This is a genomic window from Curtobacterium sp. MCPF17_011 (genome assembly GCF_003234145.1).
In the GTDB taxonomy this organism is placed as follows: Bacteria; Actinomycetota; Actinomycetes; order Actinomycetales; family Microbacteriaceae; genus Curtobacterium.
Genome location: NZ_QKSK01000008.1, coordinates 1 through 55,567 on the forward strand (window position 1 = coordinate 1; position 55,567 = coordinate 55,567).

The 55,567-nt window shown below is 71.2% G+C and carries 58 protein-coding genes and 1 tRNA gene (1 of these 59 cut by a window edge); 21 read left to right on the forward strand and 38 right to left on the reverse strand.

Annotation, left to right across the window (positions count from 1 at the left end):
* Positions 1–107: 107 nt before the first annotated feature.
* The 3 genes from DEJ25_RS16720 to DEJ25_RS11090 all read right to left on the reverse strand — a co-directional run bounded on the left by DEJ25_RS16720 (position 108) and on the right by DEJ25_RS11090 (position 3,127).
* Positions 108–518, reverse strand: coding sequence for an ATP-binding protein (locus DEJ25_RS16720; protein WP_110905280.1), 411 nt, complete (start codon positions 516–518; stop codon positions 108–110).
* On the reverse strand, positions 515–2,539 hold the full coding sequence (locus DEJ25_RS11085) for a glycosyltransferase (protein ID WP_111044702.1): 2,025 nt from the start codon (positions 2,537–2,539) through the stop codon (positions 515–517). The genes DEJ25_RS16720 and DEJ25_RS11085 overlap by 4 nt, the downstream gene beginning before the upstream one ends.
* Positions 2,540–2,803: 264 nt before the next feature.
* Positions 2,804–3,127, reverse strand: a complete 324-nt coding sequence (locus DEJ25_RS11090; protein ID WP_111044703.1) for a hypothetical protein — start codon at positions 3,125–3,127, stop codon at positions 2,804–2,806.
* A gap of 22 nt (positions 3,128–3,149) precedes the next feature.
* Here DEJ25_RS11090 and DEJ25_RS11095 point away from each other — a divergent pair, with 22 nt between their 5' ends.
* A complete protein-coding gene (locus tag DEJ25_RS11095; RefSeq protein ID WP_110904305.1) occupies positions 3,150–3,566 on the forward strand; it encodes a hypothetical protein in 417 nt (138 codons plus the stop codon).
* 7 nt (positions 3,567–3,573) lie between these two features.
* On the opposite strand, the gene DEJ25_RS11100 is transcribed toward DEJ25_RS11095, so the two are convergent.
* The 6 genes from DEJ25_RS11100 to DEJ25_RS11125 form a co-directional block, all read right to left on the reverse strand.
* Positions 3,574–3,939 carry a hypothetical protein gene (locus tag DEJ25_RS11100; RefSeq protein WP_146240670.1) on the reverse strand — a complete coding sequence of 122 codons (366 nt, stop codon included), beginning with the start codon at positions 3,937–3,939 and terminating at the stop codon, positions 3,574–3,576.
* Between the two features lie 872 nt (positions 3,940–4,811).
* Positions 4,812–5,165, reverse strand: coding sequence for a hypothetical protein (locus DEJ25_RS11105; protein ID WP_146236781.1), 354 nt, complete (start codon positions 5,163–5,165; stop codon positions 4,812–4,814).
* A gap of 35 nt (positions 5,166–5,200) precedes the next feature.
* The gene (locus DEJ25_RS11110; RefSeq protein WP_111044705.1) at positions 5,201–10,630 is read right to left on the reverse strand and encodes a DUF6531 domain-containing protein; all 5,430 of its coding nucleotides are present in this window, start codon (positions 10,628–10,630) and stop codon (positions 5,201–5,203) included.
* A gap of 153 nt (positions 10,631–10,783) precedes the next feature.
* Positions 10,784–11,065 carry a pyrophosphorylase gene (locus DEJ25_RS11115; RefSeq protein WP_110824133.1) on the reverse strand — a complete coding sequence of 94 codons (282 nt, stop codon included), beginning with the start codon at positions 11,063–11,065 and terminating at the stop codon, positions 10,784–10,786.
* A 187-nt stretch (positions 11,066–11,252) separates the two neighbouring features.
* A complete protein-coding gene (locus tag DEJ25_RS11120) occupies positions 11,253–13,094 on the reverse strand; it encodes a DEAD/DEAH box helicase (protein ID WP_111044706.1) in 1,842 nt (613 codons plus the stop codon).
* A 94-nt stretch (positions 13,095–13,188) separates the two neighbouring features.
* Positions 13,189–13,947 carry an SDR family NAD(P)-dependent oxidoreductase gene (locus tag DEJ25_RS11125; protein WP_111044707.1) on the reverse strand — a complete coding sequence of 253 codons (759 nt, stop codon included), beginning with the start codon at positions 13,945–13,947 and terminating at the stop codon, positions 13,189–13,191.
* A gap of 67 nt (positions 13,948–14,014) precedes the next feature.
* Here DEJ25_RS11125 and DEJ25_RS11130 point away from each other — a divergent pair, with 67 nt between their 5' ends.
* Positions 14,015–14,584, forward strand: a complete 570-nt coding sequence (locus DEJ25_RS11130; protein WP_258366145.1) for a TetR/AcrR family transcriptional regulator — start codon at positions 14,015–14,017, stop codon at positions 14,582–14,584.
* Between the two features lie 13 nt (positions 14,585–14,597).
* Here the strand turns inward: DEJ25_RS11130 and DEJ25_RS11135 are convergent, their stop codons facing one another.
* Positions 14,598–15,155, reverse strand: a complete 558-nt coding sequence (locus DEJ25_RS11135) for a MarR family winged helix-turn-helix transcriptional regulator (protein WP_181427416.1) — start codon at positions 15,153–15,155, stop codon at positions 14,598–14,600.
* Positions 15,156–15,405: 250 nt separating this feature from the next.
* Between DEJ25_RS11135 and DEJ25_RS11140 the strand changes: the two genes are divergently transcribed.
* Both DEJ25_RS11140 and DEJ25_RS11145 read left to right on the forward strand, forming a co-directional pair.
* A complete protein-coding gene (locus DEJ25_RS11140) occupies positions 15,406–17,472 on the forward strand; it encodes an MDR family MFS transporter (RefSeq protein WP_111044710.1) in 2,067 nt (688 codons plus the stop codon).
* A gap of 81 nt (positions 17,473–17,553) precedes the next feature.
* Positions 17,554–18,168 carry a TetR/AcrR family transcriptional regulator gene (locus DEJ25_RS11145; RefSeq protein WP_111044711.1) on the forward strand — a complete coding sequence of 205 codons (615 nt, stop codon included), beginning with the start codon at positions 17,554–17,556 and terminating at the stop codon, positions 18,166–18,168.
* A gap of 159 nt (positions 18,169–18,327) precedes the next feature.
* Here the strand turns inward: DEJ25_RS11145 and DEJ25_RS11150 are convergent, their stop codons facing one another.
* The 10 genes from DEJ25_RS11150 to DEJ25_RS11195 form a co-directional block, all read right to left on the reverse strand.
* On the reverse strand, positions 18,328–19,521 hold the full coding sequence (locus DEJ25_RS11150; RefSeq protein ID WP_111044712.1) for an AraC family transcriptional regulator: 1,194 nt from the start codon (positions 19,519–19,521) through the stop codon (positions 18,328–18,330).
* Positions 19,522–19,586: 65 nt separating this feature from the next.
* Positions 19,587–19,847 carry a hypothetical protein gene (locus tag DEJ25_RS11155; RefSeq protein ID WP_110904294.1) on the reverse strand — a complete coding sequence of 87 codons (261 nt, stop codon included), beginning with the start codon at positions 19,845–19,847 and terminating at the stop codon, positions 19,587–19,589.
* 49 nt (positions 19,848–19,896) lie between these two features.
* Positions 19,897–20,064, reverse strand: coding sequence for a hypothetical protein (locus tag DEJ25_RS16725; RefSeq protein ID WP_181427417.1), 168 nt, complete (start codon positions 20,062–20,064; stop codon positions 19,897–19,899).
* Positions 20,065–20,290: 226 nt separating this feature from the next.
* Positions 20,291–21,256 (reverse strand): helix-turn-helix domain-containing protein, encoded by a 966-nt coding sequence (locus DEJ25_RS11160; protein WP_111044713.1) that lies wholly within the window; start codon positions 21,254–21,256, stop codon positions 20,291–20,293.
* A 110-nt stretch (positions 21,257–21,366) separates the two neighbouring features.
* Positions 21,367–21,597: a GlsB/YeaQ/YmgE family stress response membrane protein gene (locus tag DEJ25_RS11165; protein WP_111044714.1), complete on the reverse strand. Its 231-nt coding sequence runs from the start codon at positions 21,595–21,597 to the stop codon at positions 21,367–21,369.
* Positions 21,598–22,021: 424 nt separating this feature from the next.
* The gene (locus DEJ25_RS11175) at positions 22,022–22,585 is read right to left on the reverse strand and encodes a hypothetical protein (RefSeq protein ID WP_110904291.1); all 564 of its coding nucleotides are present in this window, start codon (positions 22,583–22,585) and stop codon (positions 22,022–22,024) included.
* Positions 22,582–23,157: a DUF6286 domain-containing protein gene (locus DEJ25_RS11180; RefSeq protein ID WP_146236780.1), complete on the reverse strand. Its 576-nt coding sequence runs from the start codon at positions 23,155–23,157 to the stop codon at positions 22,582–22,584. Before DEJ25_RS11180 ends, DEJ25_RS11175 begins: the two co-directional genes overlap by 4 nt.
* A 13-nt stretch (positions 23,158–23,170) precedes the next feature.
* Entirely contained in the window at positions 23,171–23,488 is a 318-nt protein-coding gene (locus tag DEJ25_RS11185) for a hypothetical protein (protein ID WP_110904289.1), read from the reverse strand.
* Complete coding sequence (locus DEJ25_RS11190; RefSeq protein WP_110904288.1) at positions 23,485–23,676, reverse strand: hypothetical protein; 192 nt, start codon at positions 23,674–23,676, stop codon at positions 23,485–23,487. Before DEJ25_RS11190 ends, DEJ25_RS11185 begins: the two co-directional genes overlap by 4 nt.
* On the reverse strand, positions 23,673–24,131 hold the full coding sequence (locus DEJ25_RS11195; RefSeq protein WP_110904287.1) for an Asp23/Gls24 family envelope stress response protein: 459 nt from the start codon (positions 24,129–24,131) through the stop codon (positions 23,673–23,675). Before DEJ25_RS11195 ends, DEJ25_RS11190 begins: the two co-directional genes overlap by 4 nt.
* Positions 24,132–24,531: 400 nt before the next feature.
* Here DEJ25_RS11195 and DEJ25_RS11200 point away from each other — a divergent pair, with 400 nt between their 5' ends.
* Positions 24,532–25,539 (forward strand): AraC family transcriptional regulator, encoded by a 1,008-nt coding sequence (locus DEJ25_RS11200; RefSeq protein WP_146236779.1) that lies wholly within the window; start codon positions 24,532–24,534, stop codon positions 25,537–25,539.
* Positions 25,540–25,609: 70 nt separating this feature from the next.
* On the opposite strand, the gene DEJ25_RS11205 is transcribed toward DEJ25_RS11200, so the two are convergent.
* On the reverse strand, positions 25,610–27,526 hold the full coding sequence (locus DEJ25_RS11205; RefSeq protein ID WP_146240671.1) for a family 43 glycosylhydrolase: 1,917 nt from the start codon (positions 27,524–27,526) through the stop codon (positions 25,610–25,612).
* A gap of 163 nt (positions 27,527–27,689) precedes the next feature.
* On the opposite strand from DEJ25_RS11205, the gene DEJ25_RS11210 reads away from it, so the two are divergent.
* Both DEJ25_RS11210 and DEJ25_RS11215 read left to right on the forward strand, forming a co-directional pair.
* Positions 27,690–28,202, forward strand: a complete 513-nt coding sequence (locus DEJ25_RS11210; protein ID WP_111044717.1) for a DUF427 domain-containing protein — start codon at positions 27,690–27,692, stop codon at positions 28,200–28,202.
* Positions 28,199–28,516 (forward strand): hypothetical protein, encoded by a 318-nt coding sequence (locus DEJ25_RS11215; protein ID WP_146240672.1) that lies wholly within the window; start codon positions 28,199–28,201, stop codon positions 28,514–28,516. The genes DEJ25_RS11210 and DEJ25_RS11215 overlap by 4 nt, the downstream gene beginning before the upstream one ends.
* A 9-nt stretch (positions 28,517–28,525) precedes the next feature.
* Here DEJ25_RS11215 and DEJ25_RS11220 read toward each other — a convergent pair whose 3' ends face one another.
* From DEJ25_RS11220 to DEJ25_RS11230, 3 genes are all read right to left on the reverse strand, one after another.
* Positions 28,526–28,819: a hypothetical protein gene (locus DEJ25_RS11220; protein ID WP_111044719.1), complete on the reverse strand. Its 294-nt coding sequence runs from the start codon at positions 28,817–28,819 to the stop codon at positions 28,526–28,528.
* Between the two features lie 228 nt (positions 28,820–29,047).
* On the reverse strand, positions 29,048–29,377 hold the full coding sequence (locus DEJ25_RS11225) for a hypothetical protein (RefSeq protein WP_111044720.1): 330 nt from the start codon (positions 29,375–29,377) through the stop codon (positions 29,048–29,050).
* Between the two features lie 158 nt (positions 29,378–29,535).
* Entirely contained in the window at positions 29,536–29,979 is a 444-nt protein-coding gene (locus DEJ25_RS11230) for a MarR family winged helix-turn-helix transcriptional regulator (RefSeq protein WP_220033209.1), read from the reverse strand.
* Between the two features lie 37 nt (positions 29,980–30,016).
* On the opposite strand from DEJ25_RS11230, the gene DEJ25_RS11235 reads away from it, so the two are divergent.
* Positions 30,017–30,652 carry an MBL fold metallo-hydrolase gene (locus DEJ25_RS11235; RefSeq protein WP_111044722.1) on the forward strand — a complete coding sequence of 212 codons (636 nt, stop codon included), beginning with the start codon at positions 30,017–30,019 and terminating at the stop codon, positions 30,650–30,652.
* 94 nt (positions 30,653–30,746) lie between these two features.
* Here DEJ25_RS11235 and DEJ25_RS11240 read toward each other — a convergent pair whose 3' ends face one another.
* Together DEJ25_RS11240 and DEJ25_RS11245 are read right to left on the reverse strand one after the other, a co-directional pair.
* Positions 30,747–31,859, reverse strand: a complete 1,113-nt coding sequence (locus DEJ25_RS11240) for an acyl-CoA desaturase (protein WP_111044723.1) — start codon at positions 31,857–31,859, stop codon at positions 30,747–30,749.
* A gap of 264 nt (positions 31,860–32,123) precedes the next feature.
* Positions 32,124–33,035 carry an AraC family transcriptional regulator gene (locus DEJ25_RS11245; protein WP_110904277.1) on the reverse strand — a complete coding sequence of 304 codons (912 nt, stop codon included), beginning with the start codon at positions 33,033–33,035 and terminating at the stop codon, positions 32,124–32,126.
* A gap of 441 nt (positions 33,036–33,476) precedes the next feature.
* Between DEJ25_RS11245 and DEJ25_RS16885 the strand changes: the two genes are divergently transcribed.
* Positions 33,477–34,442, forward strand: a complete 966-nt coding sequence (locus DEJ25_RS16885; RefSeq protein WP_220033210.1) for a helix-turn-helix transcriptional regulator — start codon at positions 33,477–33,479, stop codon at positions 34,440–34,442.
* Positions 34,443–34,535: 93 nt separating this feature from the next.
* On the opposite strand, the gene DEJ25_RS11255 is transcribed toward DEJ25_RS16885, so the two are convergent.
* Positions 34,536–34,607 (reverse strand) — tRNA-Gln (locus DEJ25_RS11255).
* A 79-nt stretch (positions 34,608–34,686) separates the two neighbouring features.
* On the opposite strand from DEJ25_RS11255, the gene DEJ25_RS11260 reads away from it, so the two are divergent.
* Positions 34,687–35,181, forward strand: coding sequence for a MarR family winged helix-turn-helix transcriptional regulator (locus DEJ25_RS11260; RefSeq protein ID WP_110904117.1), 495 nt, complete (start codon positions 34,687–34,689; stop codon positions 35,179–35,181).
* A 27-nt stretch (positions 35,182–35,208) separates the two neighbouring features.
* Here the strand turns inward: DEJ25_RS11260 and DEJ25_RS11265 are convergent, their stop codons facing one another.
* From DEJ25_RS11265 to glp, 7 genes are all read right to left on the reverse strand, one after another.
* Complete coding sequence (locus DEJ25_RS11265) at positions 35,209–37,062, reverse strand: ABC-F family ATP-binding cassette domain-containing protein (RefSeq protein ID WP_111044725.1); 1,854 nt, start codon at positions 37,060–37,062, stop codon at positions 35,209–35,211.
* Positions 37,063–37,269: 207 nt separating this feature from the next.
* On the reverse strand, positions 37,270–37,947 hold the full coding sequence (locus DEJ25_RS11270; RefSeq protein ID WP_111044726.1) for a hypothetical protein: 678 nt from the start codon (positions 37,945–37,947) through the stop codon (positions 37,270–37,272).
* Complete coding sequence (locus DEJ25_RS11275) at positions 37,944–38,342, reverse strand: PLD nuclease N-terminal domain-containing protein (protein ID WP_110904114.1); 399 nt, start codon at positions 38,340–38,342, stop codon at positions 37,944–37,946. The genes DEJ25_RS11270 and DEJ25_RS11275 overlap by 4 nt, the downstream gene beginning before the upstream one ends.
* Positions 38,343–38,474: 132 nt before the next feature.
* On the reverse strand, positions 38,475–38,912 hold the full coding sequence (locus DEJ25_RS11280; RefSeq protein ID WP_111044727.1) for a molybdenum cofactor biosynthesis protein MoaE: 438 nt from the start codon (positions 38,910–38,912) through the stop codon (positions 38,475–38,477).
* Complete coding sequence (locus tag DEJ25_RS11285; RefSeq protein WP_111044728.1) at positions 38,909–39,424, reverse strand: molybdenum cofactor biosynthesis protein B; 516 nt, start codon at positions 39,422–39,424, stop codon at positions 38,909–38,911. Before DEJ25_RS11285 ends, DEJ25_RS11280 begins: the two co-directional genes overlap by 4 nt.
* Positions 39,421–39,891, reverse strand: coding sequence for a cyclic pyranopterin monophosphate synthase MoaC (gene moaC / locus DEJ25_RS11290; protein ID WP_110904112.1), 471 nt, complete (start codon positions 39,889–39,891; stop codon positions 39,421–39,423). The genes DEJ25_RS11285 and moaC overlap by 4 nt, the downstream gene beginning before the upstream one ends.
* The gene (gene glp / locus DEJ25_RS11295; RefSeq protein ID WP_111044729.1) at positions 39,888–41,192 is read right to left on the reverse strand and encodes a gephyrin-like molybdotransferase Glp; all 1,305 of its coding nucleotides are present in this window, start codon (positions 41,190–41,192) and stop codon (positions 39,888–39,890) included. The genes moaC and glp overlap by 4 nt, the downstream gene beginning before the upstream one ends.
* 121 nt (positions 41,193–41,313) lie before the next feature.
* Between glp and DEJ25_RS11300 the strand changes: the two genes are divergently transcribed.
* From DEJ25_RS11300 to DEJ25_RS11345, 10 genes are all read left to right on the forward strand, one after another.
* Positions 41,314–42,216 (forward strand): MTAP family purine nucleoside phosphorylase, encoded by a 903-nt coding sequence (locus DEJ25_RS11300; RefSeq protein ID WP_111044730.1) that lies wholly within the window; start codon positions 41,314–41,316, stop codon positions 42,214–42,216.
* A complete protein-coding gene (locus tag DEJ25_RS11305; protein WP_111044731.1) occupies positions 42,213–43,283 on the forward strand; it encodes an NAD(P)-dependent oxidoreductase in 1,071 nt (356 codons plus the stop codon). Before DEJ25_RS11300 ends, DEJ25_RS11305 begins: the two co-directional genes overlap by 4 nt.
* A 308-nt stretch (positions 43,284–43,591) precedes the next feature.
* Positions 43,592–44,377 (forward strand): glycosyltransferase family 2 protein, encoded by a 786-nt coding sequence (locus tag DEJ25_RS11310; RefSeq protein WP_309146523.1) that lies wholly within the window; start codon positions 43,592–43,594, stop codon positions 44,375–44,377.
* Complete coding sequence (locus DEJ25_RS11315; protein ID WP_258366477.1) at positions 44,374–45,012, forward strand: DUF2064 domain-containing protein; 639 nt, start codon at positions 44,374–44,376, stop codon at positions 45,010–45,012. Before DEJ25_RS11310 ends, DEJ25_RS11315 begins: the two co-directional genes overlap by 4 nt.
* Positions 45,009–45,677 carry a bifunctional 2-polyprenyl-6-hydroxyphenol methylase/3-demethylubiquinol 3-O-methyltransferase UbiG gene (locus DEJ25_RS11320; RefSeq protein WP_110904108.1) on the forward strand — a complete coding sequence of 223 codons (669 nt, stop codon included), beginning with the start codon at positions 45,009–45,011 and terminating at the stop codon, positions 45,675–45,677. Before DEJ25_RS11315 ends, DEJ25_RS11320 begins: the two co-directional genes overlap by 4 nt.
* 123 nt (positions 45,678–45,800) lie before the next feature.
* A complete protein-coding gene (locus tag DEJ25_RS11325; RefSeq protein WP_146236759.1) occupies positions 45,801–46,049 on the forward strand; it encodes a hypothetical protein in 249 nt (82 codons plus the stop codon).
* 91 nt (positions 46,050–46,140) lie between these two features.
* The gene (gene pgm, locus DEJ25_RS11330) at positions 46,141–47,760 is read left to right on the forward strand and encodes a phosphoglucomutase (alpha-D-glucose-1,6-bisphosphate-dependent) (protein WP_111044732.1); all 1,620 of its coding nucleotides are present in this window, start codon (positions 46,141–46,143) and stop codon (positions 47,758–47,760) included.
* A gap of 33 nt (positions 47,761–47,793) precedes the next feature.
* A complete protein-coding gene (locus tag DEJ25_RS11335; RefSeq protein ID WP_111044733.1) occupies positions 47,794–48,687 on the forward strand; it encodes a hypothetical protein in 894 nt (297 codons plus the stop codon).
* Positions 48,688–48,837: 150 nt separating this feature from the next.
* Entirely contained in the window at positions 48,838–51,225 is a 2,388-nt protein-coding gene (locus DEJ25_RS11340; RefSeq protein WP_111044734.1) for an MDR family MFS transporter, read from the forward strand.
* Between the two features lie 104 nt (positions 51,226–51,329).
* Entirely contained in the window at positions 51,330–51,614 is a 285-nt protein-coding gene (locus DEJ25_RS11345; RefSeq protein WP_111044735.1) for a GNAT family N-acetyltransferase, read from the forward strand.
* A gap of 26 nt (positions 51,615–51,640) precedes the next feature.
* On the opposite strand, the gene DEJ25_RS11350 is transcribed toward DEJ25_RS11345, so the two are convergent.
* The 4 genes from DEJ25_RS11350 to DEJ25_RS11365 form a co-directional block, all read right to left on the reverse strand.
* The gene (locus DEJ25_RS11350; RefSeq protein WP_111044736.1) at positions 51,641–51,967 is read right to left on the reverse strand and encodes a hypothetical protein; all 327 of its coding nucleotides are present in this window, start codon (positions 51,965–51,967) and stop codon (positions 51,641–51,643) included.
* 157 nt (positions 51,968–52,124) lie between these two features.
* Positions 52,125–53,174, reverse strand: a complete 1,050-nt coding sequence (locus DEJ25_RS11355) for a biotin/lipoate A/B protein ligase family protein (RefSeq protein WP_111044737.1) — start codon at positions 53,172–53,174, stop codon at positions 52,125–52,127.
* A 376-nt stretch (positions 53,175–53,550) separates the two neighbouring features.
* A complete protein-coding gene (locus DEJ25_RS11360) occupies positions 53,551–54,474 on the reverse strand; it encodes a hypothetical protein (RefSeq protein WP_110904100.1) in 924 nt (307 codons plus the stop codon).
* A gap of 61 nt (positions 54,475–54,535) precedes the next feature.
* Positions 54,536–55,408: an alpha/beta hydrolase gene (locus DEJ25_RS11365; RefSeq protein ID WP_110904099.1), complete on the reverse strand. Its 873-nt coding sequence runs from the start codon at positions 55,406–55,408 to the stop codon at positions 54,536–54,538.
* Positions 55,409–55,486: 78 nt separating this feature from the next.
* On the opposite strand from DEJ25_RS11365, the gene DEJ25_RS11370 reads away from it, so the two are divergent.
* Positions 55,487–55,567, forward strand: partial view of an inorganic phosphate transporter gene (locus DEJ25_RS11370; RefSeq protein WP_111044738.1) — the beginning only. It continues 1,077 nt past the right edge of the window; only the first 81 of its 1,158 coding nucleotides appear in the window; the start codon lies at positions 55,487–55,489; the stop codon falls past the right edge of the window.

Consider the following 55,567-nt stretch of genomic DNA (forward strand, 5'->3'; position numbering starts at 1 on the left):
GGCGGCTGTCGGGGTGGGCGTCGGGGTGGCGGTCGCCGGCAGGGCTCCGCCGAGCAGGAGCACACCGAGGACGACCAGGAGGGCGACGACCCGCGTCCCGAGCTGCCTCAGCGAGCGCACACCAGCACCCACACGTTCCGCCCACCCTCGTGGTGGTGGTCGAGGCGGTCGAGCGCCGCGATCGCCAGCGCCAGCCCTCGGCCGCCCTCGTCTTCCGGGTCGGCCATCGTCACGGCGCTGAGGTCGATGTCCGCGGGCATGCCGTTGTCCGACAGGACGGCGACGAGCTCGGTGTCCCGAGCGGTCAGGTCGAGGACGAACCGACGGCCCTCCTGCGTGTCCGACCGACGGGTGTGCTCGATGACGTTCGCGGCGACCTCCACCAGGGCGGTCTCCAACCGGAACCGCATCGTGGGGTCGTCGATGCCCTGGCCGTCCCACCAGGCGGCGAAGGTGTCCTGCACGGTGTCGAGCGACGCCGGGACCGCGGGGACGTCGATGCTCGCGTGCGTGCTCACAGTGGTCCTCCGACCGTCGTGGACTCGTGCTCCAGGGGCACCGGGGTCTCGGGCCCGCGGTACCGGACCGCCCGGATCACGATGCTGAAGATGAACAGGTCGAAGACGACCCAGGCCGTGTTGACCAGGGGCGCGATGCCCTCCGCCTGCCCGGTCAGGTACCGGATCCCGATCATCACCAGGGCGGCGGCGAGCGCCCCCATCGCGATGAGCTGCGGCTTCACCAGGTCCCAGCGCGGCTTCGCATCGGTGGTGTCGCGGACCTTCGGCGTCACGCGGAAGCCGAGCGGCCGACCGCGGAACACGTTCTCGAACGCGCTCGTGACGGACTCGATCCACACCGGGAACAGCGCCAGCGAGTACTGCTGTCCGCGCCATGTCGGTCTGCCCGCGGCGACCACCCAGAACAGCAGCTGGTTCAGCACCAGGAACGGGATGAGCCGGGCGAAGAAGTCGGAGCTGTAGGCCTGGACCGGCACGACACCGAACGACAGGCAGAGCACCGGGGCGGCGATGTAGACCACGGCGGCGAAGCCGGACAGGTAGCTCCACATGGTCGAGAAGTACATCAGGCGCTGTCCGAACGACAGGCCCTTCTGCACCAGGGGGTTCTCGCGGAAGAAGACCTGCATGGTGCCCTGCGCCCAGCGGAGCCGCTGGACGAGCATGGTCTCGAGGTCCTCCGGCGCGAGCCCCTTGGCGAGGATCTCGTCGTGGTACGCGGAACGCCAGCCGAGGCCGTGCAGGCGCATCGCGGTCGCCATGTCCTCGGTCACGGAGATCGTGGCCAGCGGCATGATCGCCTGCGCCTCGTCGTCGCGGTCCACGTCGAGGGCACGGGCGAGCACCGCGATCGACTCGATCGCGGCCACCGGGGACGCACCCCGCTGTCCGAGGACGTCGAGCGCGGCGTCGTCGAGACCGGCGAAGGTGTTCGCGTCGGTCGACATCGCCGCGAGTTCCTGCAGGTCGGCGCGCACCGACTCCAGGTCGGCGGCGGCGAACCGGAACGCGATCGCGTCGATGCCGCGCTGGAACCGGTAGGTCACGTCGCCCAGCGGTTCGCCGGCCTCGACATCCTCACGGGCACGGTCGACGACCGCCTCTGCGTCGTCGAGGGCGACGAGGACGCGCTCGTCCGTCTCGGTCTCGCGGGAGCGACCGAGGAGCTTCTTCGCGGTCTTGATGGTCCGCTGGACACTGGTCTCGACCTCGCGCACGTACCGCGTGATCCCGAGCTGCATCAGGGCCTCGCGCCGGAGGATCGCGTTCGACCCGCAGAAGAACGCGGCGTTCCAGCCGTCCTTCGACTGCTGGATCGGCCCGTAGAACAGGGGTGCCTGGCTGCCGAGCGGGTCCGAGTCGGGGACGTTCTCGAACCACTGCGGGGTCTGCACGAGGGCCATCCGCTCGTCCTTGAAGTACCCGAGGGTGCGGTCGAGGATCGATGGTTCCGGTACCTGGTCCGCGTCGAGGATGAGCAGGAACTCCCCCTGCGTCGCGAGCAGGGCGTTGTTGAGGTTGCCGGCCTTGGCGTGCCGCGGACGGTCGACCCAGTCCTTGCCGCGGGTGATCACCCCGAGCCCCTCGGCCTCGGCAGCGGCACGCATCTCGGGGCGGTTGCCGTCGTCGAGGATCCACGTCGTGTGGGGGTGCGTGATCGCCTTCGCGGCCAGGGCGGTGCGCATCACCAGGTCGATCGGTTCGTTGTAGGTGGTGATGAAGACGTCGACCGTCACGTCGGTGCTCGGCTTCGTCGGTGGTTCCCCGCGCTCGCGGAGCTTCCACGCCCCGAACGCGAACAGCACCGAGTCGATCACGCTGTACGTCTCGGCCAGGATCAACGGCACGGCGATCCACCACGAGTGCCAGTTCACCGATGCGACCCAGCGCCATCCGACGTAGTTCAGGCCGGACACCGCGGCGAGCACGGCGACGGTCCGGACCGCCAGGAGTCGGCGTCGGGGCGTGCCGACGGTCAGTCGACGACGGTCGCGTCGCCCGATGTCCAACGCCGTCATCGGCGCACCCCTGTCGAACCGTCCCTGCGGTGCACGGCGTCCCCTCCTGATCCCCGAAGCCCCGTGCACGCGGTCGCCGCGCACGGGTCTGGCAACGGTGTCATCGGCGGATCCAGGGTCCACGGGCGGCACCGTCCGCTCGGCGTCGTTCGGGTCGACTCCGGCGTGCTGTCTTGTCTACCGCAGCGGGGCGGCACCTGTCAGCACGACGCCCCGATCTGGGGACGCCGCCACCCCGACTCCGAACGGTGCAGGACAGGGTCGTCAGAACGGGGCGTGTCGGAGCCACCAGGCCTGCGAACGGATCCGGCCGACCAGTTCGCTGAACCGCCCGGACCGCTCGAGGTCCGGGCGGCCGTCGTCGTGCACCAGGTACCGGTCGGAGAGCCGTCCGGAGCCGGCACCGAGCAGCGCCTCGAGGTCACGGAGGGCCACGTTCCGCTGAGAGCGGGTGAGCTCGTCCCTCCGCAGCCGGTCGGCGTGCCCCTGGAAGCGCTCCGCGGCATGGCCGCCGACGTCGTCGACCTCGCGCACCAGTGGCACGATCGCGTCGACCGCGTCCGCCAGTCGTTCCAGCCGCCCCCGCACACCGGGAGCCTAGACTCGCCCCATGTTCGGACGAGCACGACGCGACACGGAACCGGTCGATCTCGGCACGCTGGCGCCCTGGCAGTCGGACGGCGTCTCGGCGCAGTGCGTCCCGCTGCCGATCGGCCGCAAGGGCAAGACCATCCCGGGCGTCATGCTCTTCGACGGCACGGTCTCACCGGTGTTCGCGGTACGTGAGGTCCAGCAGCTCGTCGACCACGACCTCAACACCGCCGAGAACGTCAACCAGCCGCCGATCGCCTTCCTGATGTGGCCGGACGACGCCGCTGACGACTCACCCGCCGGGCGTTGGCTCCACGATGCTCCCGCGGAGAGCCTGACCCTGCTCGTCGATCCGCTGGAGACGCCGCCGACGGTGCAGCTGCTGGGACCAGCACTGAACTCGTTCCGCGAGTGGGTGCACACGCTCCCCCGCTGACCTCAGGTCAGACGCGGCGACGTTCCACCATCGACCGCAGGTGCGCGCCGAAGACAGACCCGGCAAAACTGCACGTGATCCACGGCAGCAGGGCCGCATCCCACCCGTCGAGGACACGGGTGAAGAGGACCATCGCGCCGAAGATCCCCACGACGAGGAGCAACGACGCCGTCACCGGTCGGAGCAGTGCGAACACACTTCCTCCCCAGACGAGTCCGGCGACGAAACCCACCGCCAGGTAGGGGGCGAGAAGAGCGGCGTGCCCGCCCGCGACGCCGACTGGGACACCGATACCCACGACCAGCAGGCACACCGCCGCGATCACGTTCACCGGATGCTGTCGCTGTCCACGCCAGCGCTTCGTCTGCGTCATTGCGGGTAGTACCCACTGTTCTGGAGAGTGAGGTGCGCGGTGTCGGTGACGATGCCCGTGACGCCGCCGACGCTGGCCGACACGTTGAGCCCGAGAGTCGCTGTCCGCGCCAGCGCCTTGTCTGCGACTGCTGCCGCGCTGGCCATACGTGACGCTGAAGCGGCAGTGGCGGCCCGCGCTACGGCGCGGCCTGAACCTCCATCCCGCCGCAACCGGGGCGCCGCTGATCCCGCCGACAGCGGTCTTCCCCTCTCCAGACCAGTTCGATCAATCGGGGCAGACGCCTATGCTGAAGCGGTGTTCGATCGTCTCCGGCAGATCAAGAGCCCAGAGCCGCCCGCGTGGGCGCTGACCGAGGTTGCGCCATGGCTCGGCACGTCTGCCCGAGCTGAGTGGGCACCACTCGCCGTCGGTCGACGACGACGCTTGGTTCGTTCCGTCGTCGTCCGTACTGTTCAGTTGAGTGCGCAGTTCCGGGTCTCAGATCTCGATCGTGTCCTGCGGAAGCAGCAGGGAATCGCCGAATCGTCGAGCTCACCACTGATGTTCTTGTGCTGGCCGGAGGCCGCTGGTCCGTCGTCAGCAGCGGAGCCGTGGACGACTCAGGTGCCGGCCGAAACTCTGCTGATGCTTCCGGCTGCTATGGACACGCCGCCCCCACTCATCCTGCACGATGAGGAACTCCGCGGTTTGACCCGCTGGGTACAGTCCCTTCCGGCCTGACTGCGACATGCAGCGGATGAAGGTGCGCTGACTGCCGAACACCGCTCACTTTGCTCATCGCCCGATGTACTTGCAGCTACCACACTTTGTCACGTCGCGGTCACGACACGACACGACACGAGACGACACGACACGACACGACACGAGACCTACGCTTCGCCGCTCGGATCGCTCGATGTTCGGCGGAGTCGGCCACGTGCAGATCTGCCGTACTCGACGGCAACCGCCGCCGTCAGGAGCCACATCATCGATGATGCGCGGAAGACACCGCCGATTCCGACCAAGACGATGAAGCCAGCGGGGATCGTGAAGGGGATGATCGCTCGTATCAGAGCCTGACGAGGTTCGAGGAAGCCCAACAAGAACCCGTAGGCCAACCCGATCACCCCTGCCGCCGCTGCTTTGGCCACCGGGACTTGAGCGATCCAAACGGTCAACCAGGTAGCCACAATGACGACGAACACCAGCGTCGTGACCCGCCACACCAGCGCGTGGTCCTTCAACGGTCGCCTCGCAGTTCTACTGCCCGGCATCAAGATCAATCTCCACCCGTCAGGGCATTGCTCAGCATGTCGAACCCACCACCGGTAGTCGCACCCAGGCCTGCGCTCCCCCACAAGGCACGCGTGTTGGTTCGCATCGGGTTCAACGCTCCCTTGAGCGTCCCCGGGTGGAACAACGGCACTTGCGCGAGCGTGTCGACGCCGTGCATGCTCGGCGTCCACTTGGCGAATGCAGCCGAGAGCGCTGTCCCGGAGACACCACTCGTCGCTATCTTCGACGGGTTCAGGTCGTCGCCTGAGATGATCTCCTTGGCAGCTTCGCCGACGGACGAGGACACCCCAGTGATGGCCAGAGCGCTGGCGTTCGCAACGTGCCCCGTCACGTCGTGTCCGAATCTCGCCGCGATCGTTCCACCAGCGGGTCCCGCCAATCCGCTCGCGCCGGCGGCTAGCCCGCCGCCGACCGTGGCACCGGCAAGCTCCCACCAGTTCTCCACTTTGCCGCCGTGCTCGGCGAGGTAGGTTCCTGCGCCTCCTAGGGCTCCGACCCCGCCATTGACGGCCGCGTTGACGGCAGCTGCTCCAGCTGCTCGACCTGCCGGTGCCGCGGCCATGGCTGCCTTGCCGAACATCGCGGCACCGCCGCCTAGCGCGCCGGTGACCGCACCGACCGCCGTGTCGAGACCGACCTTGCCCCAGTCGACCGACCCGTGCTGGGCCTTCTGTGAAGCCGTGGACAGCGCACCGCTCACGAGCCCTCCAGAGGCGGCCATCAGGGCGATACCGGCCGGGCCACCGATGCCGGTCATGAGCAGTCCCACACCGAGGATCACCCCTAACCCACCGGCAGCTCCGGCCACGACGTACTCCCAGTGGCTGCCGTGCTCGTCCTGGTACGCCTGCAGGTCGGCGTCCGTCGCCGGCCGGAGCCCCAGCGGATCGACGGCGTGCAGCGGATCGTTCCCCGCGTAGGCGTAGGGGTTGCCGGACCACGCCGTACCCATCACCGGCGGCAGCGGGTCGACCGACAGGAACCCGCGGGCAGACGGGTCGTACACACGTGCGCCGAGCCATTCCAGGCCCGCGACGGCGAGCCCGCCCGTCACCGTCAGGTCGACGCCGGTCGGTAGCGCGGGTGCGGCCTGGAGGCCCGTGGCCGCGCTGAGCACACCCCACGGGTCCGCCGTGTCGGTCGCGCGCGCAGCCCGCCAGGTGGGCTGCGACCAGTCGTCGCCGAGCGCCGTGATGCCGCCCGGGAGGCCGAGGACGTGCAGGCCGCCGATCGACAGCAGCGACGGGGTCGGGGACGCGCTGTCCCACCACGTCTCGGCACCGTCGACCTCGAGCGGTTCGCCGAGGACGTCGACGCGGAGTCGGTGCGCACCGGTCTCGGCGTACGCAGCGTCGCGGTCGACGACGGCGGCCAGGTAGCCGAGGTCATCCCACGCGTACTCCGTGGTCGTACCGTCGGTGGCCGTGCGACGGACGCGGCGACCGAGCCCGTCGGAGACGTACTCGACGCGTTCGCCCGTCGCGTCGTCGGTGCTCGCGAGGAGCGTGCCGGCGGCGTCGTGCTCGTGGCGCAGCAGGCGGTCCGCCAGCCGCTCGGCGACGAGGCGGCCGGCGGGGTCGTACTCCCATGCGGTGGCGGTGCCGTCGGCGTGCTCGGCACGGACGAGCTGTCCGGCGTCGTCGTGCACGTACGACGTCGTCGCCCCGCCCTGCACCACGGCACGGATGCGGTCGTCGGCGTCGTGCTCGATCCGGGTGGTGTCGACGCCGTCGGTCGTCGTGGTGGTGTGGGCGACCAGTCGGCCGTTCTCCCAGCTCCAGGCGTGCACGACGTCGCCGACCGCGGCCTGGACGGGGCGTCCGGCGGGGTCGAGGACGAACGAGACGAGCGGGAGGCCCACCCGCTCCACGCCGACGAGCCGGCCGGCAGCGTCGCGACGGTAGGTGGTGCGCGTGCCGTCGGGCTCGGTGCGGGCCGTGCGGTTGCCGTCGGCGTCGTACTCCCACGTGACGGACCGGTCACCGCGGCTGCGTCGGACGAGCAGTCCCCGGCCGTCGTGCTGGAGTTCGTGGTCGAAGGCGCGGCCGTCTCCACCGCTGTGGTCGGTGACCACGACGGTGCGGGCGGCACGGTCGAATCGGACCTCGGACACGGTGCGGCCGTCGACCGCGACGGTGTGCTGTCGCCCCGAGGAGTCGAAGGACCACGTGGTGGTGTGCCCGTCGGGGTCGGTCTGCCCGGTCTGGCGGCCGGCGGCGTCGTACGTGGCCGCGGTCTCACGGCCGAGCGGATCGGTCACGGCGACGATCCGGTCGGCGCCGTCGTACCGGTAGGTCGTCACGCCACCGAGCGGGTCGGTGACGCTCGTCACCCGACCGCGGAGGTCGTGTGTGAACCGGGTCACGCCTCCGAGTCCGTTGACCGCCTCGACGAGCTGCCCGGCGGCGTCGTAGCGGAACCGGCGCTGCCCGGATCGGACGTCCTGGACGCCGACCAGTCGGCCGGCGCCGTCCCAGCGGTAGCGGGCCGTGCCGGCGCCGGGGGTGATCCGCGTGGTCACCCGTCCGACGGCGTCGTAGGTGGTGCGTTCGACGTCACCGGTCGGCAGGGTCCTGGTGACGGTGCGCCCGTCGGCGTCGTACCCGAGCTCGGTCCGTCCACCGAGCGGGTCCGTGCTGGCGGACGGTCGACCGCAGGCGTCGTACTCGTAGGTCGTCCGGGCGCCGGTGGGGCTGACGACGGCGGTCACCCGGCCGGCCAGGTCGCGCTCGAGTCGGGTCAGACCGCCCTCGCCGTCGACCAGTTCCACGGGCCGACCGCAGCGGTCGTAGGTGACCAGTTCAGCGCCACCGTCGTCGCCGGTGGTCTCGACCGGTCGGCCGTACTCGTCGTGGCGGACCGTCGTGGTGCCGAAGGCGTCCCGCAACGTCGTGACGCCCGTGGCGACGTCGGTGGTGCCCTCCACGCTGACGCCCGTGGGGTCGGTGATCCCGGTGAGTGCACCGTTCCGGTCGTGGTCGCGGCGCCAGACGTTGCCGTCGGGGTCGACGGTCGCACGGAGGCGGGAGAGCGGGTCGTGCTCGAAGGTCCAGCGGCCGCCGTCGGGGAGCTCGAGCGCGGCGACGTTGCCGAGGTCGTCGAACGTGCGGGTGACGGTGCGTCCGAGCGGGTCGGTGGTGCGCTCGGCTTCACCGTTCGCCCCGTACCCGTAGGCCGTGCGGGCACCGGTGGGGTCGGTCACGGCGACGATCCGGGAGCCCTCGTGTTCGAAGGTCCACTCGGCGCCGTCGGCGTCGCGACGGGAGGTCAGGCGTCCGGCCGCGTCGAACCGGTACTCGGTGCGGGCACCGGAGGGGGTGGTCACCGCGGTCGGTCGTCCGGCGGCGTCTCGCTCGATGCGCAGGACGTCGCCGAGGGCGTTCCGGGTCGCCACGAGTTCGCCGTGCTCGTCGTGTTCGAGCTCGACGGCGACACCCGTGGGGTCGACCGCGCGCCGGAGCAGTCCGCGTTCCCAGGTGAGTTCGCTGCGCCCGCCCTCGGGGTCGACGACGACCGACGGGTCACGGTCGTCACCGGTGTACTCGTAGGTCACGACGGAGCCGGTCTCGGTGACGACGGTGGTCACGCGGTCCTGGTCGTCGTACCCGTAGGTGATGTCCGCACCCGACGGCGTGACCGTCCGGGTCCGGCGGCCGCGGTCGTCGATGGCATGGACGGTGACCGAGCCGTCGCGGTCCGTGACCGAGACCAGGCGACCGCGTGCGTCGTAGTGCATCGACTGGCGGGCGTCGTCGGTGTCCACGACCCCCACGAGTCGGCCCTTCGCGTCCGCGATCCACGTGTTCGACCGGGAGCCGTCCGGGTCGGAGACCACGGTGACGCGTCCGGGCAGGTAGGCGAAGCGCACGGTGCGGCCGTGCGGGGTGACCTGCTCGACGACGCGGCGGCGGTCGTCGTAGGTGTTGCGGGCCTCCACCACGCCGTGTTCGTCGACGACCGCGACGACCAGGCCGTCTACCCACTCGTAGGTGCGGGTGCCCGCCGGAGCGTGCACGTGCGTGAGCTGTCCGGCGTCGTCGTACTGGTACTCGACCCTGCGGCCGTCCGAGCCGCGGGCCACGACGACCCGACCGTCCAGCGACTCGACGTCGATCCAGCGTCCGCGCTCGTTCGCGAGACGGGAGACGGTGCCGTCGGCGCTCCGATCGACCCGGACCGTCGTACCAGGACCGGTGCCGGCGGCGAGCCAGGTCCCGGACGGGGAGAACGCCCACCATCCACCGTCGGAGTCGCGGACGACGAGCTGGTCGCCCTCGTGCGTGAGTCGGACGTGCTCACCGACGGCGCGGTCCCAGCCCTCGCCGTCCCGCGGGAACCGGAGCACCCGGCCGTCGGCCTGGGTCAGGCTCGCACCCTCGTCGTCGACGGCCAGACCGGTCTCGAGGACGGAGGCCCATCCGCGGCCGAACACCCCGACGCGGTCGTCGAGCGAGTTGTACATGCGGGTGAGCCGGAGCTGCTCGGACGCCCCGGTGAAGCCGAGGTCGAGTTCCGACTCGAGGAAGTTGCCGGTCGCGGTGTTGACCGGGTCCAGGGAGTAGCCCGTCGTGGGCGGCGCACCGAAGGCCTGCGGGGGTTCGATCGTCAGGCCGGACCGCTCGGCGGAGACCCCGGCCCCCTGCAGCGCGGCCGCGAGGGCGACGTCGGACACCGTCGACACCGAACCGCTGCCGCCCGCTGCCTCGAACGCCGACGCCACGGTGTTCGCCCACGTCACGTCGGCGTCGTTGGCGGTCAACCAGCCGTCGATCGCGGTGGCGACCCCGTGCGCGCTGATCGACCCCCACTTGCAGCGGCTGGCGAAGTCGTCGAGCTTGCCACGGAGCGCCGAACCGCGGCCCGTCAGCTGCCCGTTGAGGTCGGATGACCCCGTGGCGAAGGAGCGGAGGTCGGCCGGCCGGGCGGAGGACGTCCCGCCGCTCCCGCCACCACCGGAACCCGGAGTGGGCGTCTGACGCGTGCCGGCGGGTGGTGTGCTCGCCTGGAACACCGGCTCGGGCTCCGGGGCCTCCGACGGCGGCTTGTCCTCACCGAACAGCCAGTCGTGGCCGACCTCGAGCAGGTTGCGTTCGTCGTGTTCCTTCTGCCAGTCGCGAGCACGCTTGCGTCGGGCGTTCTCCTGCTCCGCCGCGGTCTTCAGGATCCGGACCCAGCCCGCGACGTCGCGGAGGGTCCCGGTGAGCCGGGTGGCGTCGGTCGCGGCGGTCGTGGCGTTCTGACCGAAGAGGTCGGCGAAGTGTCCCCGGAAGTCCCTCGCCGCGGTGGTGACGTACGACGAGCGGCTGGCGGACTGACCCTCGATCGCATCGGCGGTGGACGTCAGCTCCGCGATGAGCGCATCGGCCGTCCCGTTGTCGAACTCGAGTGGTGCTGCCCCGTGCAAGTCGCTCATGTGCCGTCCCCCGGTCGTCGTCCTGATCGTGCTGATCGTGCTGGTGGTGCTCGTCGTGGTGGTGCTGGTCGTGCACGTGACACGACCCCTGCAGACGACAGCAGCCCGGCCCGTCGAACTGGTCGACGGCCCGGGCGCTGTCCGAGCAGCTGCTTACGCGCCGCCACCCGCGGTGAAGATGTCCTGCGAGATCTTGTCGAGCTGCGTGCGGAGCTGCTCGAGTTCGGTCTTCGCCTTGTCCAGCGCAGCCTTCGTCTCGGGCCAGGTCGACCCACGGAAGTTCGACGCCAGCGGGCCGTCCCACACGTTCGAGTCGGACAGGATGCGCCCCTGGGCGTCGAGCTGCGAGATCTGGTCCGTGAACCCACCGTTCACGATGGACTGGATCTGACGGATGGCGGTCTTCGCCTGTTCGGTCGAAAGCACACGCGACATGGTGAACCCCTCATTCTCTTCGTACCTGCACCCCCGCGCAGAAGATCCCCCGGAGGCTCTGACGTCGCCCACCATACCGGCTCGCAGAGCCGACGGACCAGGTTCTCCACAGACATGACGGGAGGCCCGCCACCAGATGGTGTCGGGCCTCCCGTCAGGCGGATGTGCGCATCAGCGCACGACCGTCTCAGTCGCGGTCGTCGCGGGTCTGCCGCGGCTTGCGGGTGTCGCCGTAGCCGCCACGGTCGTCACGCGAGCCCCGGTCGCCGTAGGGGGCGCCGTCACGACGCGTGCCGCTGTCGCGACGGATGCTGCCACGACGGTCCGGCTGGATCTCGATGAGCTTGCCGCTGATCCTGGTGTCGCGCAGGCGGTCGAGGACGTCCGAGCCCATGTCCGACGGCAGCTCGACGACCGAGAAGTCCGGGCGGATCTGGATGGCACCGAAGTCGTCACGACGCAGGCCGCCCTCGTTCGCGAGGGCTCCGACGATCTGGCGCGGCTCGACGCGGTGGCGACGGCCGACCTCGATGCGGTAGGCGGTCATCGGCACCGAGCGACGACGACGGTCACCGCCGTCGCGCTCCCGATCGCGGTCGCCGTCCCGGGCGGGGCGATCGTCACGGCTGCGACGCTCGTCGCGCTCGATCTGCTGGCGCGCACGGTCGTCGGCCGGGTCGAGGAGCAGCGGGGTGTCCCCCTGCGCCACGACCGCGAGCGCCGCAGCGACGTCGGACTCCGGCACGTCGTGGTGCTCGACGTAGTGACCGATGATGTCGCGGAACGCGCTGACGCGGGTCTGCTGCTCGAGCGCCGCGGTGATGGCGTCGTCGAAGCGGGTCAGACGCGTGGAGTTGACGTCCTCGACGCTCGGCAGCTGCATCTGCGTGAGCGGCTGACGGGTGGCCTTCTCGATCGCGGTGAGCAGGCGACGCTCGCGCGGGGTCACGAAGCTGATCGCGGCACCCGAACGGCCGGCACGCCCGGTGCGACCGATGCGGTGCACGTAGGACTCGGTGTCGATCGGGATGTCGAAGTTCACCACGTGCGTGATCCGGTCGACGTCGAGGCCACGGGCGGCGACGTCGGTGGCGACCAGGATGTCGAGCTTGCCGGACTTCAGCTGGTTGACGGTCCGCTCACGCTGGGCCTGGGCGACGTCACCGCTGATGGCGGCGGCGGCGTACCCGCGGGCCCGGAGCTTCTCGGCCAGGGTCTCGGTCTCGCTCTTGGTGCGGACGAAGACGATCATGCCCTCGAAGTCCTCGACCTCGAGGATGCGGGTGAGTGCGTCGACCTTCTGCGGGTACGACACGACGAGGTAGCGCTGCGTCGTGTTCGCCGAGGTGGTGGTCTTGGCCTTCACCGTGATCTCGGCGGGGTCGTTGAGGTACTGCTTCGAGATGCGTCGGATCTGCGCGGGCATCGTGGCCGAGAACAGCGCGACCTGCTTGGTGTCCGGCGTCTCGGCGAGGATCGTCTCGACGTCCTCGGCGAAGCCCATCTTGAGCATCTCGTCGGCCTCGTCGAGCACCAGGTACTTCAGCTCGGACAGGTCGAGCGTGCCCTTCGCGATGTGGTCCATGATGCGACCGGGCGTGCCCACGACGACGTCGACGCCGCGTCGCAGGGCGGACAGCTGCACGCCGTACGCCTGGCCGCCGTAGACGGGGAGGACGTGGACGTTCTTCATGTGGGAGGCGTACTGCTCGAACGCCTCGCAGACCTGGAGCGCGAGCTCACGGGTCGGGGACAGCACGAGCGCCTGCGGCAGCTTCGCGCCGGACTCCATGCGGGACAGGACGGGCAGCGCGAAGGCGGCCGTCTTGCCGGTACCGGTCTGGGCGAGGCCGACGACGTCGCGGCCCTCGAGCAGGATCGGGATGGTGGCCGCCTGGATGGCGGAGGGGGTCTCGTACCCGATGTCCCTGACGGCCTTGAGGACGGGTTCGCTGAGCCCGAGGTCGGCGAAGGTGATCACGGGCTCCTCGTCGACGGTCTCGGTCGGTGTGGTGTTCTCGGTGCTCATGGGAGTACGGTATCCCGTTTCGGCCGGCTTCCGCATTCGGACGGGAGGCCCGTGGCGGCGCCGCCACGGGCCTCCCGTCCGGTCCGGGGTCGCGTCAGACGACCGACCAGCCGCCGTCGCTCGGCAGGACCGCCCCGTTGACGTTCGCGGAGTCGTCGCTGAGCAGCCAGGTGATGGCGGCGGCGAGCTGCTCCGGCTGGGCGACCGGCGGGATGGTGGTCTGCATGATCGGGCCGACCCGGCGGGCCGCGTACTCGCTCTTCATCGGCGCCTCGATGTTGGTCGCGACCGCACCCGGAGCGACCGCGTTGGCGCGGATGCCCTGGGGGCCGTGGAAGAACGCGACGCTCTTGGTGTAGCCGGCGATGGCGTGCTTGGACGACGTGTAGGCCGCACCCGCGGCAGAGGCCTTGAGCGCCGCCTCGGACGCGACGTTGACGACGGAGCCCTTGCCGGCCGCGATCATCAGCGGCAGCACGGCGCGGGTCAGGCGCATCGGGCCGGTGACGTTGACGCTGAAGACACGCTCCCAGGTGGCGTCGTCGACCTCGTCCGGCGGCAGGAAGGCGTCCATGATCCCGGCGACGTTGGCCAGCCCGTCGACGTGGTCGCCGGCGGCGGCGATGAGCGCGTCGATGGTGTCACTCGCGGCGACGTCCCCGACGACGGTCTGGACGTCGAGACCCTCGAGTTCGGTCCGGAGCGCGTCGAGGCGGTCGGCGACGACGTCGGTGGCGATGACGCGGCCGCCCTCCTGCGCGATGCGGGTGGCCGTGGCGCGTCCGATGCCGGATCCCGCTCCGGTGACGATGATGGTCGAGCCGGCGAACCGTCCGGCGGTGGTGTCGGTCATGGTGTCTCCTCCTTGCGTGGCGCTGCCTGCGCACCACAGTTGTAGCACTCAGTGCCGAAAGGGAGCCATGAGCGATCGCACCACGGGCCGTCCCCGCACGATCGACCCGGACGTGGTGTCCCTCGTCGCGCTCCGGATGTTCGACGAGCGCACGTACGACGCCGTCTCGATGGACGACGTCGCGACCGAGGCCGGGATCAGTCGACGCTCCCTGTTCCGGCTCTTCCCCACCAAGGGCTCGCTGGTGTGGGGCGGCCTCGACGCCTTCCGGGAGCGGTTCGAGGACGCCCTCGACGAGCGACCGGACGACGAGCCCTCGGCGACCGCTCTCCGCGCCTCGTACCGGATCGCGGCGACCTTCCCGGAGGACGCCGTCGAGGTGACGCGGCGACGACTCCGCGTGATCCGGGCGAACCCGAGTCTCGCGCAGGAGGGGGCCTTCTTCGTCACCGAACTCGAACGGACGCTGATCACGTTCGTGGCCGGGCGGGACGGGGTGTCCGAGGAGGACCTCGACGTCCGGGTGCGCTGCGCGGTCTTCGCGGCGGCGGCGGACGCCGCGCTGACCTGGTGGGCGCAGCACGGCGAGGGTGGGCCGGCCGAGGTCGTCGACCGGGTCCTGGCCGGGCTGGCCTGAGCCGAGGACTCCGCTACGGAGCCGGTTCGCCGTCCGCGGTGTCGGTGCCCGCGGTGTCGGTGCCCGCGGTGTCGGCACCCCCGATGCCCCCGCCCTCGCCGCCGGCGCCGAGCACCTCGGCGGCACGGTCGTTGAACCGGGTGAGGAGCCGGGCGAAGTCGCGCAACTCGTCGCCCTGGAAGACGCTCGTGACGTCGTCGAACACGGCATCCCCCTGCGCGTCGAGTCCGTCCAGCAGGGCGCGTCCGGCCGGTGCCAGGCCGAGCAGGGCCGCGCGGCCGTCGTCCGGGTCCGGTGCCGTGCGGACGTACCCGGCCTCGACGAGCCCGGCGATCCGCCGACTGACCACCGGGCGCGACAGTCCGGTGCGTTCCGCGACGGCGGTCGAGCGGACCTCCCCCAGTCGCTCGACGGCCCGGAGGATCACCCGCGCGGTCGGGTCGAGGCCGCCGGACTGCTCGATGAGCACGGTGCGCAGGGTCTGCCGCACCCAGAGCCGGTCGAGCTGCCGGCGGAGCAGCCGCTCGGCCTCGGCTCGGTCGTCGTCGTCGTTCCGGTCGTCCTCGGGCACGGCGACATCGTATGACGCGCCAACTAGTTGCTTGCAGAACGCAACGGATGTAAAGTTGCGGAGCCTGCAAGGTTTCAGGTTGCGCAGCGGCCCCTCCGTGGCCCACGCACCCGCCTCGCCTCCGCCCGACGGCGCACTCGCCGTCCGGCACGTCGAACCAGAAGGACCCGCATTGTCAACAGCCACCGCACAGACGCCGGTGCCGGGCCGGAGCGCCACCACCCCCGGTGCGCCCGGTCAGCAACCCCTGATGACCCACCGTCAGATCCTGCTCGTCATCTACGGGCTGATGGCGGGCATGTTCCTGTCCTCCCTCGGGCAGACGGTCTTCGGCACCGCGATCCGCACCATCGGGGACGACCTGCACGGTCTCGACCAGCAGGCCTGGGTCACCACCGCCTACCTGATCACCTCGACGATCGCGACGCCGATCTACGGCAAGCTCTCCGACATCTTCGGCCGCCGGCCGCTCTACATCTTCGGCATCGTGGTCTTCATCGTCGGCGCCGTGCTGTCGTCGATGTCCACGTCGATGCTCATGCTCGCCGCCTTCCGCGCGGTCCAGGGCATCGGGGCCGGCGCGCTGATGTCGCTGCCGCTCGCGATCATGGGCGACATCCTCGCCCCGCGTGAGCGCGCGAAGTACCAGGGCTACTTCCTCGCCGTGTTCGGCATCTCCTCGGTCATCGGCCCGCTCATCGGCGGCCTGCTCGCCGGCGCGTCCGAGATCCTCTTCATCACCGGCTGGCGCTGGGTGCTCCTCATCAACGTGCCGATCGGCATCGCCGCGCTCGCCATGGTGATCGTGTTCCTGCACCTGCCCAAGGTGCACGACAAGCGGGACAAGCCGGTCGTCGACTGGTGGGGCGCGACCTCGGTCATCGTCACCCTCGTCCCGCTGCTGCTCGTCGCAGAACAGGGCCGCACCTGGGGCTGGGGCTCCCCCGCCGCACTCGCCTGCTACGTCATCGGCGCCGTCGGCCTCGTCGCACTGCTGCTCATCGAGTCGAAGATGGGCGACGCGGCGATCATCCCGCTGAAGCTCTTCCGCTCGGGCACGTTCTCGATGGCGACCGTCATCGGCTTCCTCGTCGGTTTCGCGATGTTCGGTGCCATGCTGACCATCCCGCTGTACCTGCAGATCGTCGTCGGTCTCAGCCCGACCGAGTCCGGCTTCGCCACGCTCCCCCTGGTCGGCGGCCTGATGATCGCCTCGATCACCTCGGGTCAGATCGTCGCCCGCGTCGGCCGCTACCGGATCTTCCCGGTCATCGGCACCGCGCTGGTGTCCGCCGGCTACGTCGTCCTGACCTTCATGACGATCGACAAGCCGCTCTGGTTCCTGATGATCGGCATGTTCCTCATCGGTCTCGGACTCGGTTCGGTCATGCAGTCCCTGACGCTCGCGTCACAGGGCTCCGTCGAGGCCAAGGACATGGGCGTCGCGACCAGCTCGGCGACCTTCTTCCGCCAGATCGGTGGCACGCTCGGCACCGCCGTGCTCCTCTCGATCCTGTTCTCGGTGATGCCCGCCAACATCGTGCACGCCACCGCGAACAAGGCCGACCTGACCGACGCACTCGACGCGGCGCTCAACCCGACCGTCGCCAGCGCGAAGGCCAACCAGGGCGTGATGGACCAGATCTGGGACCCGATCGTCGACCCGATCCAGGACGAGATCGACTCCGGGCTCGCCCGCGGCACCACCGCCGCGAAGCAGGCCGCCGACCAGGCCGTCACCCAGCAGGTCACTGCTGCGGTCCAGGCGCAGGTCACCGCCGGGACGATCCCGCCGGCCGCCGCCCCGACCGTGATCGCCCAGCAGGTCGCCGACGCCACCCCGCAGGCCGAGGCCACCGCACTCGCGACGGCTGCCGATCGGGCGCACGCCAGCGTCGTCGACGGACGGCTCGCGGTCGACTGGACCGACGCCGGACAGCGCACCTACTGGGTCGACCAGGTCGTCCCCGACCTCGTCAAGCAGATCGACGAGGGCGCGAACGACGACTCGAGCGCCTCGGCCACGAACGACACCTCGTTCCTGACCGGAGCCGACTCCCGGCTGACCCGCCCGTTCATGGCCGGCTTCAACGCCTCGTCCGTCACGATCTACTGGGTCGGACTCGGCGTGATCCTGCTCGCGTTCGTGCTCACCTGGTTCTTCAAGGTGCCGCCGCTGCGCCAGCGCTCGGCCCTGCAGGAGCAGGCGGACATGTCCGCCGAGGCACAGCTCGAGGCCGACGCCGGCCTGGCCGCGGCCGAAGCCGGCTCCTTCACCGGTCCGATGACCGGCTCCACACCGACCCAGCGTCGGTGACCACCCGGGCCGCCCGCGCACACCGGTCCCGACCGGCAGCGCGGGCGGCCCGCCCCACTTCTCCCCCACCGGAGGTCGCCCGTGTCCCCCACGGCAGCACCCGCACACGACAGCACTGCGGTCGACGGCAACAGCGAGCCCTGCACGCTCCGCGAACGCAAGAAGCAGCAGACCCGGCAGGCGATCCACGACGCGGCCCTCACCCGCATCACCGACCACGGCCTGGACGGCGTCACCGTCGAGCAGATCTGCGCCGACGCCGACGTCTCCCCGCGCACCTTCTTCAACTACTTCTCGTCGAAGGCCCACGCCGCGATCGGTCTCGACACCGTCGACGTCCCCGACTCCGTCCGCGACCGGTTCGCCGCCGCCGACGGGCCACTGGTCGACGACGTCTGCGACCTCGTCGCCCACACCGTCCCGCTCGCCGCGGACCGCGCCCGCACGAAGGAGCTGCTGGTCCGCCGCCCGGAGATGGCCCCGATGGTGATGCGCTGGATGGCCGAGTCCCGGAAGTCGCTCGTCGCCGCCGTCACCACGCGGACCGACGAGGACACCGCCCGGACCGCCGTCGCCCTGGTGATGTCGGCCCTCACCGAGGTCGCACACCGCTTCACCGTGCTGGACCAGGCGGACCTGGCCACGCGCCTCCGCGCCGTCGTCGCCGAGATGGTCGCGCTCGTCACCGGCCGCTGACGGCCCGAGACGTCTGCGGAACGACCGGCCGGTCGGGGACGCAGCCCGCACCGAGGACGTCGTGGTCGGCCGTACGGCGGACGGGAGGCACGTGGCGGCCGTGATCCGAGCCTCCCGTCCGGTGTCGGTCGCCCCGCGACCGACACCCGAGAGCGCGGCTCAGGAGCGGTCGCCGGACCGACGGAGCGCGCGCAGGTCGCGGAGGAAGGCGGTCGGCGTCGTGCCCCGTTCCTCCTTGAAGAGCTGCTGGAGCCGCCGGGGACGCAGACCGGCGGCCGCGGCGATGTCGGCGACCGTGCAGCCGACGTCGAGGTGCGCCTCGATGTAGCCCACCGCCTGGCGGATCCGCCACGAGGACCGGCCGTCGGGGCGCTGCGCGGTGGCCGCCCGGAGCGTCGCCGAAGGGCCCTCCCCGAACCGGGCACGGTAGGCGGTCGCGAAGCGGCTGGGGTTCGTGAAGCGCCAGCGGCGTGCGACCTCGAGGACGCTGTTCGGCGACGCTCCGCGGAGGAGCTCCCGCCGGACCTCGTCCAGCCGTTGGTCGCGGAGGAACCCGTTCGGCGTGACGCCGAGCGTGCGCGCGAAGACCTGCTGCAGGCCGCGCTCACTCAGGCCCGCGGCGGCGGCGATGGCGGGCACCGAGGGTCGGTCTCGGACGTGCTCCTCGACGAAGGCGATGGCGTCCCGCAGGCGACTGGCGGTCGGGACCTCGTCGCCGCGGTCGCGGAGCGGGAAGGTGTCGAGGACGACGGTCGCGAGCCGTCGGTTCAGGGCCGTCCGCATCGCGCCGCGGACCCGGTCGTCCATCAGGGTCGGACTGACCTCGCCGAGCAACCGACGGAGCGGCTCGCGACGGGCGACCCGCTCGTCCTGCTGGCCGAACAGGACCGGCCCGTCGGGCATCGGGTAACCGAGTTCCCCCGCGGTCTTGCGGAGGAAGGCATCGGAGATGTGCACGCCGTTGTAGACGGTCTCCTCGGATGCGAAGCGGTACGCCTCGGACGCGGACGCGATGTAGGGGCTGCCCGGTTCGATCACGCGTGACCGGTCCGCGAAGTGCATCTCGAGGCGACCGCGCTGCAGCCAGAACACCACGTGGTCGTCGCGGGGTCCGATGACGCCACCGCGACGGCCACCGCGGGCGTTCATGGTGCGGAGTGTCAGGTCATCGTCACCGATGACGGAGTACTCGTACCGTGTGCCCTCGGCCGCGAAGGTGTCGGTGGCGACGGTCGTGTCACGCCCGAGGTCCTGACCGGAGTACTCGGAGCGGAAGATCGCCGTGTAGTCCGAGCCGCCCGCGTCCGTGAACCGCTGTCTGCGGAACCCGTTGTCGTGGTGGATCGGTGGCACGCAGCCATCATGTCATCCGCAGAACGCGGAGGTCCGGGCTGTACCCGGACCGTGGAGAGGACCGCTCAGGCGCGGATCAGCGGTGCCCAGAACGCGTCCGGGCCGTCCTGCTGCACGGCGTCGCCCTCGAAGCGCCAGCCGTACCCGCCGACGAACTGCTGCGCGGCCGCGAGCTCGTCGACGCCGTCGTCCTGCGACCGGTCGAACAGGTGCACGCCGTGACCGATCGCGACACCGCTGTCGCTCACGAGCGTGAGGTCCCACCGGCCCTCTTCGGAGCGTTCGATGCGGACGACGGCGGCCTGGTCTGCGGAGAAGTCGGACATGTCGTCGAGCCTACGCACGCAGTCGGAGGCTGGTGCGGGGGGGGTCGGGTCAGACGACGGTGAGGAAGTCCGCGTAGGTGGGATCGGCGGGTGTCGACCCGGCCGTGCGGCGGGCGACCATCGCGTCGATCTCGTCGGGGTGGCTGAGCCCGCGGCGGTGCCATTCGCCGGCCTGCAGCCGTTGTTCGTGGAGGGAAGGTCTGACGCGGTCGTTCACGGTGCGCTCTTCCTGCTGGTGCGCCCGACCCGAAGGGTTCGGAGGCGCAGGGACAGCATCCCCCGCGCACCCCGCCGGACCGAGCCACGGGGTCCGTGGAGTACGCCCGCTGGACACGGTGTCCGGTCCGCGCACCGGCAGCGCTCCGGGCCTGTCGGACGGCGGCGGCGCGCCGGCGGTGACGACGAACGATCCGACCGAGCGGGCCGAGCCGACGGGTGGCCCGTCACACGCTCCGACGGCGGCGGAGCGTCGCCGAGGGCGGCTCTCCGAACGTGGCCGCGTAGGCGCCCGAGAACCTGCCGAGGTGCCCGACGCCCCAGCCGACGGCGATCTGCGCGACGGTGGCGGTGTCCGGGTCGGCTGCGCTGAGCTCGGCGCGTACCCGGTGCAGCCGGACCTGGCGCAGGAAGTGCATCGGGGACGCTCCGGTGTGCCGACGGAACGACGCCTGCAGGGACCGCACGGCGACCCCGGCGGCGACACTGACGTCCGTGATCGTGATGGGCCGACGGGCGTTCGCCACCATCCACTCCTGCGCGAGCCGCATGGTCGCCGGTCCGTCGCTGAGCAGTCCCATCGGCGGGACGGGACGAGCGTCGAAGGTGCCGACGACGGCCTCCGCGACGGTCGTGTTGAGTGCCGAGCGGCGGTCGCGACCGGTCGTGGGGTCGAGCAGCGCCCCGGCCGACGCCGACACCACCGCGCGGAGTTGTCGGAGCGCCGCGGGGTCCGGGTGGCGTGCGAACTGCAGCGGTGTTGGCAAGTCTCCCTGTCGCGCGGCGGCGACGGACTGCAGGAACGTCCGGTCGAAGCGGATGACGTGCTGCACGGTCGGTGCCGCGCTGAACGCGAAGTCCCGGCCGGCCGGGTACATCACCGGGACGCCCGGCAGCATGTCGACGGGGTCGGACGAACCGGTGTCGAGCAGGATCCCCGGCGCGGAGGCCCATGCCAACACGTAGTCGTCGCCGGGGTCGATCGTCCCCCAGCGGCGGGCAGCGACGGACGAGGTCCCGACCGTGACGTGGTCGTCCCCGACCGCCCGGTACCGCCACGAGAACCCCTCGGGTGCAGGGTCCCCGATGTGGATGTCCTGGCTCGAGTAGACGTCTTCGTAGAACGCGACCGCTTCGTCGACGGCGATGCCGCGACGGTCGACGTGCACGAGGGGTTGTTCGACTGAGTCCATGCGCGCCCAGCCTGCCGCGGACCACCGACAAATGCGCCACCGATGACGAAGAGCCCCACACCGGTCGGTGCGGGGCTCTTCGTTCCCGGCGACGAGCGCCGGGAAAGAGGTCAGGCGCGGGCGCCGCGACGACCGGTGATCGCACCCCAGATGAGGAGGACGATGATCGCACCGACGATCGCGATGATCCACGACTGGATGCTGAAGAAGCCGTCGTAGCCCACGTTGAAGACGAGGCCGCCGAGCCAGCCGCCGATGACACCGAGGACGAGCGTGGCGATCGTGGAGCAGGTGTGCCGCCCGGAGGGGCAGCGGAGCGGTCGTGATCGACGCTCCCGGATGGGCTGTGCCGATCAGATGCTGTCGAGCAGACCGTCTCGCGACTGCTCTGCGAACAGAGCGGTCATGTCGATGGCTTCGGTCGGGGTGTCCCCGTCAACGAATGAGTTGCTCGCGGGCGTCGAGTGCATCTGACCGGTCCTTCCGTGGTGCTGCGTGTACCACTCCACCATGCTCTCCGGAAAGTAGTTAGGCACACTACACAGTTGATGATGCGTTCAGCGGACACGACGTGGTCGGTCAACTCTGCGAGCTCGATGAAGGGGCCCCGACCTGCGAGGAGCGGACCTCGGCGGCGACCGCGATGACGGGGGGTGCGTAGCTGACCACGTTCGTGCGGTCGAGCAGTCGGCCGCGGTGGCCTGGTGGCGGGGGGGGGGGGAACTGGTGCTGGTGGCGCCGTCGCGCAGGGCCGTGGCACGTCCGTCAGACGACGCGCTTGGCCTTCGAGATGGCCGAGCGGGTGCCGCCAGTGAGGTGGACCAGGATCGGTACCTCGCGACCGAGAGTCCGGTCGAGGGTGGCGATCGCGGAGTCGACGGCGTCGAGGACCGTGACGGCGTCCCCGCCCCGGCGGACCGCGACACGCAGCCGTGCGGCGCGCTGCTTGCGCACCGTGTACATGTCGACCTTCGACGAGACGACGTCGTGCACGCCGGCCAGTTCATGGTCGATGACGTCGCGGACGAGGGCCACGTTGACGGTGACCTCGTCATCGCCCTGGGCTTCACGGACGGCGACGGCGGTGCCGCCGCGGCCGCGTGTGACGACCCAGACGACGGCGAGGACGACCACGACGAGGCAGGCCGCCGCGACGATCCACAGGGACGTCGCGGGGACCTCCACGCGGTCTGGGAACGTCAGGGAGGGCTGCAGCGCATCACGGACGACCGGCAGGACTCCGGCGCCCATGGCCAGGCCGACCACGACGGCGACGAGTCCGAGCACGAACAGGATGATCCGGTTCAGGGTGCGGTTGCTCGAGGTCATGACAGCGCGCCCTTCTCGCTGACACGGACGGTGACGTGGCGGACGAACCGGTCGTCCAGGCGGCCCAGGCGTTCGGCGACGGCGCGCTCGACGGCTGCCGAGTCCACCGGGATGCCGGACATCGGGACGACGTGCACCTCGGTGCGGGCGCCACGGACGCTCGCGGCGGTGTGCGCGTCGGGCACGCCCGCGGCGACGCCGGCGGCGTTCCGGGCGGTCGACGCGATGATCGACGAGTCGATGACCACGGCGCCGCGGTCGTGCGGCACCACTGCGCGGTGCTGACGGCCGGGCTTCAGGGCCAGGACGACGAGGACCACACCCGCGATGACGAGCACCGCGGCGATGACCTCGATCAGGGTGACGAAGGTCGGGTCCGGCTGGAGTGCGGCGTCGACCGCGGTCTGCGGGTCGGCCAGCAGTGGCGCCGCCCCGATCGCTCGGAGGACCGACTCGGTGCCGATCCACGCCGCGACCAGCACGAGCACCACCAACGCCGCGGACACCGCCCTGGAACGGGAACGGTACACGCTGCGGCGACGCAGCCGACGTTCGACGGAACTGCTGCTCATGGGGTTCTCCTCGTCAACGGACCCGGGCATCGCGCTCGCGCACGATCCCGGTCAGTTCGATGCGCGCCGACCCGACGCGACGTCCGGTGAGGGCGCTGACGCGACTCCGGACCTCGGCCGCTGCGGTCGTCGCCGCCTGGACCAGGTCGGTGCCGGCGGCGACCGGACCGGTGATCTCCAGGGCCAACGCCCCGTGAGCGTCGCCGAGCTCCACCCGCACCCGCTTCGCGGGCGCGCCGAGCCGCTCAGCGGCGACGGCGCGCGCGCACGAGGTCAAGGCGCGCGTGGCGATCTCGACCCGGCCCGGCACGGTGCCCGGGCCGCCGGTCACCGGGAGCTCCGACGCCCGGTCAGCACGTCGGTCAGGGCGTTCCGGTCGATCCGGCCGGTGACGAGTGCTGCGACGAGCGCTCCGACGGCGGCGAACACGACGACCAGGACGAAGCCCCAGAAGCCGAACTGCAGCGCGACGACCGCGAGGACGGCGCCGATCAGGGCACCGCTCAGTGTGGCGCTCATGCGACTCGCGACTCCTTCTTGTCGTCGTCCTCGTCGTCGTCACCCGGGATGAAGACGTCCTGGATCGTGACGTTCACCTCGGCGACCTCCATGCCGACGATCTGCTCGATGGCGCGGGAGACCGACGCTCGGACGCCCTCGGCGACCTGCTGCAGCGGCACCGGGTACTCGGCGACGATGGTGATGTCCGCGGCGACCTGCTTCTCGCCGACCTCGACCTTGACGCCCTGCGAGAGGTCGCGCTGGCCGATGGCGCCCCGGAGTGCGCCGATGGCACGGGCTGCGCCGCCGCCGAGGCTGTGGACGCCGTTGACCTCGCGGGCGGCGATGCCGGCCACCTTCGAGACGACGGTGTCGTCGATGAGGGTCTTGCCGGTGGCGCCGCGGTCGCCGGTGTCCATCGACGTCGTCGCGCTGGTGGCGAGGATGGTCGGGGTGGTCGTGGTGTCGGCCATGGTGGCTCCTTCCGAGTGGCCCGCCGGGTGTTCCCAGCGGGTGCTGTTCACGGATGAGACGGGCTGGGGAGGACGTTCGTCACGGCCTCGTCGCGACTTCCAGCCGCATTCCAGGAACGCGCCGTTCCCGCGGTCAGACCTGTACCCCGAACCGGATTCCGTGCCGATGTCGACTCCGACGGTGCGCGGCGCGCGGGAACCGGACCGGGTGCCCGCAGTCAGCGGTCGCTTCCTTACCATTTCTATGACGAGAACGTCAACCCCTGAACGCCTGACGGACAACTGGGTACCGTTTCAGTCAGCGAGTTTCGCTCGGCGTCCAGTGCATCGAACGTCAACGGAGCGCTGACAGGGACAGCAGCGACCCGACCGCCCTCCGGTGGTCGACAGGGAGACGATCATGACCAGCACGCTCGACGTCACCGCCCGACGGGCGGAGACCAACACGTGGGCTACCGACACGGTGCGACCCGTGCGGATCGAGGCGTCCGGGACCTCGAGCGACGCGGTTGTCGCCGACATCGGTCGTCTGTACGACGGACGCGAATGGCAGGCCCGGACCACCAGCCATCCCTTCGCCTACCGTTACAGCGCGGTGGGCGACCGGGACGTGACACTCCGCCGGTCCCAGATCGGTGGACACATCCGCGGAGCGATCCCCCGCTCACCTGACTACGTCGTGCAGTGGATCACGTCCGGGCAGGGGGTTCCTGACGTCACGCAGGACCGGGTGCCACTGCAGCTCGACGTGCCGATGCTCTTCCCGACCTGCCGTGAGTTCGTCTTCGAGTACGAGGACTACGACCAACGGCTCGTGCACCTGTCGCGCCCGCTCGTGCACGAGGTCGCGGACGAGATGTTCCACACCGGTCAGGTCACCGACCTCGGCATCGACCACCTCCGCACGCTCGACCCCACAGCCGTCACCCAATGGCGGAACAGCCTCGCGCTGCTCTCCCGGGAGCTCCGGACCGGCGGGGTCGACACCCTGCTCTGGCACACCCTGACGCGTGGGACCGCGGCTGCGTTCCTCCGGATGTACCCGCCGACGGTGACGGCCCTGCCGCCCGCCGTGCTGCTGCCCCGACGGGCACGTCTCCGCGCCGCCGTCGAGTACATCCACGAGCACGTGGCGGAGCCGATGAGCGTCTCGGACATCGCCGGCGCCGCCGGACTGAGTGTCCGTGCCACCCAGGAGGCGTTCCAGCGGCACCTGGACCAGACGCCGATGACGTACCTGCTCCGGACCCGACTCGAGCGGGTCCGCCGGGATCTGCTGCAGGCCGATCCCTCCGGCACGTCCGTCCAGACGGTCGCCCGCCGCTGGGGCTTCGCGCACCTCGGCCGCTTCTCGGCGGCCTACCGGAACGAGTTCGGCGAGTACCCGCGGGCAACGCTGCGGAGCTGAGCGGGTCCCACTCCGGCAGAAGGCCGACGGGCCCGGTGCAGTCGCACCGGGCCCGCCCGTCGTTCGTCGTCTAGCGGACCGACCGCACGGTGCTGACCCGCAGGTCCTCGAACGTGCTCGTCGAACCGGCACCGCCCAGGGAGATGAGCCCGACCCGCGGTGTCGACCCGAGGTCCGCCGTCCAGGTGCCGCCGCGCACGAAGTGCCGACCGTCGACGCTGGTGTACGCCGTGTACCGGTGCTCACCGTCGACGAGCCGGTGCACGATCCGGAGCGTGGTGGCCCCACCGACCGGCCCGACGACCATGTTGCCGTAGGTCGGCGCGCCCTCGGGCTGCCCGCTGACCTGCTTGCCGAACTCCGTCTGTCGGGTGTTGAAGATCGAGTTGGAGACGAGTCGGACGTAGTTCCCGTCATCGCCGTAGACCACGAGCCCGCCCTGCCGGTAGTTGAACGAGTCGCCGGTGGCCGGGGTGTCCATCCGTACGCGGGTCTCGACGACGTAGTCACCGGCGGGTGCCGCTTCGGTCAGCACCGACGCGAGCGGGGTCTGCGGTGGGTGCAGGTCCGCGTCCTGGGTCTGCCATGAGAACGACCCGCCCCCGACCCGGTAGGTCGACGGATCGGGCTGCCGCGTCCAGGTGAGCGTCGGCGGCAGCGCGTCACCCCGGAAGTCGGTGGACAGGGACCGGATCGTGCGCGCCGGCACGTCGACCGGGGCGAGGCGCGGACGGTACGCCGATCGCTGCCCCGGCTGCGCAGCCGGAGCGGGCTGCACCGAGTCCGACGGTCCTGCTCCACCGCGGACGACCGGCCAGCCGCCGATCCAGTCGAGTGGGTCGATGAGCGCCGGACGCTTCGTGTACCCGGTCTGCCCCGCGTAGTACGGGTCGTTGCGGTCCACGGCGTGGTAGATCATCCAGTCCTGACCCGCGAAGTCGGTGACCACCGTGTTGTGACCGGTACCCACCCAGCGGTTGCCGTTCTGTGCGAGCAGGGGCGAGCCTCCGACCCGGGTGTCCGTGATCGCGACGCCGTCACGGTCGCGGAAGGGTCCGAGCGGGCTCTTCGAGCGGGCGACGAAGACGCCGTAGCCGGTGAGCGAGCCGTTGCAGCAGTTCGTCGCGGAGCCCATGTAGTACCACCAGCCGCCGTGCCGCATGAGGTACGAGCCCTCGTAGCGGTTGTCGATCGCGATCTGCCGCTCGGTCTCCGGCAGCGAGCGCAGTCCGTCCGCGGTGAGCTGTCGGACGTGCACGCCGCCGAAGTAGCTCCCGAAGTACAGGTAGGTGCGACCGGAGTCGGTGATGACCTCGGGGTCGAACGACCACCGGAAGCCGTCACCGTTCGGTGCGGTCTGCGGAGCGACGACCGGTCCGCCCGAGTCCGTCCACGGGCCGGTCGGGCTGCTGCTCGTGGCGACGCCGATCGCCGATCCACCGCCGGTGGGGCCGGTCGCCGACGGGGTGTCCGACGCCGTGTAGTAGAGGAACCAGGTGCGGCCGCGCTGGACGACGTCGGGCGCCCAGATTCCGTTGGCCTCGCCGACCCAGGCCGGCTTGGTGGTGAACGCGTCGCCGACGTACGTCCAGTCCGTCAGGTTCGTGGACCGGTAGGTCGGGACGCTGTGCTGCACGAGCTCACCGGTGGCGGTCTCCTCCGTCGCCGTCAGGGCGTCGGTCGTGCAGTACAGGTACCAGTTGCGGTCGCGGCCGACCCCGTGGATCGCGGTCGGGTCGGCGCAGCTCGCCGCCGTCTGGCCGTCCGGGAGGCGCAGTGCCATCGGGTTCTGGTGTGTCGCCGCCGGCGCGTGGCCGCGTCCGGCGGTGGCCGCGGCGCTGGTCACCGCACTGGTCGACGGAGTACCGGTCGAGGCAGCACTGGTGGTTGCGGTGGTCGGTGGTGGTGCGGCGGTCGCAGGTCCGGCCAGGGCCTGCGCCCCGACGATGGTCACGGCCGCGAGGGTGATCGCGATGGTTCGGCGCACGGGACAGCCTCTCGTCGTTGAGGAGGTGGTGTCCGCGAGCGTAGCCCCGCCGCGCTCCGGAGGCCAGGGGCATCGTCCGGATCCTCGCGCCGATCGCACGGGCCGACGTCCCAGCTGGTGACGAGCCTCCAGTCCGTCGGTTCCGACGGGTAGAACTGGGGACATGACCCGACGCAGCCCGAGCCACCCCACCCCCGACGTCCCCGGACCCGGCCAGGAGTCGGTGTGGGACTACCCGCGTCCGCCGCGCGTCGAGCGGACCGCATCCCGCGTCGTCGTGCGGCTCGGCGGCCAGGTCGTCGCAGACACGACCGGCGCGGTCCGCGTGCTCGAGACCAGCCACCCGCCGGTGTACTACCTGCCGATCTCGGACTTCGCGCCCGACGCCCTCGTCCCCACGAGCGGGTCGAGCATGTGCGAGTTCAAGGGCAGCGCCTCGTACTTCGACGTGCACGGCGGCGACCAGGTCGTCCGGCGTGGTGCCTGGACCTACCCGACGCCGTGGCAGGGGTACGGCGAGCTGCGCGACCTGGTGGCCGTGTACCCGTCGCAGATGGACTCGTGCGAGGTCGCCGGTGAGCGCGTCCGCGCGCAGGAGGGCGACTTCTACGGTGGTTGGATCACCGCGGACATCGTCGGGCCGTTCAAGGGCGAGCCCGGGACGCTGGGGTGGTGACGGGGGCTCCGCTTCCGTCCGGCACCACCCGCCGCCGGGTCGAGCTCCGCCTGCACAAGCCCTGGTTCGCCTGGGGTGCGCGGCCGACCGTCAGCGTGGACGGCGTCGGACAGCCGGCGCAGTGGGGGTCCGGCACCTGGGTGCTGCCGGACGAGGGCACCGTCGAGTTCGCCGTCTTCTGCGTCAACCGCAGCTGGCGGTTCGGCGCCGCCTCGATCCGCGTCGCCGCCACGACTGCCGGAGGCACGGTCATCGAGTACCGCGCTGGCAGACTGCCCGTCGGGGCGGGGACGCTGGTCGTGGAGCGCAGCTGACGGAGCCGGTCAGGCCCGCTCGGACCGCCGCGCCGTCAGGAAGCGGGTGCGCTCGGCGAGGTCGTCGACGAACTCACGGTGCTCGGGCTCGAGCAGGTCGTCCGCGGCGGGTTCCGCGAGGAGGGGGACGCCCGGGCCGAGGAACACCTCGACGGCGATCGGCACGCCCGCGATGTCGACGGCGGGGATCGCTACGAGGTCGCTGCTGCCCGTCTGCCCGAGCGCGACCGCGTACCGCATCACGGCGGAGGCGGCGGCACTGCTGGTGAGGACGGATGTCAGTCCGTAGACGACGTACTTCATGGCGAGCCGGTTCTGACCAGTTCGATGCGTGCACGGCGGAGGCCGGCGGTGGTGTGCACAGGTGTGGACCCCCAGGGGGGTGGGGCACCCGCAACCGAGTCAGGGCAACGGTCTCGTCGGGAACGCACGTATCGGGATGGTCCGTACTCGGCACAATGTACACCGGTGGTACGACTGCGACGGTGGCGGGCACCCAGCCACCATCCGGGCCGTCGTCGGCAGCGGCGGTCAGCCCGGTGCCGCCACGAGGACCACGAGCACGGCTGCCAACCCGACGGCGACGATCCCCAGGTCGAGGACCGCGAGTGTCACCAGGCGCGTCCGCAGGGGGCGGACGGCCCCGCGGACGACGACCATCGTGAGGAACAGGACCACGACCACCACCAGGGCCGGCCACCCCACCGCTGGCTGCCGGATGCCCATCAGGACCATGACCACCGCGACCAGGACCGTCGTGACTGCTCCCCACACGAGCCAGTTCGAACCCGAGCGCGTGCGGAGCGCCGGCTGGTCACCGATGCGCGTCGGGTCGGGTCGTGGTTGCTGGTCGTCGGACACGATCCGGACGGTACGCCGAGCGGGGTGACGACCCGTGCGGGGTCGGTCCTGTCGCGGCGGTGACGGGGTCGCGGCCGGACGGGAGGCGCGGGGCGGGCCCGCACCGCGCCTCCCGTCCGTCGCCCATCACCGGTCACAGGGCGCCCGCCCGAGAGCTGTCAGCTGCCGTCCGTCTCCAGCGCCGTGGTGAGCTTGACGATCGCGTCGGCCGCGTGGGCGAGGGTGGCGCGCTCCTCCGGGGTGAGCGCGCGTTCCGCGGCAGCCAGGACACGGGCGGAACGGCGGATCCGGAGCTCGTCGATCACGGTCCGGCCCGCGTCGGTCAACGAGACGAGGACCCCTCGTGCGTCGGTCGGGTCCGGGGTCCGCTCGACGAGCCCCTGGGCCTCGAGGTCGGCGACCGTGACCCGCATCGACTGGTGCCGCACCCGTCGGAGTCGCGCCAGCGCGGCGATGCTCTGGGCACCGTCGCGGGCCAGGAAACCGAGTGTCTCGACCTGGCCCTCCGGAGTGGCCTCGGAGCGGCGGACGGCGCGGGTGCTGTCCCCGATCGCGCGGCGCAGGGCGTTCGCGTCGTCGAGCGTGAAGTCGCGGAGGGCCATGAGCGGAAGTGTACAGGGTGGCTGTACACTTCCGCTCATGGAACTCACCAAGCACACCCACGCCACCGTGGTCCTCCGCGACGGCGACCGCAGCGTCCTCCTCGATCCGGGCGCCTACACGCCGACGTCCGCCGACCTCGTGGCCGCCGCCGACGCCGTGCTCATCACGCACGACCACCCCGACCACTTCGACGCCGACGTCCTCAGCGCGGCCCTCGACGCGCAGCCGGGCCTCCGCATCTGGGCGCCGGCGTCCGTCGTCGACGCGCTCGGCGACCACGACGCCCGTGTGGTCGCCGTCTCCCCCGGCGACACGATCACTGCGGGCGGCTTCGAGGTCCGCGTGTTCGGCGGCGACCACGCCGTCATCCACGCCGACGTGCCGCCGATGACCAACGTCGGGTTCCTGGTCGACGGCCGCGTCTTCCACCCGGGCGACTCGTACACGGTGCCGGGCGTGCCGGTCGAGACGCTGCTCGTGCCGACCTCCGGGCCGTGGGCGAAGCTCGGCGAACTCGTCGACTTCGTGCGGGCCGTGCAGCCGACGCGGGCCGTGCAGATCCACGACCTGATGCTCAGCGAGATCGGCAAGGGCTCGTTCGCGCAGTTCGCCGGTCAGCTCACCGGGGTGGACCTGGTGACACTGGCGGACGGCGAGACGATCACGGTCTGAGCAGTCCGGACGACGAACGGGCCGCGGGCCGACTCGAGGTGGTCGGCTGGCGGTCCGTTCGGTCATGCCGGCCGGGCGGCCGGCTCCGCCGAGGTCAGCTGATGCGGAGCTCGCTGGTCATCGGGCAGTCGAACGGGTCGCGGGCGGCCAGTCCGACGCGGTTCAGGTACCGGACGACGATGCCGTAGGAGCGCAGCAGGGTGGTCTCGGTGTAGGGCACGTCGAGGCTGTCGCAGTGGTCGCGGACCAGGAGACGTGCCTGCTGCAGCGCGGGGCGGGGCATCGAGGGGAACAGGTGGTGCTCGACCTGGTAGTTCAGGCCGCCCATCAGGAACGACACCCACCAGCCACCGCGGATGTTGCGGGACGTGCGGACCTGGCGGGAGAAGAAGTCGACCTTCGCGTCGTGGGCGATGGTCGGCATGCCCTTGTGGTTCGGGGCGAACGAGGCGCCCATCATCACGCCGAACACGGCCAGCTGCACCCCGAGGAACGCACACGCCATCCCGAACGGCAGGAACACGAAGACCACGGGCAGGTAGATCGCGAACCGGGCGAGGAGCATGACGCCCTCGACGATGCGGTCGCGGCGGTCGCTCTTCCCGTCGACACCGCGGAGCACCGAGGTGACCGCATGCCGGTGCAGGTTGATGCCCTCGAGGGTCAGGAGTGGGAAGAACAGCCACCCCTGGTGCCGCACGAGCCAGCGCATCGGTCCGGTCGTCGCGGCCGCGTCCTCGGGGATGAAGACGACGCCGTCCGGCGCGATGTCCGGGTCCTTGCCGACGGTGTTCGGGTTGCCGTGGTGCCGGGTGTGCTTGTTCATCCACCACGAGTACGACAGGCCGACGACGAACGTGCCGAGCCAGCGGCCCGCACGGTCGTTCCACTTGCGGGAGTCGAACACCTGCCGGTGAGCCGCCTCGTGTGACAGGAACGCGAACTGGGTGAACAGCACGCCGAGCGCGCCCGCCACGATCAGCTGGAACCACGAGGAGCCGAGCTGCGCGAAGACGACCCAGCAGGCCGCGGATGCCACGACGAGGGCGGCGAACACGGACCAGTAGAAGCCACGGCGGCGTCGGAGGAGACCGGCGTCCTTCACCTGCTGCAGCAGTGCCGAGTAGGTCGACGTGCCACCGGCGCGCGAGCCGTTCGCAGTGCCGGTCTTCCGGTAGGGGCTGGTGATCACGGACTCGGTGGACATTGGGGTGCTCCCGTCGACGGCGCTGGCGGATCCCCATCTCGCGATGTGGACAGATCGACCGTACTGAGGACCCGACGCCAGCCGCAAACATGCCCGTTCCTCAGGTCGATGCCCTCGAACGTCCCGATCCGCGGTCCTGCCCGGATCCGCGGGCAGGACCACCGCCGGCCGATCCCGGAACTCACGGACGACCTCCAGCGTTCGGACGTCGTCGTGGCCACGGCGTCCAGTTCGCACCCCTGTCCACCGCCCGACCGCCGACGCTCAGCGGGTGCCTTCCTCGATCCCGTACACCTCGCGCCGCATGCGGGTGAAACGTCCCTGGTTGCTGAAGCCCCACTTCTCAGCGACGGCCTTGATGGTCCGGGTCGGGTCGTGGAGCAGCTCCCGGTGAGCCTCGGCGAGTCGGGCGCGGCGCAGGTAGGTCATCGGCGTCATGTCGAGGTGCCGCTGGAAGCCGGCCTGCAGGCCGCGCGGCGACACCCGGGCGGCTGCGGCGATGTCCGCCATCGTGATCGCGTCGGCCAGGTGCGAGTCCATGTACGCGACGGCCCGGCGCACGGTCGCTTTCCCGGCCCCGATGCCCGGAGGGACGCGGGTGATCACCTCGAACGGCAGTGCGGTCGTCGCCAACGCCAACAGGTAGTCGAACGCAGCGGTGCGGATGATGTCGTTCTCGAACGCGGACTCGACCTGCACCACGCTCCGGTGGACGTGTGACACGGCCTGGACCCACAGGGCAGCGTGCTCGGGCCGAGGGTGGTGTCCCTGCAACCGGACGATGCCACTGTCCGCGCCGTTCGCTCGGACCGCGCGGCGGATGAGCGAGGCTTCGGGCAGGTTCACGACGAGCAGTTCCGAACCGTTGTACTCCGCGGCGGTCTCCTCCTGGCCGAAGATCACGCCCCCGGCGTTCCCACCGTCACCATGGATGGTCCGGAGGCGACCGCCGAGCAGCATCGCCGAGGTGAAGACACCTTCGGGCTCGACGGTCACCTGAGCATGGAACCCCATCGTGAGGCGAGCGAGGCTGAGCTGTTCGTCGCCGCGGATGTCGGCCTGGAAGTGCACCTTGCCCCGCGGGGGGTCGAACCGCACCTTCGGGTACATCTGCCCGAGCACGGACGCGACGGTGTCGATGTCATCCGTGTCGTGCTGCAGCGTGAGCGTGGTCATCGCGAGTGGTCTCCTACCTGCTCTGCTTGCAACCAGACCTCCCCACGCTAGACCCGGCGGCACCCATGCCTGCACCTCGGTTTTGCCGCGGGGCGGCTTCCTCCCGGCGCGCTCCGCGGATCAGGCGCGGAGCGAGCGCGTCACGAAACCGCGTTCCGGGGACTCTTGTTGAGCAGAGCCGCGGGCCTCCGTACGGTGGAGGAACCGGGCCAATTTGCGGTCTTGTCGTCACGATGGTCTCCGCGGCATGTGGAACGCTGGCACAGCAGGACGGTCCGGCAGCGATGAGGCCTTCACAGCCTCATGGAAGGCCGGTCCCATGACCGCCACAACTGTGTTCCTGCCCTCCGCACTCGTCCACGAGGGCACTCCTCGCACGGCGGGCGCCACTGGGCTCGGGAGAACCGGCAGACTCTGGTTCCACGTCCTCGGGGAGACGCGGTGACGACCGACGCGCTGGCGGAGACCCCGGTCCGTCCGATCGTCGCAGTCGCTGGCACCGACACCGACGGTGCCATCCAAGACCTCGCCGGCATGTACGCCGGCCGCGCGTGGCACTCCTCGCCGGTCAGCTCCGACTACTGGTACAAGTACGTGGGCGTCGGCGACGGCCAGATGAGCATCCGACGTTCCCAGATGCACGGTCGTCTCCGGGGCGACGTCGCTGTCGAGGGCGAGGTCGTCGTGCAGTGGATCGACTCCGGTGACGCCCGTGTCGATGTCGGCCGTGACGAAGTGCAGATGCAACCGGGCGTCCCGACGCTGTTCCCGATCGAGCAGCGGTTCGAGATGGCGTACGAGGACTGGGATCAGCGTCTCGTACACCTGAACCGAGACCTCGTTCTCGATGTCGCCGCCGAGCAGCACCTGGTCGACGGCACGCTCGGGTTCGACCGCAGCGTCACGCCCACAGCCAGCGCAGTAATTCGATGGCGCAGCTCGGTTGCTGCTGCGATGCAGGCGCTGCGCTCAGGCGGAACCTCCTCCCTGGCATGGCACGAGGCGCAGCGCGACGTCGCCCGATCGCTGTTCGGGCTCTACCGGTTCCAGAGCGAAGGGTTCCCCCACGGTTACGGGGACCGCAAGAACGTGCGCGTCCGGAGGGCGGTCGAGTTCATCCACGAGCACGCCGGGGAGCCGTTGAGCGTCGCGGACATCGCCCGAGCGGCCGATCTCAGTGTTCGCGGACTCCAGGAGTCGTTCCAGCGCATCCTCGATCGCACACCGATGACGTACCTCCGCGAAGTGCGACTCCGCCACGTCCACGCCGATCTCCTGCACGCGGACCCGATCGCCACTTCCGTCGCGGACGTCGCGTCGAGATGGGGGTTCGCGCACATGGGCAGGTTCTCCAACGCGTACCTCCAGCGATTCGGCGAGTACCCGCGGGTGACCCTCCGCCGTTGACCGAGATGCTGCTGGCCGACGAGCAGGCGCGGTCATGGACCCGTTCACTCCCGCCCGCGGCGGCACGACATCGGTGACGCACCACGGCTACAGCTCCGCCTCCAGGATTCGAACCCGGACCTAACGGCACCAAAGGCCGTCGTGCTGCCATTACACCAAGGCGGAACGCCCCCGCAGGAGCCAGACCATCCTCCCATGTGCCCGACACTGGTCGTGCGCCGCCGATCCACGCCATGATGGACGGATGCCGCCAGAGGACGAGGTCGACCGGATCGTCGCGGCGTGGGGTCGGGAGCGTCCGGACCTGGACTTCGCTCCGCTCGACGTCCTGTCGCGGGTGGATCGACTCGCTCGGCACCTGGACCGCGCCCGACGTCAGGCGTTCGAGGCCGGCGGGATGGAGCCGTGGGAGTTCGACGTCCTGTCGGCACTGCGGCGCGCGGGCGACCCGTACGAGTTGAGCCCCAAGGCGCTCCTCCAGCAGACCCTGGTGACGAGTGGCACGATGACGAACCGGGTGGACCGCCTCGCCGCCCGCGGGCTCGTCGCTCGCCGGACGGACCCCCGTGACGGCCGAGGCGTCCTCGTGTCCTTGACGCCGACGGGTCGGAGCGCGGTGGACGCGGCGATCGCGGACCTGCTGCAAGCCGAGCGAGCGATCCTCGCCGGGGTGTCCGACGGCGAGCGGGGCCAGCTGGCGGCACTGCTCCGGCGACTGATCCTGGGCCTGGGCGACTAGCGCTCGGCTCGACCGGCGCGGAGAGTCTCACACCCCGAGCTGCTCCGCGACCTCGAGCCACCGCTCCTCGAGCTGCTCCACCTCGGCGTCCAGCGCGGTCAGCTCCGCCTGCAGCTTGCCGAGCCCCTCGTAGTCCGACTGGTCGTGCGCGGCGAACGCGTCGAGCCGCTTCTTCCGGTCCTGGGCGAGCTTGCCGATGCGGCGGTCGAGCGCCGACATCTCCTTCTCCACCACGCGACGCTCCGCGCCGGACAGGGTCGGCGCAGCCGTCGCCCCTGCCGGACGCAGCCCCGAGGCGGCGGCGACGGCCGAGGACCCGGCCGTGTCGGGCCTCCCGGCCGATGCCGCGGCAGCAGCCGACGCCGTCCCACCGCCGGTGCCCGCGGCACGCAGCTTCATGTACTCGTCGACGCCACCGGGCAGGTGGCGGAGGTGCCCGCCGAGGACGGCGTACTGCTGGTCGGTGACGCGCTCGAGCAGGTACCGGTCGTGGCTGACGACCAGCAGCGTGCCCGGCCAGGTGTCGAGGAGGTCCTCCATCGCGGCCAGCATGTCCGTGTCGAGGTCGTTCGTCGGCTCGTCGAGGATCAGCACGTTCGGCTCGTCGAGCAGGATGAGCATCAGCTGGAGGCGCCGCTTCTGCCCACCGGACAGGTCCTTCACCGGGGTGGAGAGCTGCTCCGACGTGAACCCGAGGCGCTCGAGCAGCTGCGACGGCGTCATCTCCTTGCCGTCGGCGACGTAGCTGGTCTTCTTGCGCGCCACGACCTCGCGGACGCGGTCGTCGGCGAACTGGGCGAGGTCGGCGAGCTGCTGGTCGAGGACCGCGATCTGCACCGTCTTGCCCGTCTTCACCCGGCCGGTCGTCGGCTGGAGCTTGCCGGAGACCAGGTTGAGCAGCGTGGACTTGCCGGCGCCGTTCGGGCCGAGGATGCCGGTCCGCTCACCGGGCGCGATGCGCCACTCGATGTCCTCGATGATCATCGTGCCGTCGAAGGACACGCCTGCATCGATGAGGTCGACCACGTCCTTGCCCAGGCGCGCCGTCGCCATCTGGGACAGTGCGACCGTGTCACGGATCGGCGGAACGTCGTCGATGAGGGCGTTCGCCGCGTCGATGCGGAACTTCGGCTTGCTCGTGCGGGCAGGGGCGCCGCGGCGCAGCCAGGCGAGCTCCTTGCGGGCCAGGTTCTGCCGGCGCTGCTCGCTCGACGCGGCCTGCCGGTCACGCTCGACGCGCTGCAGGATGTACGCCGCGTAGCCGCCCTCGAAGGGCTCGACGACGCCGTCGTGCACCTCCCACGTGTCGGTGGACACGGCGTCCAGGAACCACCGGTCGTGGGTCACGACGACCATGCCGCCCTGGTTCGCGGACCAGCGGCGGTTGATGTGCTCGGCCAGCCACTGGATGCCCTCGACGTCCAGGTGGTTGGTCGGTTCGTCGAGGAACAGCACGTCCCAGTCCCCGACCAGGAGGCGCGCCAACGCCACGCGACGCCGCTGCCCGCCCGACAGCTCGTCCACCGTGACGTCCCACGGGATGTCCGACACCAGGCCGCCGATGACGTCGCGGATCTTCGCGTCGCCGGCCCACTCGTGCTCCGCGAGGTCGCCGACGACGACCTGCCCGACGGTCTCGCCCTCGGGCAGGATGTCCCGCTGGTCCAGGTAGCCGATCGTCACCCCGCGACGGTGCGTCACCCGACCGTCGTCCGGTTCGAGGCGCTGCGCGAGCAGGGCGAGCAACGTCGACTTGCCGTCGCCGTTGCGCCCGACCACGCCGATCCGGTCGCCCTCGTCGAGGCCGATGGTCACGCTGTCGAAGACGACACGGGTGGGGAACTCGAGATGCACGTTCTCGGCGCCGAGGAGATGAGCCACCTGACCAGGGTAGGCGGACGCGGGGGTCGCGTCCGCCAGGGGTGGGTGTCAGGCGGGGGCGGCTGGCCGGTTCCGGCCGGCGGGCCGGTTCCGGCTGGCTGCGCACAACGAGATCCGGCTCGCGCCATGGGATCCCGTGGCGCGAGCCCGATGTCGTTGTGCGGGTCCGGCTCGCGCCGGGTACGGCGGCCGGCCGGGAGGCGCGGCTCAGGCCGTCCGGTCGAGGAACGCCCGCCAGTGCTCCCGCTGGATCATCACGACGAGGAACATCGCCCCGAACACGAGCGCGAGGATGCCTTCGACCCAGAGCATGAAGTCGTCACGCGCGGCGAGGGACTGCCCCGCTGCCAACGGCACCCACCCCGCGGTGAACCAGAGCGTCCACTCGCTCTGCCGCAGGCGCAGGAGCGCCAGACGTCGGAGCGCCCGGACCCGATGCGGCTCCGCGGGTGCACGACCACGGAGGACACGGTCGACCTCCCGCCGCTCGCGCATCGACATCCCGGACAGCGGGTCGGACCACATCGCCCGCCACGAGTGCGCCCGGCCGGTCCGCACGATCCGCGCGACCCCGATCGCCCACACAACGAGACCCAGCACGAAGACGCCCGAGCCGATGAGGAACTGCGTGTCGGACGGCCGTCGGGCGGGCATCGTCGTCTGCACGGCCAGCCACGCCCCGGCCGCAGCAGCGAGGACGACGACTGCGGCCGCCGCCGCCAGCCGGACACGACGACGCCGGCTGTGCTCCGGGTCACTCGGCGTCGGTGGTTCGTCGCCGCCCGACAGGACGGCGGACCGCTGGTCCACCAGGTCCCACCGGCGGTCGTCGAGGGACAGCGGTGGCACGTCGGCCCAGGCGTCCGGCCTGGAGGCCCTGCTCACGTCGCCGGGGTCGGGTCGCCCTCGCCGGCGGCTTCCTTCGCCCGCTTCAGGCGCGCCTGCGCCTCCCAGTACTCGATCTCGCGCTCGAGTTCGGCGAGTTCCTGCTCGGTGCTCGAGACGCGCTTGTCCCCGTGGGCGCTCTTCGCGGCGCCGAGGGTGGCGTAGCGGTCCTCGTGGCGGGTGGGTTCGATGTACCGGCCGTGGTTCCGAGGACCGGCAGCCCAGTCGTGCCCGATCGCGAACCAGACGATGCTGCCGACGACGGGCAGCAGGATCACGAGGATGATCCACGCGACCTTCGGCAGGCCCCGGACCTCGCTGTCGGTGCGCGTGATGATGTCGATCAACGCGAACACGAGCAGGACGACGCTCACGCCGGACAGCAGGATTCCCATGGCTCCGGATCCTATGGGTGTGCTGAGTCCAGCCGCTACGCCCGCCTTCGTGGGGTGGTGCGGCTGGTCACTCCGCCGAAGCGACAGATCAGCCGCAGAGTCCGGCGCTGATCTGTCGCTTTCGCGGAGAGGTCAGAGCGCGGCGACCCACTCGTCGGAACCGTCCGTGAAGCGCTGGTGCTTCCAGATCGGCACCTGCTCCTTCACCAGGTCGATCAAGGCAGCGCAGGCTGCGAAGGCCTCAGCACGGTGTCCGGACGCCACGGCTGCGGCGAGCGCGACGTCCCCGATGCCGAGGGCGCCCACGCGGTGCAGCACGGCGATCCGGACCTCGGGGTGCTGTTCGGCAATTGTCCGGGCGACCGAGGCGATGACGTCACCGGCGCTCGGGTGCCGCTCGTAGTCGAGAGCGGTGACGCCCTTGCCGCCGTCGTGGTCGCGTACGACGCCGGCGAACGTGACCACGGCACCGTCCTGGTCGGAGGCCACGACCGCGGACACCTCGTCGACGGTGATGTCGCGGTCGACGACGTCCGCCACGACGACCCGCTCGGCCGCGGTGGCGCTCACGAGGCGCTCCGCGGGGCGTGCCCGTCGCCGTGCAGCTGGGCGAGCAGGTGGTCGAGGAGTCCGTCGAGCACGGCCAGCCCGTCGGCGACCCCGCCGCGGGACCCGGGCAGCGTGACGACGAAGGCCCGGCCGCCGACGACCCCGGCGACTCCGCGGCTGAGCAGTGCGGTGGGGCCGGCTCCGGCGAGACCGCGGCGCCGGATCTCCTCGACGATGCCGGGGAGCTCCAGGTCGAGCAGCGGCGCGACGGCTTCGGGGGTGCGGTCGGTCGGGGTGACACCGGTGCCGCCCGTGGTGATGACGACGCGGGCGCCACCGCTGACGGCTGCGGTGAGGGTGTCGGCGACGGGACCGCCGTCCGGGACGATCGCCGGGTCGCCGACGGTGAACCCGCGGGTGCGGAGCCACTCGGCGATGACCGGTCCGGTGCGGTCGAGCGCGGGGTCGGTGGCGGCCGAGGTGGACACGACGAGGACGGCCGCGCGGCCCTGGTCGGTTGCGGCGTCGGTCACGATGCGCTCCAGTCGCCGGAACGGCCGCCGTGCTTCTCGAGCACGCGGACATCGGTGATCGACGCCGCCCGGTCGACGGCCTTGACCATGTCGTACACGGTCAGGGCAGCGACGCTCGCGCCGGTCAGGGCTTCCATCTCGACTCCGGTGCGGGAGGTCGTGCGGACGGACACCTGGATCACGACGCGGTCGTCGGCGCCGGTGATGTCGACCTCGACTCCGGCGATCGGCAGCGGGTGGCAGAGCGGGATGAGGTCGGACGTCTTCTTCACCGCCATGATCGCCGCGATCCGGGCGGTGCCGATCACCTCGCCCTTGGGCAGCGAGCCGTCGAGGATGCGGGCGACGACGTCCGCCCGGGTCACGAGTGTGGCGGTGGCGGTGGCGGACCGAGCGGTGACGTCCTTGTCGGAGACGTCCACCATGTGCGCGCTGCCGTCGGCGCGGACGTGGGACAGGTCGGTCATCGGATGCTCCAGACGGTCAGGACGTCGCCCGCGTCGACCTGACTGGTGCCGACCGGGACGTGGACGAGGTGTGTGGCCTCCGCGTAGTGCCAGAGCAGGTGTGAGCTGGGCCCGCCGACGAACTGCACGCGGCCGTCCACGATCGTGCCGCGCCGGACCTGGTGCTTGCCTGCGGGTGAGGTGGCGGAGTCGGCGCTGGGCACGTCGGTGCTCGGACGGGCACCGGGCAGGCCGGCGGCGCGGGCGAGGACCGGGCGGAGGAACACCTCGAAGGACACCAGCGCCGAGACGGGGTTGCCGGGGAAGGCGACGACGGGCACCGACCGGCCGGCGATCGTCACGCTGCCCAGGGCCTGGGGACCGCCGGGCTGCATCGCGACCGGCGTGACCTCGAGTCCGCGGGGCTCGAGTGCCTGCCGGACGACCTCGTACGCCCCCGCGCTGATGCCACCCGTGGTGAGGACGAGGTCGGCCCACTCCCCCACGGCGCGGTCGAGCTCGTCGACGAACCGTTCGGGGTCGTCGGGCACCCGGACGCGGCGGGTCTCGACGCCCACCTCGGTGAGTGCGGCGGACAGCGCCACCCCGTTCACGTCGCCGATGACCGCACCGGCGCTCAGGTCGACGGCCGCCCTGACGCCCGCACGGACGCCCGCGGCATCGTCGTCGAGCAGTTCACTGCCGGTCGACACGACGAGCACCCGGGGACGGCGGAACACATCGACCGCGGCGACCCCTGCCCCGGCGAGCGCGCCGAGGACGGCGGGAGTCAGAGGTTGCCCGGCACGCGCGATGGATGCTCCGGCGCGGAGGTCCGATCCGGCGACGCGCACGAAGGTCCCCGCGACGAGGTCGTGCGGTACCGGGACGGACTCGGTGTCGAGGGCCGCGGGGAAGGAGCCGGCCGGGGTCGACTCCACCGGGAACACGGCATCGGCACCGGCGGGGACACGTGCTCCGGTCATGATCGGTGCCGCGGTGCCCGGCTCGAGTGGCGGGGGCACGAAGCCGGCCGGGATCGGCGCCCCGACCCGGAGCGTGGTGCCGGCATCAGCAGCACGGACGGCGAAACCGTCCATCTGGCTGTTGTCGAACGCCGGCAGCGGCGTCGGGGCGGGGACGGCCTTCGCGAGGACCCGGTACCCGCGCCCCGCGCCGGACGCGACCGCCAGGTCGACCACGGACACCGTCTCGACCGACGCAGAACCCGACCCCGACCCGGGCCCCGCTCCATGTCCGCCGGGCAGCACCGGCTCGACGAGCGCCTGGACTGCTTCCCGGTGCTGACCGATCGTTCGCACGCGCGCCTCCGAATGGTCGTGACGCGGCGCATCGGATGACGCACCGCTCGCGGGCCGTTCCTGGCCCGCATCTGTAGCGTAACGACGGCGGCGACCAGCGCCGAGGACGACCGGAGGACCTGTGGAGAACGAGAAGACGGCAACGATCGGAGTGATCGGTGGTTCCGGCCTGTACGAGCTGTTCGAGCCCGGGACCGCGGACGAGATCGACGTCCCGACGCCCTTCGGCGCGACCTCGAGCCCGATCAGCATCGGCACGATGTCCGGCCGTCGGGTCGCGTTCCTCACCCGGCACGGCCGGACGCACTCGGTCGCCCCGCACCGGATCGAGCACCGCGCGAACCTCTGGGCGCTGCGGTCGCTCGGCGTCCGGGCCGTGGTGTCCTCCAGCGCCGTCGGTGGTCTGCACCCCGACTACGCCCCCGGCACCTTCGTGGTGACGGACCAGCTGATCGACCGGACCTGGGGCCGCGCCGACACCTACTTCGAGGACGAGGTGCAGCACCTCTCCTTCGCCGACCCGTTCGACCCGGTGCTGCGCCGTGCCGCGATCGACGCCATCGCGGCGCTCGATGTGCCGTTCCGTCCGACGGGCACCTGCGTCGTCATCCAGGGCCCGCGGTTCTCGAGTCGTGCCGAGTCCGTCTGGATGCGCGAGGCTGGCGGCCACACCATCAACATGACGATGTCGCCCGAGGTCCCCCTGGCCGCCGAGCTCGGCATCGGCACGGTGAACCTGTCGTTCGTCACCGACGCCGACGCGGGTCTCGCGCCGGCCGCGGACGAGACTGCCGCGGGCGCAGCGGCCGGCGACGACCAGGCCGCCACCCAGGCGCCGGTCACGCACCAGGCCTCCACCGAGGCCCCGGTCACACACCAGGCCGTGATGGACCGCCTGGCCCGCGCGAACGAGGTGATCGTCCGGGCGATCGGCTCGATCGTCGCCGCGGTCCCCGACGACTACACGCCGCGCGAACTCGTCCCGGCGAGCGCCTCCGCCCGCGTGCTGGAACTCCGCCCGTGACCCGCCTGCTGGTCACCGGCGGCGCCGGCTTCATCGGCTCGACCATCGTCCGGCAGGCCCTGGCCGCCGGGTACGAGGTCCGGGTCCTGGACTCCCTCCGCACTGACGTGCACGGCGACCCGGAGGCCGTGGTCACCGCCCACCGCACCGCCGGCATCGAGCTGGTGCACGGTGACGTCCGCGACCGGGTGGCCCTCGACGCCGCCCTCCACGAGGTCGACGTGGTCTGCCACCAGGCCGCCAAGGTCGGGCTCGGCGTCGACTTCCAGGACGCGCCGGACTACGTCTCCAGCAACGACGCCGGCACCGCGCACGTGCTCGCCGCGATGGACCGCCTGGACCTCGGACGGCTCGTGGTCGCCAGTTCCATGGTCGTCTACGGCGAAGGCGCGTACACGACCGCCGACGGCGAACCCCTCCGACCGCCGGCGCGCCGCCGCGAGGACCTGGACGCCGGGCAGTTCGACCCGATCGGTCCGGACGGGCACCCCCTGCTTCCGGGTCTGATCGACGAGTCGGCAGCGCTCGACCCGCGGAACGTCTACGCGCAGACGAAGGTCGCGCAGGAGCAGCTCGCCTCCTCCTGGGCGCGTGCCACCGGCGGACGAGCGGTCGCGCTGCGTTACCACAACGTGTACGGCCCGGGCATGCCCGCGAACACGCCCTACGCGGGCGTCGCGTCCTTGTTCCGCTCGGCCCTGGCCCGCGGCGAGGCACCCCGGGTCTTCGAGGACGGTGCACAGCGCCGTGACTTCGTGCACGTCGACGACGTCGCCGGTGCGAACCTCGCGGCGATCGCCGCGACCGAGTCCGCACCGTCGGAGTCCTTCCGGGCGTTCAACGTCGGCTCCGGCACGGTCCACACGATCGGTGAGATGGCCGCAGCGATCGCCGGTCCGGACGGCCCGCAGCCGGTCGTCACGGGCGAGTACCGCCTGGGCGACGTCCGGCACGTGACCGCGTCCTCGGCGCGCATCGCCGAGGAGCTCGGCTGGCAGGCGCAGGTCGACTTCACGCAGGGCATGCGCGACTTCGCGACGGCACCGCTCCGCGCAGCGGTGCGCTGACGCAACCGGGCGCGAACCGGACACGGATCGATCCCGGCCGCCGGTCCCGGCCCGACCACGCATCGGACGGGAGGCACGTCCCCCACCCGGGGCGCGCCTCCCGTCCGACTCGCCGCGCGACCGCAACCGCGGTGCGGAGATCGGCCATCGGAGCGCACGACCACGTACCCCGACCAGCGACGTCGTGTTGGGTTGGGTGCATGACACAACACCCCGCAGCGGACGCCGTCGGACCCGCACCGACGCGCCCGGCTGACGCGGTCACGACTCCGACCCATCGCTCCGAGGACCCGCACCGAATGGTCTCCATGAGCGTCGACGTGATCCTCCCCTGCCTCGACGAGGCGGACGCACTGCCGTCCGTCATCGGCCGCCTCCCCGAGGGGTACCGGGCCGTGGTCGTCGACAACGGTTCGACCGACGGCTCGGCCGACGTCGCCCGCGCCCACGGCGCCCTCGTCGTCACCGAGCCGGTCCGCGGCTTCGGGTCGGCCTGCGCCGCCGGCGTCGCCGCCGCGACCGCCGACTACGTGGCCTTCTGCGACGCCGACGCGTCGATGGACCCGGCCGAACTCCCCGCCCTCGTGCAGCGCGTCGCGGACGGCCGGGTCGACCTGGCCCTCGGCCGCCGCGTCCCCACCACCCGCGGGGCCTGGGCACCGCACGCACGCTTCGCGAACCGTGTCCTCGCCGTCCTGATGCGGCGCGCGACCGGCTACCGCCTGACCGACCTCGGTCCGATGCGCGTGATGCGCCGCGAGGACCTGGTCGCCCTCGACCTCCGGGACCGTCGCAGCGGTTACCCGCTCGAGATGGTGCTCGCCGCGCACGCCGCCGGCTGGCGTGTGGACGAGTCGGACATCGGGTACGCGCAGCGCATCGGCGACAGCAAGGTCACCGGGACCCTCCGCGGCACGGTCAACGCCGTCAAGGACATGTCGCGCCTGCTCCGTGCGTACCGTCGGGAGGCCCGCACCCGGTCCGCCGCACCCGTGTCGGTCCGCCAGCGCGCCGCCTCCGCATCCCCCGCGGCCGCATCGCCCGCGACCGAGCAGTCGGCGGCCGAGCAGTCGGCGGCGGAGGTCCGCTCGTGACCGGCATCACCGTGGCCGTCGTCGCCAAGGAGTGCCTGCCCGGCAAGGTGAAGACACGCCTGACCCCCGCCCTGACGCCTGAGGGTGCGGCCAGGGTCGCCGCCGCCAGCCTCGCCGACACGCTCGCCACGGTGTCGGCCCTGCCGGCAGCCCGTCGAGTCCTCTTCTACGACGGTGACGTCCTGCCCGAGGGCGCGGACGGCTTCGACGTCCTGCACCAGCCCGGCGGCGGACTCGACGAGCGCCTGGGCTTCCTGTTCGACACCGTGCAGGAGCCGCTGCTCCTGGTCGGCATGGACACCCCGCAGGTGTCGGTCGACGCCCTCGCCCCGGTGTTCGACGGCGCCGAGCGCGACGCGTGGTTCGGTCCGGCCGAGGACGGCGGCTTCTGGTCCCTGTTCATGCGGGAACCCACCGGCGACCTGATCCGCGGCGTGCCGATGTCGCAGGACGACACCGGGGCCGTGCAGCTCGGTCGGTTGCGGTCCGCCGGGCTCGACACGGGCCTCCTGGCCGAGTTGCTCGACGTCGACACGCTGCCGGACGCCGAGCGCGTCGCGGCACTCGCTCCCACCACGCGGTTCGCGGCGGCCCTGGCCGACGAGTCCGCGACGACCTCCGGAGATGTCCGATGACCGACACGACCAGCACCCTGCAGGCCTTCGGGGCCGGCGGTGACGAGCCCTACACACGGGCCCTGCGCTCCGACGGACGACTCCGCCTGACCGATCCCGACCGTCCGGGCGAGGTCGTCACGATGGACGTCGGACGCTGGAGCGCCGCGGCGGACCGGGTCGACCGGTCCCTGCTCGAGGGAGCCGACGGCCCGGTCATCGACCTCGGTTGCGGTCCGGGTCGAATGCTGGTCGCCGCACTGCGGATGGGTGTGCCGGCACTCGGCGTCGACGTCTCGGCCGAGGCCGTCGCCATCGCCACCCGGTCCGGCGGCCGGGCCGTCCAGGGTTCGGTGTTCGAGCCGGTGCCCGACGAGGGGCGCTGGGACACCGCGCTCGTCATCGACGGCAACATCGGCATCGGCGGCGACCCCGTCGCCCTGCTCGCCCGTGCGGCCGAGATCGTCCGGGCCGGTGGCCGGGTCGTCGTCGAGACGAACCGCGACGTCGACGTCGATCGCGCCTACGTCGCCACCGTGACGGACACGGACGGCCACGCGAGCTCCGCCTTCCCGTGGGCCGAGGTCGGACTCACCGCGCTGCAGGTCCACGCCGCGACGGCCGGGCTGACCGTTCGGCAGAGCTGGACCGACGGCGGTCGACACTTCTGTGAGCTCATCGCCTGACGCCACGTCGTTGTTTTGCATGATGCAAGAGAAGGACGTAGAGTGTCGCCCAGCAGTCGATGGTGTCGCGGACCCGTCGGCTCGATGGTCGCGGCACCTCGGCACGACAGCGAGGAGAGCACCATGAGCACCTTCCCCCTCGGCGGGACCTTCGTCAGCGGACTCCGTCAGCGCGACGAGCTCGGCACCTACACCTCGACCGGGCGTGCGCTGCGCGTCGACACCGAGACCGGTACCTACACGGGCGTTCAAGCCGGACGCATCGGTCGGTTCGTGGACACCCAGTTCCGTCGCCCGGGCACGGCGACGTCGAGCACGCGGACCGTCACCGGGTCCGTCCGTACCGCAACCGGGTCGTTCCGCACGGCCTGACCCGACCGCCGCCCGCGCTCGTCCCGCCGGGACCCCGCACGGTTCTCCACAACCGTGGGCGCGTCCACCGCGGCGATGCCAGGATGGGGTCATGAACGACCGTGCCGGAACCCCAGCGACCGCAGACGACCTCGTCGACCTCGATGCGCTCATCGCCGCGTACTACGACCGGGTCCCGGACGTGACGGACCCCGAGCAGAAGGTCGTCTTCGGCACCTCGGGGCACCGCGGCTCGTCGCTCGACAGTGCGTTCAACGACACGCACATCGCCGCCATCACGCAGGCGATCGTGGAGTACCGCACCGCGCAGGGCACCGACGGCCCGCTGTTCATCGGCCGCGACACCCACGCGCTCTCCGGCCCCGCCGAGCGGACCGCGCTCGAGGTCCTGGCGGCGAACGGCGTGCACGTCCTGGCCGACTCCGACAACGGGTACGTCCCGACCCCGGCGCTGAGCCACGCGATCATCGCCTACAACACCGCCGGGCACGACGACACCGCGGACGGCATCGTCATCACCCCGAGCCACAACCCGCCCCGCGACGGCGGCTTCAAGTACAACCCGCCGCACGGTGGCCCCGCCGACAGCGACGCCACGACGTGGATCGCCGACCGCGCCAACGCGATCATCGCTGGTGGCAACGCGGAGGTGCAGCGCGCCGAGCACGCCACACACGACGGCTACGACTTCCTGCACAACTACGTGGCCGACCTCGAGAACATCATCGACATCGACGCCATCAAGCGCGCCGGGGTGAAGATCGGCGCCGACCCGCTCGGTGGTGCCTCGCTGCCCTACTGGAGCCTCATCCGCGACCACTACGGCCTGGACCTCACCGTCGTGAACCCGGACGTCGACCCGACCTGGTCGTTCATGACGCTCGACTGGGACGGCAAGATCCGGATGGATCCGTCGAGCCCCTCGGCGATGGCGTCGGTCGTGGCCCGGAAGGACGACTTCGACGTCTTGACCGGCAACGACGCCGACTCCGACCGGCACGGCATCGTCACGCCCGACGGCGGACTGATGAACCCGAACCACTACCTCGCCGTCGCGATCGAGTACCTCTACGCGCACCGTCCGCGCTGGCGTGACGACGCGGCGATCGGCAAGACCCTGGTGTCGTCGAGCATCATCGACCGCGTCGCCGAGTCCCTCGGCCGTCGCCTGTGGGAGGTCCCGGTCGGCTTCAAGTGGTTCGTCCCCGGGTTGATCGACGGCTCTGTCGCCTTCGGTGGCGAAGAGTCCGCGGGCGCGTCGTTCCTCCGCATGGACGGCACAGCGTGGACAACCGACAAGGACGGCATCATCCTGGCGCTCTTGGCATCCGAGATCGTCGCCGTCACCGGCAAGACCCCGTCGCAGCTGTACGCCGAGCTCACCGAGCGCTTCGGCGACCCGGTGTACCAGCGCGTCGACGCCGCCGCCAGCAAGGAGCAGAAGGCCCGCCTGTCGAAGCTCGACGGTGACGCCATCACCGCCGAGACCCTGGCCGGTGACCCGATCACGGCGAAGCTCTCGAAGGCCCCGGGCAACGACGCAGCCGTCGGCGGCGTCAAGGTCGTCACGGACAAGGCCTGGTTCGCGGCCCGACCGTCCGGCACCGAGGACGTCTACAAGATCTACGCCGAGAGCTTCGTCGGGCAGGAGCACCTGGAGCAGGTCCAGCGCGAAGCCAAGGAGATCGTCGACGCCGCACTCGGGGCCTGACAGCCGCGGCGTTTCCGTGCAAGGCTGAGCCGCATGGCGTTGTTCGGACGGAAGAAGCCGGTGGCAGAGCCGTTGCCACTCGTCGTGCTCGCGCAGCGCACCTTGGCGGAGCGAGGCGTCGAGACGACGGTGGACGGGCCTCCCGGCGATCCGATGCACGTGCGTCTGCTCGGTGCGGACGGGCAGGTCTACCTGCTCGCCAACCTCGCCGCGCAGGTCCGCGGAGAGACCGAGGAGCGTCGGACGGACATCGTCCGTGCGCACTTCGACCGGATGCTGCAGGCCCACCGTGAGCCCACGCCGGAAGAGCTCAGTGCCGACGAACTGCGCGACCGGGTGCGTCTGCGTCTGCTCGCCGAGGACGGTGCCGACCCCACCGACCTGACGTACGCGCGTCCGTTCGCACCGGGTCTCGTCCTCGGGCTGTGCGTGGACTACCCGACGATGGTGAACACCCTGGCGACGCAGACGCTGCCGAAGCTCGCGCTCGGCGCGGACGAGCTGTGGGCCATGGCCCGGTTCAACACCGACGCCGAAGCGGTCGACGCGAACGCGGAGATCGCCCCCGGGGTCCACATCGTCGAGGGCGAGTCCCTCTTCATCGCGTCGAAGGCCGTCAACCTGCCGGCACTGTTCGGTGCCGCCCCGTTCGGCACGGTGTTCGCGGTGCCGCACCGCCACCTGCTGCTCGCGGTCCCGCTCCGCGACGCCGACAGCCTGCAGGCGATCCAGACGCTCGCCGGGCTGCTGGTGCAGATCCTCGGGGACGAGGACGCCGGGCTGCCGGGCGGCCTGCTCAGCCCGCACCTGCTGTTCTCGCGCCACGACCACGTGTCCCCCGTGTCGACGTTCGACCACGAGACCGGTGAACTCCGCATCGAGGTCGACGAGCGGTTCCAGGAGGCCCTCGAGCAGGCCGTCGCCTGACGAGCGGGCCCCGGCCGATCACGCCGGAGGTCTGCCCCACATCACGCTGTGGAGGGCTGCCGATCTCCACAGGAAGGCGCTCCCGGTGCGCGCCGCCGTTGCCCGAGTTGTAACTTTGCACGCAGCGCAAAATCCTCGGGAGTCCCGCACATGACACAGACCGCGACCGCACCCGCGGCCCCCACGACGTCCTCGAACGCCGTGATGAACCACCGCCAGATCCTGCTCGTGATCTACGGCCTGATGGCCGGCATGTTCCTGGGCGCCCTCGACCAGACGATCGTCGGCACCGCGATCCGCACCATCGGCGACGACCTGCACGGTCTCGACCAGCAGGCGTGGGTCACGACCGGCTACCTGATCGCCTCGACGATCACCACGCCGATCTACGGCAAGCTCTCCGACCTCTTCGGCCGACGTCCGCTGTTCATCACCGCGATCGCGATCTTCATCATCGGCTCGCTCGCCGCGTCGTTCTCGACGTCGATGCTGATGCTCGCCGGGTTCCGCGCGCTGCAGGGCCTCGGTGCCGGTGGTCTGATGTCCCTGCCGCTGGCCATCATGGGCGACATGCTCGCTCCACGTGAGCGCGCCAAGTACCAGGGCTACTTCCTGGCCGTGTTCGGCATCTCGTCCGTCATCGGTCCGCTCGTCGGCGGTGTCTTCGCCGGCGCGAACGAACTGCTCTTCATCTCCGGATGGCGCTGGGTCTTCCTGATCAACGTGCCGATCGGCATCATCGCGCTGTTCATGGTGCTGACGTTCCTGCACCTGCCGAAGTACGGGGAGCGCCGCAAGCCGCGCATCGACTGGTGGGGCGCGTCCCTCGTCATCGTGACGCTGGTCCCGCTGCTCCTCATCGCCGAGCAGGGCCGCGAGTGGGGCTGGGGCTCCCCCGGCGCCCTCGCCTGCTACGGCGTCGGGGCGCTCGGCCTGATCGCGTTCGTCATCGTCGAGCGGGCGATGGGAGACGATGCGATCCTGCCGCTGAAGTTGTTCGGCTCGCACGTGTTCTCGATGGCCGCCGTGCTGTCCGTGCTCATCGGCTTCGGCATGTTCGGAGCGATGCTGACCATCCCGCTGTACCTGCAGATCGTCAAGGGCGTCACGCCGACCGAGTCCGGGTTCGCGATGCTGCCGATGGTCCTCGGCCTGATGATCTCGTCGATCGCCTCGGGTCAGATCGTGTCCCGCACGGGCAAGTACCGGATCTTCCCGGTCACCGGCACGGCCTTCACCGCGGTCGGCTACACCGTACTGACGTTCCTCACCGCCGACCGGCCGCTGTGGTTCCTGATGACCGGCATGTTCCTCATCGGCCTCGGGCTCGGTCAGCTCATGCAGACGCTGACGCTCGCCGCGCAGAACTCGGTGTCGCCGCGGGACATCGGTGTCGCCACCAGCGCCGCGACCTTCTTCCGCCAGATCGGCGGCACCATGGGCACCGCGGTGCTCCTGTCCGTGCTCTTCAGCCTGATGCCGACGAACATCACCGGGGCGCTGCAGAACGAGTCCGACCTGAAGAGCGCCCTGAACGCGGCCTTGAACCCGGCGGTGTCCAACGCCGAGCAGAACAAGGGCGTGATGGACCAGATCTGGGACCCGATCGTCACGCCGATCAAGCAGAACGTGCAGGACGGTCTCGATCAGGGCGCCGTGCAGGCGAAGCAGGCCGCCGACCAGGCCGTGACGAAGCAGGTCACCGCCGCCGTGCAGCAGCAGGTCGACGCCGGCACGATCTCCGCCGCGGCAGCCGACACGGTCATCGCCCAGCAGATCGCCGACGCGACGGGCGACGCCGAGCAGAAGGCGCTGCAGACCGCCGCTGCCAAGGCGGGCGCCGAGGTCGTCGACGGCACCCTGCAGGTCGACTACTCGAACGCCGCGCAGCGCCGGGACATCGTCGACACGGTGGCGCCGAAGCTCGTCGACCAGCTGCGCGACGGCAAGGGCGGCACCTCCTCGAGCACGTCGTCCACCAACGACACGTCGTTCCTCAACGGGTCCGACAAGCGGCTCAGTCGTCCGTTCCTGGTCGGGTTCAGCGACTCGGCGGTCACGGTCTACTGGGTCGGCCTCGCGGTCATCCTGCTCGCCTTCGTCCTGACCTGGTTCTTCAAGGTGCCGCCGCTCCGCAAGACGTCGGCGCTCCAGGAGCAGGCCGACGCCGCACGCAAGAGCGCGGATGACGACCGACTGACCGTCGACGCCCAGCAGGCAGCGGCCGGCTCCGGCTCGCTCGTCTCGCCCGACACGGGGTCGATGTCGATCGTGCCCACGTCGCCCGACGTGCCCACGCAGCGGCGCTCGGCCCCGGCGACCGGAGCGGACGGCACCCGGGCACCCCTGCCCCACGCGTCCACGCACGGCGCGCACTCGTCGTCGACGCCGGTGGACGAGCCTCCGGCCGCGACCGGTGTGCTCCGGGTGCAGCACGGCGCGCACGCCGCCGGCGAGACCCCGGCCCGGCCGTCGGTCGAGCCTGCCGTGCCGGCCGAGGCTGACGAGCACCCGCACGGCCGCCACACGGCCGGGTAGCCCCTCGCAACACGCAACGTGGGCGGTTGCACGCAGCGGTACTCCGCGGTGTGCAGCCGCCCACGTTGCGTTCCGTGGAAGGTGTCCGGCGTAGCGTCCGGAGGATGAGTCTCGAAGTCCGCAACGACACCGACCAGAACCAGTACTCCCTCGTCGTGGACGGCGACGTCATCGGCCTCGCCGCCTACGAGATCGACGGCGACGCGATCCACTTCGTCCACACCGAGGTCGACCCGGAGCACCGCGGCGGCGGCCACGCCTCGATCCTCGTCGAGCACGCGCTAGACGACGTGCGCGCGAACTCCGACCGTCGCGTCGTCGCCGAGTGCAGCTACGTCGCCGCGTGGCTCGAACGGCACCCGGACCACCAGGACCTCACCACGCGCTGACCCGCCCGGTCGGAGGCGCGCGGTGGTCAGTACGACCGGTCGTGCGTCCCCGCCCGGTGCGTGCCGCTGCCGGCCCGACTCGAGGGCACCCGGATGAGCACGGTCCCGCTGAGCAGGTCGTGGTCGTCGCGCGACGGCGTCGGCGCTTCGCGCGGGAGGCGCGCCTGTCGCTCGTACTCGGCCTGCGTCTCGTGACGGGTGGGCGCGAAGACCTCGTCCATCATCGACACCACGCCACCGGACCCGCCCCCGCGTGTGGACTTGTTCGACAGGTCGATCCAGCCCAGACGGTCGGCGATCCACACCACGACGACCGCAGCGGCCACCGCCCCCAGGAAGATCAACCAGTTCACGGCAGTGACGTTACGTGGCCGATCGACGGAGGACATCCGCCGCGCGGCTGATCCTCGCGATCCGCACGCGTCGAGACTCGCGCACAGCGACCGTGCGGGGGTACCGGGGCGCGAGCTGTGTCGCCCAGCCCGGACCCACCCCTCGCGGGCGCCGCGCTCATGGCACCCGCTCGAGCCACTCCCGCGTCGAGAACTTCGTCGCCACGAGCTCCTGCGCCTTCTGCCGCTCGGCGTCGGTGACGTGCCCCTCGGTCGCCCCGTAGAGCTTCGTGAAGGTGCCGACGAGTCGGTGGATGATCTCCGCGCGGCTCAGGCCGGTCTGGGACCGCAGCGGATCGACACGCTTCGCGGCGCTCGTCGTCCCCTTGTCGCTCATCTTCTCGCGACCGATGCGCAGCACCTCCACCATCTTCTCGCCGTCCATGTCGTAGCTCATGGTGGCGTGGTGCAGCAGCGACCCGGTGCCCAGGCGCTTCTGCGCGGCACCGCCGATCTTGCCCTTGGCCGAGGTGATGTCGTTGAGCGGCTGGTAGTACGCCTCGATGCCGAGTGACTTCAGCGCCTCGATCACCCACTCGTCGAGGTACGCGTACGAGTCGGCGAAGGTCATCCCCTGCACGAGCTCGGTCGGCACGTAGAGCGAGTACGAGATGATCGCGCCGGCGTCCATGAACATCGCACCGCCGCCGGAGATGCGGCGGACGACCTGCACGCCGTACTTCTCGGCGCCTGCCGGGTCCACCTCGTTCTTCAGCGACTGGAACGACCCGATGACGACGGCCGGTTGGTCCCACTCCCAGATCCGCAGGGTCGGCCCCCGGCGTCCGGCGCCGACCTCCTCGGTGAGGACCTGGTCGAGCGCCAGGTGCTCGTTCGGGCTGATCGCGCCCTCGTGGACGACCTGCCACTCGTAGTCCCGCCACGACGATGCCCGCGACAGGGCTCGGCGGACGGCGACCCCGACGGACTCGGGCGTGAAGCCGAGCAGGACGGCGTCGTCGGGCAGCGCGTGTCGCACGGCGGCCGCGATCCCGGCCGCGTCGGTGTCGGCCCGCAGGCCGTCCACCGCCTGGTCGATCAGCGGGAGCGCGTCGTCCGGTTCGAGGAAGAAGTCACCCGCCAACCGGAACCGGTCGATCCTGCCGTCGACGACCTCCAGGTCGACGACGACGAGCTTGCCTCCGGGGACCTTGTACTCACCGTGCATGCCGCCACCCTATGCCGGGAGGCCCGTTGCGGCCCCGCACCGGGCCTCCCGTCCGCGGTCGGGGCCGACGGGCGCGACCCGATCACCTGAGAGCGAACCGAGTTGCCGCTGTGGGTGCGCGGGCGTAGCGTCGTCATCACGCCCGGGGTGCGACCCCCCTCGAGCCTCGGGCGTCGCCGCTCGACCCGTTCCCCCCAATTGGTCGAGTGGTCCGGCCCCGGTCTGTTCCCCCCAACAGGCCGGGGTCCCCGTCGTTCGTGGGCGGTTCCCCCCGGTCCCGGCCGGCCGATGGTTCCCCGAACAGGGTCGTCCCGTGCGAGACAGGACAGCGGCAGCCAGGCAGCGCCCGCCACGGCGGCGAGGACGCGCGTGGACGTCAGCGCGCCGGGCGGACCGCGTCGACGCCGGGCTGGACGGGGAACCAGGGCAGGTGCTCCTGCAGCCACAGCGAACCACCGCCGAGCGTGAACGTGTACTCGCCGGGGGCACGGTCGTACCGACGGGCGATCACGTCGCGGGAGTCGCTGTCCACGCCGTCACGCATCACGAGCGGGCCGCAGTCACGCGTCGTGAACGTCACGGCCGGGTGCGACGACCCGATCCCCCTGGTGGAGCGGCTGGAGATGGTGCTCCCCTCCGCCGACGTGACCGAACACGTGCGGTCCTGTGGGTGCGCGTCGTCGTACGCCGAGAGGGACAGCAGGGCCGGGAAGAGCTCCAGCGCCGGCACCATGACGACGAAGAGCAGCAGCCCGGTGAGCGTCCCCCGGACGACCCGGGGCCGGGTCTGGTGCGTGAGCTTGCCGAGCAGGTCCTGGTACTCCGCCCACGGTCTGGTCGCGTTCATCGACAGCCAGTCAGCGAGGACGTCGTAGTGGCGGTCGAACCGCCCCGCGAGGAAGGAGCCCTGGCCGTCGGTGACCCCGCTGACGCCGACGTGACCCGACAACCGCGGTTCGATGCGCACGATCTCCCCCGGCCGGACGACATGCGTGGGTGCGAATCCGGACCGGGCCTCGAGTCGGTCGGGGAAAACCCGGACGCGCGAGCGGAGTGACCGGACGCCGAGCAGGACCAGACCGATGCCGAGGACGACCGTGAAGGAGCCCGTGCCGATCCGGACGAGGTCCGCGTCGCCGTAGAACGCGGTGGCGGACAGGATCCGGACGCCCAGGGCCGTGATGCCCGCAGCGGCGGACGTCAGGGCGGCCGCGCCCCACGGACTCCGGCGGACGGTGGCGGTCGGCCGCGTCGGCCGTTCATGGCGCGCTCGGTACATGTACTCCCCCAGTGTGGTCATCTCGTGCCGTCGTGCTGTCGTGCCGTCCTGCTGTCGTGCCGTCCTGCTGTCGCGCCGCCGGTCAGCGCCCCGCGACGACTCGGTCGAGCCAGGCGACGAGGTCCACGACCACCTCGTCGCGGTTCGTCTCGTTGTAGACCTCGTGCCGCGCTCCCTCGTAGACGAGGACGGTGACGTCGGAGAGCCGTCCGCGCCGCCGGTAGGTCCGGGCGAGCAGCTCGACGGAACGGGGCCCGCCGAGGGAGTCCTCGGACCCGACCTGCAGCAGCATCGGCAGGTCGTGCGGGATCCGCCGACGGGGCAGCCCGAGCAGCCGCAAGGTGTCGGGCAGGCCGAAGAGGCCGAGGACGTCCGCCTCGACGGCCAGCGGGTCGAGACCGACGGCCTCGATGACCGCTCGGTCTCGGGTGAGCCACTCGTGCTTCGTCGGACCGGAGGCTGCGTGCCGCCGGTTCAGGTCCCCGCCGTTCATCAGTCCGGGCAGGCGGAGGGCGCTGGCCGACAGGACCACGCCGGCGTACTGCTCGGACGAGGTGTTCACGATCCGCTGCGCCATCAGGGACCCCCACGAGTGGCCGAGCAGCACGACGGGCAGACCGGGGTCGTCGGTCTTCGCCACCGCGGTCATCTGCTCGACGGCCGCGATCGCGGCGCGGAGGCCGCCGGGCCCGAGCCGCCCGAGTTCGCCGTGGTCGCCGTCCCACTGCGCCAGGCCGGTCCGCCCGTGCCCGCGGTGGTCGTTCGCGTGCACGGTCCACCCGGCTCGGACGAGGTCCTGTGCGAGGGGCTCGTACCGGAGGCCGTGCTCACCGACGCCGTGAGCGATCTGCACGATGCCCTTCGGCTTGCCCGCGCGCCACGTCGAGTAGACGATCTCGACACCGTGGGCGTCGGTGAACGAGGAGTCGCCTCGGGCAGCGGAGAACGTGGGCACGGCAGCATCCTGACAGACCGCGCACCTGTTCACCCGGCGTTCACGCGGCCGCTCGTCCGCGGGCCTAGCGTCTCGCGCATGGACGTCCTCGTCACCGTCGTGTTGGTGATCGTGGTGGCCCTCGTGTTCGACTTCACGAACGGGTTCCACGACACTGCG

Coding starts and splice junctions, on each gene's coding strand:
- DEJ25_RS11085 (WP_111044702.1), bottom strand. CDS start 2,539: ATGACGGCGTTGGACATCGGGCGACGCGACCGTCGTCGACTGACCGTC.
- DEJ25_RS11095 (WP_110904305.1), top strand. CDS start 3,150: ATGTTCGGACGAGCACGACGCGACACGGAACCGGTCGATCTCGGCACG.
- DEJ25_RS11100 (WP_146240670.1), bottom strand. CDS start 3,939: ATGACGCAGACGAAGCGCTGGCGTGGACAGCGACAGCATCCGGTGAAC.
- DEJ25_RS11110 (WP_111044705.1), bottom strand. CDS start 10,630: ATGAGCGACTTGCACGGGGCAGCACCACTCGAGTTCGACAACGGGACG.
- DEJ25_RS11115 (WP_110824133.1), bottom strand. CDS start 11,065: ATGTCGCGTGTGCTTTCGACCGAACAGGCGAAGACCGCCATCCGTCAG.
- DEJ25_RS11120 (WP_111044706.1), bottom strand. CDS start 13,094: ATGAGCACCGAGAACACCACACCGACCGAGACCGTCGACGAGGAGCCC.
- DEJ25_RS11125 (WP_111044707.1), bottom strand. CDS start 13,947: ATGACCGACACCACCGCCGGACGGTTCGCCGGCTCGACCATCATCGTC.
- DEJ25_RS11130 (WP_258366145.1), top strand. CDS start 14,015: ATGAGCGATCGCACCACGGGCCGTCCCCGCACGATCGACCCGGACGTG.
- DEJ25_RS11140 (WP_111044710.1), top strand. CDS start 15,406: ATGACCCACCGTCAGATCCTGCTCGTCATCTACGGGCTGATGGCGGGC.
- DEJ25_RS11155 (WP_110904294.1), bottom strand. CDS start 19,847: ATGTCCGACTTCTCCGCAGACCAGGCCGCCGTCGTCCGCATCGAACGC.
- DEJ25_RS11160 (WP_111044713.1), bottom strand. CDS start 21,256: ATGGACTCAGTCGAACAACCCCTCGTGCACGTCGACCGTCGCGGCATC.
- DEJ25_RS11175 (WP_110904291.1), bottom strand. CDS start 22,585: ATGACCTCGAGCAACCGCACCCTGAACCGGATCATCCTGTTCGTGCTC.
- DEJ25_RS11180 (WP_146236780.1), bottom strand. CDS start 23,157: ATGAGCAGCAGTTCCGTCGAACGTCGGCTGCGTCGCCGCAGCGTGTAC.
- DEJ25_RS11190 (WP_110904288.1), bottom strand. CDS start 23,676: ATGAGCGCCACACTGAGCGGTGCCCTGATCGGCGCCGTCCTCGCGGTC.
- DEJ25_RS11195 (WP_110904287.1), bottom strand. CDS start 24,131: ATGGCCGACACCACGACCACCCCGACCATCCTCGCCACCAGCGCGACG.
- DEJ25_RS11200 (WP_146236779.1), top strand. CDS start 24,532: ATGACCAGCACGCTCGACGTCACCGCCCGACGGGCGGAGACCAACACG.
- DEJ25_RS11210 (WP_111044717.1), top strand. CDS start 27,690: ATGACCCGACGCAGCCCGAGCCACCCCACCCCCGACGTCCCCGGACCC.
- DEJ25_RS11220 (WP_111044719.1), bottom strand. CDS start 28,819: ATGAAGTACGTCGTCTACGGACTGACATCCGTCCTCACCAGCAGTGCC.
- DEJ25_RS11230 (WP_220033209.1), bottom strand. CDS start 29,979: ATGGCCCTCCGCGACTTCACGCTCGACGACGCGAACGCCCTGCGCCGC.
- DEJ25_RS11235 (WP_111044722.1), top strand. CDS start 30,017: ATGGAACTCACCAAGCACACCCACGCCACCGTGGTCCTCCGCGACGGC.
- DEJ25_RS11240 (WP_111044723.1), bottom strand. CDS start 31,859: ATGTCCACCGAGTCCGTGATCACCAGCCCCTACCGGAAGACCGGCACT.
- DEJ25_RS11245 (WP_110904277.1), bottom strand. CDS start 33,035: ATGACCACGCTCACGCTGCAGCACGACACGGATGACATCGACACCGTC.
- DEJ25_RS11260 (WP_110904117.1), top strand. CDS start 34,687: ATGCCGCCAGAGGACGAGGTCGACCGGATCGTCGCGGCGTGGGGTCGG.
- DEJ25_RS11275 (WP_110904114.1), bottom strand. CDS start 38,342: ATGGGAATCCTGCTGTCCGGCGTGAGCGTCGTCCTGCTCGTGTTCGCG.
- moaC (WP_110904112.1), bottom strand. CDS start 39,891: ATGACCGACCTGTCCCACGTCCGCGCCGACGGCAGCGCGCACATGGTG.
- DEJ25_RS11310 (WP_309146523.1), top strand. CDS start 43,592: ATGAGCGTCGACGTGATCCTCCCCTGCCTCGACGAGGCGGACGCACTG.
- DEJ25_RS11320 (WP_110904108.1), top strand. CDS start 45,009: ATGACCGACACGACCAGCACCCTGCAGGCCTTCGGGGCCGGCGGTGAC.
- DEJ25_RS11325 (WP_146236759.1), top strand. CDS start 45,801: ATGAGCACCTTCCCCCTCGGCGGGACCTTCGTCAGCGGACTCCGTCAG.
- pgm (WP_111044732.1), top strand. CDS start 46,141: ATGAACGACCGTGCCGGAACCCCAGCGACCGCAGACGACCTCGTCGAC.
- DEJ25_RS11335 (WP_111044733.1), top strand. CDS start 47,794: ATGGCGTTGTTCGGACGGAAGAAGCCGGTGGCAGAGCCGTTGCCACTC.
- DEJ25_RS11340 (WP_111044734.1), top strand. CDS start 48,838: ATGACACAGACCGCGACCGCACCCGCGGCCCCCACGACGTCCTCGAAC.
- DEJ25_RS11345 (WP_111044735.1), top strand. CDS start 51,330: ATGAGTCTCGAAGTCCGCAACGACACCGACCAGAACCAGTACTCCCTC.
- DEJ25_RS11355 (WP_111044737.1), bottom strand. CDS start 53,174: ATGCACGGTGAGTACAAGGTCCCCGGAGGCAAGCTCGTCGTCGTCGAC.
- DEJ25_RS11360 (WP_110904100.1), bottom strand. CDS start 54,474: ATGACCACACTGGGGGAGTACATGTACCGAGCGCGCCATGAACGGCCG.